Source organism: Rhizobium sp. 01N48 (genome assembly GCF_056399145.1).
Genome location: NZ_JBFTQT010000007.1, coordinates 55621 through 112357 on the forward strand (window position 1 = coordinate 55621; position 56737 = coordinate 112357).

At 62.0% G+C, this 56737-nt stretch carries 51 protein-coding genes, 2 tRNA genes and 1 other annotated feature (2 of these 54 running past the window's edge); of the genes, 28 read left to right on the forward strand and 25 right to left on the reverse strand.

The window, feature by feature from the left end; all coding sequences use genetic code 11:
• The 7 genes from yajC to AC1DOG_RS14965 form a co-directional block, all read left to right on the forward strand.
• A protein-coding gene (gene yajC / locus AC1DOG_RS14935) for a preprotein translocase subunit YajC (RefSeq protein ID WP_047510188.1) crosses the window boundary here: on the forward strand, positions 1–295 show its 3' portion. The gene continues 50 nt to the left of window position 1, outside the view; the window shows 295 of its 345 coding nt (coding positions 51–345); its start codon lies off the left edge, out of view; its stop codon occupies positions 293–295.
• A 55-nt stretch (positions 296–350) separates the two neighbouring features.
• Complete coding sequence (gene secDF, locus AC1DOG_RS14940) at positions 351–2900, forward strand: protein translocase subunit SecDF (protein ID WP_477929047.1); 2550 nt, start codon at positions 351–353, stop codon at positions 2898–2900.
• 4 nt (positions 2901–2904) lie between these two features.
• Positions 2905–3291, forward strand: a complete 387-nt coding sequence (locus AC1DOG_RS14945) for an Mth938-like domain-containing protein (protein ID WP_113012207.1) — start codon at positions 2905–2907, stop codon at positions 3289–3291.
• Positions 3292–3294: 3 nt separating this feature from the next.
• Positions 3295–4146 carry a phytoene/squalene synthase family protein gene (locus AC1DOG_RS14950; protein WP_477929049.1) on the forward strand — a complete coding sequence of 284 codons (852 nt, stop codon included), beginning with the start codon at positions 3295–3297 and terminating at the stop codon, positions 4144–4146.
• Between the two features lie 71 nt (positions 4147–4217).
• Positions 4218–4685 (forward strand): hypothetical protein, encoded by a 468-nt coding sequence (locus AC1DOG_RS14955; RefSeq protein WP_477929051.1) that lies wholly within the window; start codon positions 4218–4220, stop codon positions 4683–4685.
• Between the two features lie 169 nt (positions 4686–4854).
• Entirely contained in the window at positions 4855–5514 is a 660-nt protein-coding gene (locus tag AC1DOG_RS14960) for a peroxiredoxin (protein ID WP_477929053.1), read from the forward strand.
• Positions 5515–5560: 46 nt separating this feature from the next.
• Positions 5561–6598 (forward strand): MBL fold metallo-hydrolase, encoded by a 1038-nt coding sequence (locus AC1DOG_RS14965; protein WP_113012205.1) that lies wholly within the window; start codon positions 5561–5563, stop codon positions 6596–6598.
• 32 nt (positions 6599–6630) lie between these two features.
• On the opposite strand, the gene trmFO is transcribed toward AC1DOG_RS14965, so the two are convergent.
• The 3 genes from trmFO to AC1DOG_RS14980 form a co-directional block, all read right to left on the reverse strand.
• A complete protein-coding gene (gene trmFO, locus AC1DOG_RS14970) occupies positions 6631–8064 on the reverse strand; it encodes a methylenetetrahydrofolate--tRNA-(uracil(54)-C(5))-methyltransferase (FADH(2)-oxidizing) TrmFO (RefSeq protein ID WP_477929055.1) in 1434 nt (477 codons plus the stop codon).
• 103 nt (positions 8065–8167) lie between these two features.
• Positions 8168–10240, reverse strand: a complete 2073-nt coding sequence (locus tag AC1DOG_RS14975; protein ID WP_477929057.1) for a 2Fe-2S iron-sulfur cluster-binding protein — start codon at positions 10238–10240, stop codon at positions 8168–8170.
• A gap of 51 nt (positions 10241–10291) precedes the next feature.
• Positions 10292–10906, reverse strand: coding sequence for a glutathione S-transferase (locus AC1DOG_RS14980; RefSeq protein ID WP_112983100.1), 615 nt, complete (start codon positions 10904–10906; stop codon positions 10292–10294).
• Between the two features lie 109 nt (positions 10907–11015).
• Between AC1DOG_RS14980 and AC1DOG_RS14985 the strand changes: the two genes are divergently transcribed.
• On the forward strand, positions 11016–11903 hold the full coding sequence (locus tag AC1DOG_RS14985; RefSeq protein ID WP_477929060.1) for a LysR family transcriptional regulator: 888 nt from the start codon (positions 11016–11018) through the stop codon (positions 11901–11903).
• 29 nt (positions 11904–11932) lie between these two features.
• Here the strand turns inward: AC1DOG_RS14985 and AC1DOG_RS14990 are convergent, their stop codons facing one another.
• From AC1DOG_RS14990 to AC1DOG_RS15000, 3 genes are all read right to left on the reverse strand, one after another.
• Positions 11933–13015 carry a hypothetical protein gene (locus tag AC1DOG_RS14990; protein WP_477929062.1) on the reverse strand — a complete coding sequence of 361 codons (1083 nt, stop codon included), beginning with the start codon at positions 13013–13015 and terminating at the stop codon, positions 11933–11935.
• 272 nt (positions 13016–13287) lie between these two features.
• Complete coding sequence (locus AC1DOG_RS14995; RefSeq protein ID WP_018900063.1) at positions 13288–13431, reverse strand: DUF1127 domain-containing protein; 144 nt, start codon at positions 13429–13431, stop codon at positions 13288–13290.
• Between the two features lie 307 nt (positions 13432–13738).
• Entirely contained in the window at positions 13739–13882 is a 144-nt protein-coding gene (locus tag AC1DOG_RS15000) for a DUF1127 domain-containing protein (RefSeq protein ID WP_018900062.1), read from the reverse strand.
• 667 nt (positions 13883–14549) lie between these two features.
• On the opposite strand from AC1DOG_RS15000, the gene AC1DOG_RS15005 reads away from it, so the two are divergent.
• The 4 genes from AC1DOG_RS15005 (at position 14550) to tig (ending at position 18145) form a co-directional block, all read left to right on the forward strand.
• On the forward strand, positions 14550–15653 hold the full coding sequence (locus tag AC1DOG_RS15005; RefSeq protein WP_477929064.1) for a DUF2157 domain-containing protein: 1104 nt from the start codon (positions 14550–14552) through the stop codon (positions 15651–15653).
• On the forward strand, positions 15650–16243 hold the full coding sequence (locus AC1DOG_RS15010; protein ID WP_111563605.1) for a GDYXXLXY domain-containing protein: 594 nt from the start codon (positions 15650–15652) through the stop codon (positions 16241–16243). Before AC1DOG_RS15005 ends, AC1DOG_RS15010 begins: the two co-directional genes overlap by 4 nt.
• Positions 16244–16399: 156 nt before the next feature.
• A tRNA-Leu gene (locus AC1DOG_RS15015) sits at positions 16400–16484 on the forward strand.
• A gap of 182 nt (positions 16485–16666) precedes the next feature.
• On the forward strand, positions 16667–18145 hold the full coding sequence (tig, locus tag AC1DOG_RS15020) for a trigger factor (RefSeq protein WP_018900059.1): 1479 nt from the start codon (positions 16667–16669) through the stop codon (positions 18143–18145).
• An 82-nt stretch (positions 18146–18227) separates the two neighbouring features.
• On the opposite strand, the gene AC1DOG_RS15025 is transcribed toward tig, so the two are convergent.
• The 7 genes from AC1DOG_RS15025 to AC1DOG_RS15055 all read right to left on the reverse strand — a co-directional run bounded on the left by AC1DOG_RS15025 (position 18228) and on the right by AC1DOG_RS15055 (position 25189).
• Entirely contained in the window at positions 18228–20009 is a 1782-nt protein-coding gene (locus AC1DOG_RS15025; RefSeq protein WP_477929067.1) for a B12-binding domain-containing radical SAM protein, read from the reverse strand.
• 180 nt (positions 20010–20189) lie between these two features.
• Positions 20190–21596 carry a Si-specific NAD(P)(+) transhydrogenase gene (sthA, locus tag AC1DOG_RS15030; protein ID WP_112941440.1) on the reverse strand — a complete coding sequence of 469 codons (1407 nt, stop codon included), beginning with the start codon at positions 21594–21596 and terminating at the stop codon, positions 20190–20192.
• A 242-nt stretch (positions 21597–21838) separates the two neighbouring features.
• Entirely contained in the window at positions 21839–22648 is an 810-nt protein-coding gene (gene radC, locus AC1DOG_RS15035; protein ID WP_477929069.1) for a RadC family protein, read from the reverse strand.
• 7 nt (positions 22649–22655) lie between these two features.
• On the reverse strand, positions 22656–23492 hold the full coding sequence (gene map, locus AC1DOG_RS15040) for a type I methionyl aminopeptidase (RefSeq protein WP_018900055.1): 837 nt from the start codon (positions 23490–23492) through the stop codon (positions 22656–22658).
• 218 nt (positions 23493–23710) lie between these two features.
• The gene (locus tag AC1DOG_RS15045) at positions 23711–23923 is read right to left on the reverse strand and encodes a cold-shock protein (protein ID WP_018900054.1); all 213 of its coding nucleotides are present in this window, start codon (positions 23921–23923) and stop codon (positions 23711–23713) included.
• Positions 23924–24392: 469 nt separating this feature from the next.
• Positions 24393–24596, reverse strand: coding sequence for a hypothetical protein (locus AC1DOG_RS15050; protein WP_477929071.1), 204 nt, complete (start codon positions 24594–24596; stop codon positions 24393–24395).
• Between the two features lie 122 nt (positions 24597–24718).
• Positions 24719–25189 (reverse strand): hypothetical protein, encoded by a 471-nt coding sequence (locus tag AC1DOG_RS15055; protein WP_477929073.1) that lies wholly within the window; start codon positions 25187–25189, stop codon positions 24719–24721.
• Between the two features lie 395 nt (positions 25190–25584).
• Here AC1DOG_RS15055 and AC1DOG_RS15060 point away from each other — a divergent pair, with 395 nt between their 5' ends.
• Together AC1DOG_RS15060 and AC1DOG_RS15065 are read left to right on the forward strand one after the other, a co-directional pair.
• Positions 25585–26145, forward strand: coding sequence for a hypothetical protein (locus AC1DOG_RS15060; protein WP_477929075.1), 561 nt, complete (start codon positions 25585–25587; stop codon positions 26143–26145).
• A gap of 93 nt (positions 26146–26238) precedes the next feature.
• On the forward strand, positions 26239–27720 hold the full coding sequence (locus AC1DOG_RS15065) for an OLD family protein (protein WP_477929077.1): 1482 nt from the start codon (positions 26239–26241) through the stop codon (positions 27718–27720).
• A gap of 180 nt (positions 27721–27900) precedes the next feature.
• On the opposite strand, the gene AC1DOG_RS15070 is transcribed toward AC1DOG_RS15065, so the two are convergent.
• The 3 genes from AC1DOG_RS15070 to uvrB form a co-directional block, all read right to left on the reverse strand.
• Positions 27901–28188 carry a type II toxin-antitoxin system RelE/ParE family toxin gene (locus AC1DOG_RS15070; RefSeq protein ID WP_477929079.1) on the reverse strand — a complete coding sequence of 96 codons (288 nt, stop codon included), beginning with the start codon at positions 28186–28188 and terminating at the stop codon, positions 27901–27903.
• Positions 28188–28433, reverse strand: a complete 246-nt coding sequence (locus AC1DOG_RS15075) for a CopG family ribbon-helix-helix protein (protein WP_477929081.1) — start codon at positions 28431–28433, stop codon at positions 28188–28190. The genes AC1DOG_RS15070 and AC1DOG_RS15075 overlap by 1 nt, the downstream gene beginning before the upstream one ends.
• A gap of 254 nt (positions 28434–28687) precedes the next feature.
• Positions 28688–31621 (reverse strand): excinuclease ABC subunit UvrB, encoded by a 2934-nt coding sequence (gene uvrB, locus AC1DOG_RS15080; protein WP_477929083.1) that lies wholly within the window; start codon positions 31619–31621, stop codon positions 28688–28690.
• A gap of 156 nt (positions 31622–31777) precedes the next feature.
• Positions 31778–31833 (forward strand) — a sequence feature (sul1 is cis-regulatory element that is thought to sense ions involved in sulfur or methionine metabolism; They are found in Alphaproteobacteria).
• Positions 31834–31904: 71 nt separating this feature from the next.
• On the opposite strand from uvrB, the gene AC1DOG_RS15085 reads away from it, so the two are divergent.
• Together AC1DOG_RS15085 and AC1DOG_RS15090 are read left to right on the forward strand one after the other, a co-directional pair.
• The gene (locus AC1DOG_RS15085; protein ID WP_477929085.1) at positions 31905–33371 is read left to right on the forward strand and encodes a SulP family inorganic anion transporter; all 1467 of its coding nucleotides are present in this window, start codon (positions 31905–31907) and stop codon (positions 33369–33371) included.
• Between the two features lie 301 nt (positions 33372–33672).
• Positions 33673–34449: an alpha/beta hydrolase gene (locus AC1DOG_RS15090; protein WP_477929087.1), complete on the forward strand. Its 777-nt coding sequence runs from the start codon at positions 33673–33675 to the stop codon at positions 34447–34449.
• A gap of 29 nt (positions 34450–34478) precedes the next feature.
• Here AC1DOG_RS15090 and AC1DOG_RS15095 read toward each other — a convergent pair whose 3' ends face one another.
• Positions 34479–35789 (reverse strand): DUF2778 domain-containing protein, encoded by a 1311-nt coding sequence (locus AC1DOG_RS15095; protein ID WP_477929089.1) that lies wholly within the window; start codon positions 35787–35789, stop codon positions 34479–34481.
• Between the two features lie 351 nt (positions 35790–36140).
• On the opposite strand from AC1DOG_RS15095, the gene AC1DOG_RS15100 reads away from it, so the two are divergent.
• Together AC1DOG_RS15100 and AC1DOG_RS15105 are read left to right on the forward strand one after the other, a co-directional pair.
• Positions 36141–37160, forward strand: coding sequence for a methyltransferase (locus AC1DOG_RS15100; RefSeq protein WP_477929091.1), 1020 nt, complete (start codon positions 36141–36143; stop codon positions 37158–37160).
• Positions 37161–37341: 181 nt separating this feature from the next.
• On the forward strand, positions 37342–38295 hold the full coding sequence (locus tag AC1DOG_RS15105; protein ID WP_477929093.1) for an alpha/beta hydrolase: 954 nt from the start codon (positions 37342–37344) through the stop codon (positions 38293–38295).
• A 4-nt stretch (positions 38296–38299) separates the two neighbouring features.
• Here AC1DOG_RS15105 and AC1DOG_RS15110 read toward each other — a convergent pair whose 3' ends face one another.
• Complete coding sequence (locus AC1DOG_RS15110; protein ID WP_477929095.1) at positions 38300–40138, reverse strand: PHA/PHB synthase family protein; 1839 nt, start codon at positions 40136–40138, stop codon at positions 38300–38302.
• A 152-nt stretch (positions 40139–40290) separates the two neighbouring features.
• Here AC1DOG_RS15110 and AC1DOG_RS15115 point away from each other — a divergent pair, with 152 nt between their 5' ends.
• The 4 genes from AC1DOG_RS15115 to recJ all read left to right on the forward strand — a co-directional run bounded on the left by AC1DOG_RS15115 (position 40291) and on the right by recJ (position 45463).
• The gene (locus AC1DOG_RS15115; RefSeq protein WP_018900042.1) at positions 40291–40707 is read left to right on the forward strand and encodes a hypothetical protein; all 417 of its coding nucleotides are present in this window, start codon (positions 40291–40293) and stop codon (positions 40705–40707) included.
• Positions 40708–40933: 226 nt separating this feature from the next.
• Positions 40934–42154, forward strand: a complete 1221-nt coding sequence (locus AC1DOG_RS15120; RefSeq protein ID WP_018900041.1) for an LL-diaminopimelate aminotransferase — start codon at positions 40934–40936, stop codon at positions 42152–42154.
• Positions 42155–42219: 65 nt separating this feature from the next.
• A complete protein-coding gene (locus AC1DOG_RS15125; protein WP_477929098.1) occupies positions 42220–43542 on the forward strand; it encodes a homoserine dehydrogenase in 1323 nt (440 codons plus the stop codon).
• 118 nt (positions 43543–43660) lie between these two features.
• On the forward strand, positions 43661–45463 hold the full coding sequence (gene recJ, locus AC1DOG_RS15130) for a single-stranded-DNA-specific exonuclease RecJ (protein WP_477929100.1): 1803 nt from the start codon (positions 43661–43663) through the stop codon (positions 45461–45463).
• Between the two features lie 10 nt (positions 45464–45473).
• Here the strand turns inward: recJ and AC1DOG_RS15135 are convergent, their stop codons facing one another.
• Positions 45474–45941 carry an Lrp/AsnC family transcriptional regulator gene (locus AC1DOG_RS15135; RefSeq protein ID WP_477929102.1) on the reverse strand — a complete coding sequence of 156 codons (468 nt, stop codon included), beginning with the start codon at positions 45939–45941 and terminating at the stop codon, positions 45474–45476.
• Positions 45942–46037: 96 nt separating this feature from the next.
• Here AC1DOG_RS15135 and AC1DOG_RS15140 point away from each other — a divergent pair, with 96 nt between their 5' ends.
• The 5 genes from AC1DOG_RS15140 (at position 46038) to AC1DOG_RS15160 (ending at position 51000) form a co-directional block, all read left to right on the forward strand.
• Entirely contained in the window at positions 46038–47243 is a 1206-nt protein-coding gene (locus AC1DOG_RS15140) for a diaminopropionate ammonia-lyase (RefSeq protein ID WP_477929104.1), read from the forward strand.
• Positions 47240–48469 carry an allantoate amidohydrolase gene (locus tag AC1DOG_RS15145; RefSeq protein ID WP_477929106.1) on the forward strand — a complete coding sequence of 410 codons (1230 nt, stop codon included), beginning with the start codon at positions 47240–47242 and terminating at the stop codon, positions 48467–48469. Before AC1DOG_RS15140 ends, AC1DOG_RS15145 begins: the two co-directional genes overlap by 4 nt.
• A gap of 15 nt (positions 48470–48484) precedes the next feature.
• Positions 48485–49639 (forward strand): M20 aminoacylase family protein, encoded by a 1155-nt coding sequence (locus tag AC1DOG_RS15150; RefSeq protein WP_477929108.1) that lies wholly within the window; start codon positions 48485–48487, stop codon positions 49637–49639.
• 54 nt (positions 49640–49693) lie between these two features.
• Positions 49694–50491 carry an aldolase gene (locus AC1DOG_RS15155; RefSeq protein WP_477929109.1) on the forward strand — a complete coding sequence of 266 codons (798 nt, stop codon included), beginning with the start codon at positions 49694–49696 and terminating at the stop codon, positions 50489–50491.
• 104 nt (positions 50492–50595) lie between these two features.
• Entirely contained in the window at positions 50596–51000 is a 405-nt protein-coding gene (locus tag AC1DOG_RS15160) for a response regulator (RefSeq protein WP_477929111.1), read from the forward strand.
• A gap of 90 nt (positions 51001–51090) precedes the next feature.
• On the opposite strand, the gene AC1DOG_RS15165 is transcribed toward AC1DOG_RS15160, so the two are convergent.
• Positions 51091–51165: transfer RNA gene (locus AC1DOG_RS15165), tRNA-Glu, on the reverse strand.
• A gap of 169 nt (positions 51166–51334) precedes the next feature.
• Positions 51335–52396, reverse strand: coding sequence for a class I SAM-dependent methyltransferase (locus tag AC1DOG_RS15170; protein ID WP_477929113.1), 1062 nt, complete (start codon positions 52394–52396; stop codon positions 51335–51337).
• Positions 52397–52636: 240 nt separating this feature from the next.
• On the opposite strand from AC1DOG_RS15170, the gene AC1DOG_RS15175 reads away from it, so the two are divergent.
• A complete protein-coding gene (locus tag AC1DOG_RS15175) occupies positions 52637–53071 on the forward strand; it encodes a hypothetical protein (protein WP_018900032.1) in 435 nt (144 codons plus the stop codon).
• A gap of 106 nt (positions 53072–53177) precedes the next feature.
• On the opposite strand, the gene AC1DOG_RS15180 is transcribed toward AC1DOG_RS15175, so the two are convergent.
• The 4 genes from AC1DOG_RS15180 to AC1DOG_RS15195 form a co-directional block, all read right to left on the reverse strand.
• A complete protein-coding gene (locus tag AC1DOG_RS15180; protein WP_018900031.1) occupies positions 53178–53951 on the reverse strand; it encodes an amino acid ABC transporter ATP-binding protein in 774 nt (257 codons plus the stop codon).
• 17 nt (positions 53952–53968) lie between these two features.
• Positions 53969–55123, reverse strand: coding sequence for an amino acid ABC transporter permease (locus tag AC1DOG_RS15185; RefSeq protein ID WP_477929116.1), 1155 nt, complete (start codon positions 55121–55123; stop codon positions 53969–53971).
• Position 55124: 1 nt separating this feature from the next.
• Positions 55125–56330, reverse strand: a complete 1206-nt coding sequence (locus tag AC1DOG_RS15190) for an amino acid ABC transporter permease (protein ID WP_477929118.1) — start codon at positions 56328–56330, stop codon at positions 55125–55127.
• Between the two features lie 97 nt (positions 56331–56427).
• Positions 56428–56737, reverse strand: the final stretch of a protein-coding gene (locus AC1DOG_RS15195; RefSeq protein WP_018900028.1) for an amino acid ABC transporter substrate-binding protein. 716 nt of this gene lie beyond the right edge of the window; the window shows 310 of its 1026 coding nt (coding positions 717–1026); the start codon falls outside the window, past its right edge — the gene reads right to left on this strand; its stop codon occupies positions 56428–56430.

The window sequence follows — 56737 nt, forward strand, 5'->3', positions numbered from 1 at the left end:
GTTCGGTTCCGGCTTCGAAATGATCATCCTGTTCGTGCCGCTGATGGTCGTCTGGTATTTCCTGCTCATCCGTCCGCAGCGCGCCCAGGCCAAGAAGCGCGACGAAGCCCTGAAGGCGATCCGTCGCGGCGACCAGGTCGTCACGTCTGGCGGTCTCGTCGGCAAGGTCACCAAGGTGATTGACGAAAAAGAAATCGAAGTCGAAATTGCTGATGGCGTGCGCGTTCGCGTCGTCCGCACCGGCGTCACCGAGATCCGCGTCAAGGGCGAGCCCGTGAAGGCAGACGCGGCATAATCATCACGCATATCCCACGAACCGGATCACCCGGATCTGACATAGTCGAGAGAAAATGCTTCATTTTTCCCGCTGGAAGACCCTTCTGATCTGGTTTGTGGTGCTGGTGGCCGTGTTGATCGCGGCCCCCAATTTCCTGCCGGCCCCCAATTTCCTGCCGGTTGGCCAGTCCGGCCTGCCGTCTTCCTGGCTGTCCAAGCACCGCGTCGTGCTGGGTTCCGATCTTCGCGGCGGCACGCATGTCGTCTTCGAGGTCGACCGCGCCGATGTCGCGCGCCAGAAGCTGGTCGCCACCGTCGGCGAGATCAGCCGCTCCTTGCGCCAGGCCAATATCCGGTACACCGGGCTTACGGGCAACGACCAGACGGTCACCGTCAAGATCACCGATCCCGCGCAGGTCGACGCCGCCGTCGCCGCGCTGAAAAATCTGACCTCGACAGAAGGTGTCACGCTCAAGCAGGCCAATAGCGGCGACCTCACGATCGAGATCGCGGATGCCGCCATCGACGCCGCCATTTCAGAAGCGCAGGCCCAGTCTGTCGATATCGTCAGCCGCCGCATCGCCGGCCTCGGCAATCCGGATTTCGCGATCAAGCCCGAGGGCGCCGATCGTCTCGATGTCCAGGTCTTCGGCGTCATAGATGCCGAGCGCCTGAAGAACATCCTCAACGAGCCCGCCAAGCTTTCCGTGCGCATGCTCGACGAAACCATGTCGGGACAGGACGCGGTCAACGGCCGCTGGCCGGCGAGCTCCGAAGTTCTCTATTCGCTGGATGATCCGCCGATCCCCTATCTCGTGGACCGTACCGATTTCATCAACAGCGCCAATGTCGTCGATGTCCAATCCTTCGCGGATGCGCAGGCCGACACGGTAGCGATCCGCTACGCGCTCGACGACGAAGGCACCAAGCGGCTGGCCGAGAAGACACAGCAGCACGCCGGCGGCCATCTTGCGATCATCTTCGACGATCAGGTCATGGCCTCGCTCCCGATCAGCGCGCCGATCCTCGACGGCAAGGGCGAGATCCCGGTCAGCTACACCGAAGAGGGTGCCAGTGATCTGGCCCTGATGCTGCGCGCGGGCGCGCTTCCGGCCACGCTGACGACGGTCGAGGAGCGCACGGTTAGCCCGGCGCTCGGCGCGGAATCGGCGCGGGCAGGGCTCGTCGCCGGCATCGTCGCTGCCATCCTGGTTATCGGGCTGATGTTCGGCTTCTATCGCGGCCTCGGCCTGATCGCCGCGCTGTCGCTGCTCCTGAACCTCATCCTCATCCTCGCGGTGATGAGCCTCATCGGCGCCACGCTCACCTTGCCTGGCATTGCCGGCATCGTGCTCATCATGGGCATGGCGGTGGATGCCAATGTGCTGATCTACGAGCGCATCCGCGACGAGGCGAAGACCGGCCGGCCCTTCTTCGAGGCGATCGACTACGGTTTCTCCCGTGCGATCATGACGATCCTCGACGCGAACGTCACCATCTTCATCGCCGCCGTCATCCTCTATTTCCTCGGCAACGACGCGGTGCGCGGCTTTGCCGTCACACTTGCCGCCGGTATCCTGACCACCATTTTCACGGCCGTCACGCTCACCCGCTGGATCGTCGTTACCTGGCTGCACCGCCGTCATCCCCGGCATCTGCCGAAGGATGTCCACACCGGCATCTTCGACCGCGCCAACATCCGCTTCATGGGCATCCGCCGCTACGTCTTTACCGCATCGGCCGCGCTTTGCGTCGCCGCCATGGTTGGCTTCGCGGCGGTCGGAATGCATCTCGGTATCGACTTCGCCGGTGGCTCGATCATCGAAGTGAAGGCCAAGCAAGGCCCTGCCGACCTCGAGGATATCCGCGCCCGCCTCGGCGATCTGCCGATAGGCGACATCCTTGCCCGCAGGCTGGCCGATCCGGCAGGCGCGCTGATTCAGCTGGAAGCGCAGGGCGGCGGCGAGAATGCCGAACAGTCGGCGGTCACGCTGGTGCGCGACGAACTCGCCAACGATTATGATTTCCGCCGCGTCGAAGTGGTCGGCCCCGCCATATCGGGCGAACTCACCCGCGCCGCCTCGCTCGGCGTGCTGGCGTCGCTCATCGTCATCCTCGTCTATATCTGGATGCGCTTCGAGTGGCAGTTCGCCGTCGGCGCCATCGTCGCCACGTTGCACGACATCATCCTGATCCTCGGGCTCTTCGTGCTATCAGGCATCGAGTTCAACCTGACCAGCGTCGCCGCCCTTTTGACGATCATCGGCTATTCGCTCAACGATACCGTGGTGGTCTACGACCGCATGCGCGAGAACCTGAAGCGTTACCGCAAGATGCCGCTGCCGATCCTGATCGACGCGTCGATCAACCAAACGCTGTCGCGCACCGTGCTGACCGCCGCCACCACCATGCTGGCGCTGCTCGCGCTGGCGATCTTCGGCGGCGAGGTCATCCGCTCCTTCGCCTTCATCATGCTTGTTGGCGTTGCCATCGGCACGTTTTCCTCCATCTACATTGCTGCACCGGTGCTGATCGTCTTCAAGCTCCGCCCGGATGCGCTCGATAACGATAACGACAAGAAAGTACCGGAACCGGCCGCCCAGCCCGGCAAGCCGGCAGTGTGAGAATATGGCAAGAGGCATAGAAATACGCGAAGCGCATTTTCCCGGTCGCGCTCCGATCGACACCTACGGGAACGGCGGCTTCCGCTTCGCCGACATGTCGCATCGCGGCTCCATCCTCTGCCTGCCGTCGGGCATCCACGGCTGGAACATGGACGCGACCATGCCGCTGTCGATCGAAAACCTGCAGCGTGTCCTCAATGAAGCCTCCGAGATCGAATTCCTGCTGCTCGGCACCGGTGTCGACATGCGCCCGATCCCCGCCGACCTGAAAGCCGCCCTGAAGGCTGCCGGCATTTCCTCGGATTCGATGAGCACGGGTGCAGCGGTGCGCACCTTCAACATCATGCTGATGGAATCGCGCGCCGTCGCAGCGGCGCTGATCGCGGTCTGACACATGGCCGATCAATCCTCGACGAACCAGGACATCTGCCTGGCGATGCTGCGCGACAGCGATCGTGATCGCTATCTCGCCTGCCTCCTGTCTCCCGAAGACAAGCGCGGCGCACTGGCGGCGCTCTATGCCTTCAACGCCGAACTTGCACGCATCCGCGATCTCGTGCACGAGCCGCTTCCCGGCGAAGTGCGCATGCAATACTGGCGCGATCTTCTGGAGGGAACCGCGCACGGTTCCACCGAGGCCAACCCGGTGGCGGCCGGGCTGCTGGCCGCGATCGAGGCGCATCGCCTGCCGCGCAAGACTTTGTCGGATATGATCGACGCCCGCATATTCGACCTCTACGATGATCCGATGGAATCGCGCGGCGCGCTGGAAGGCTATGCCGGCGAGACCGCCTCGGCGCTGATCCAGCTCGCAAGCCTGATCCTGTCGCCCGAAGAGGCGGCGAAGTCGGCCGAAGCCGCAGGCCATGCCGGTGTAGCCCAGGCGATCGCGGGATTGCTGCTCCTGATGCCGCTCCATCGCCATCGCGGCCAGATCTACATCCCGCTCGAGATCCTCGCCGCGACCGGACTTGACCGAGACACCTTCCTCGCTGGCGAAGACAAGGTGCGCATCTCGGCGGCCATCGAGGCCTTCGCCGGCCTCGGCCGCGACCATCTCGCGAGGGCGCGCAAGGTCGCCATCCCGCAACCGGTCTTCCCGGCCTTCCTTCCCGCAGCACTCGCTGCGCCGGTTCTGTCGAAAGCGCAGAAGCTGGGGGCAGGGCTGTTCGATCGCTCCGCGCAGCAGCCGCAATGGCGCCGCCAGATCGGCATGACCATGGCGCTGATGCGCAAGAAAATCTGAGGCTCGTTCAAACTCGCGCAAGCCTCGCGCGTTATAGCTGTCATCATCGCTTGCTTTGAATGGAGTGTGACGTGAGCATATTGATCTGGGCCACTCTTTTCGTGATGCTCGTCATCGTGGCCTTCATCGCCGTGCGCATGTCGGCCAAGCACGAGGAGCAGGGCCTGCACGATACCGGCCTTGCCATCATCGAATTCAACCGCGCCTTCCCGACCGAAGCGATCCGCTCGCTGCAAGCAACGGCCAACGGCCAGGTGGTCTTCGTCCGCTTGCACGACAACAAGGCCGGCTTCATGCGCAGCATGCAGCGCCATTACTCGTGCCAGGTCATCCAGCCGGGCAGGGTGCGCGTTCAAAGCTCTGACAGCGGCAAGGGCCTGACGGTCGATTTCCTTGATACACCACACCAGAACGGCACCTTCGAGTTCACTTCGCCGAAGGAAGCCTCCGAAGTAGCCCTCTGGCTGCTCGGAAACTACGTCGCCGAACCCGATCGCGAACTGCCGCTGGCCGACCCGACTGCCGCCAACCACCGGTAAACTGTCTCCGATTTTCAGTCGAGCAATGCCCGGCCATGCGCCGGGCTTTTGACGTTTTTCCGCCCGCGCTACCTCTTTCGTGTCATATTGCCTTAGTCCTGAAAGTGGAGCATGTTTCGCGCACACCGCGAGGCCCTATGAATTTTCCTACAACTTATTGGAGGTAAGTATGCTTGCGATCAACGACATTGCTCCCGATTTCGAAGCGCAGACGACCGAGGGAACGATCAATTTTCACGATTGGATCGGCAGCTCCTGGGCGGTCCTATTTTCGCATCCCAAGGATTTCACGCCCGTCTGCACCACCGAGCTCGGCTACATGGCGAAGATCAAGCCGGAGTTCGACCGCCGCGGCGTCAAGATCATCGGCCTCTCCGTCGATCCGCTGGATCGCCACGACGGCTGGATGAACGACATCGAGGAAACGCAAGGCACGCGCCCCAACTACCCGATGATCGCCGACGTCGATTTCAACGTCTCCAAGCTTTACCACATGCTGCCGGCAGCCGTGTCGGGTGATCCGACCGTCCGCACTGCGGCCGACAACCAGACGGTTCGCAATGTCTTCGTCATCGGCCCCGACAGGAAGATCAAGCTGATCCTCGTCTACCCGATGACGACGGGCCGCAACTTCGACGAAGTCATCCGCGTCATCGATTCTCTGCAGCTGACGGCAAAGCACAAGGTCGCGACGCCGGCCAACTGGCAGAACGGCGGCGACGTCATCATCGCCGGTTCGGTCTCCGACGAAGACGCCAAGAAGCAGTACCCTGACGGCTGGGTGTCGCCCAAGCCCTACATCCGCATCGTGCCGCAGCCGAAGGGCTGAGCCCGATCGCGGGACATCGATATCGGATAGAACGCAGGAGGCGAAGATGATCTTCCGTCAGCTTTTCGACCCCGCATCCAGCACCTACTCCTACCTGATGGCAAGCAGGCGGGGCGGGGAGGCGCTGATCATCGATCCGGTCCTTGAAAAGGTCGATCGCTACCTGCAGCTCATTCACGAACTCGATCTGAAGCTGGTCAAGGCCGTGGATACGCATCTGCATGCCGATCATATCACCGGTCTTGGCGCCCTGCGCGACAAGACCCACTGCACGACCGTCATGGGTGAGCAGACCAAGGCCGATGTCGTCTCGATGCGCCTTTCCGACAACGACCGGCTGACCATCGAGGGCTTGTCGCTCGATGTCATCTATACGCCCGGCCACACCGACGATAGCTACAGCTTCGTCCTTCCCGACCGTGTCTTTACCGGCGACACGCTTCTGATCCGCGGCACCGGCCGTACAGATTTCCAGAATGGCGATCCGCGCGCCCAGTTCGAATCCATCTTCGGCCGCCTTTTGAAACTGCCCGACACGACGCTGGTCTACCCCGCCCACGACTACAAGGGCGACACCGTCTCGACGATCGGCGAGGAGAAGGCCTTCAACCCGCGCCTGCAGGTGCGTTCGGCCGATGAATATGCCGACCTGATGAACAATTTGAAGCTCGCCAATCCGAAAATGATGGACGTGGCGGTGCCGGCCAACATGAAGATCGGCATGGATCATCACGACGTCGACAGCCACGGATGGTCACTGAGCGTCCGGCAGGTCTTCGATCTGATGGGCAGGCCTGACGTCGCGCTGATCGACCTGCGGGAGGATAGCGAACGCCAGCGCCACGGCGTCATCCCGTCATCGCTGCACTTTCCCTATCCGGCGCTCGCTGAAAGCATCAGCGCCGGCGGCGTTCTGCATGAACTCGGCGTATCCACCACCAAGCGCCTGGTCTTCTACTGCGCCTTCGGCGAACGCTCCGCCATGGCCGTCCAGGCCGCGCACGACGCCGGCATCGTATCGGCATGCCACATTGAAGGCGGCATCGACGCCTGGAAGAAGGCCAACGGGCCCGTCACCCACTGACCTGTCTTAGCTTGCGGAGAGAGACGGCCTGATCAGGCCGTCTTTGCCACCGGCACAGTATCGCCGAGCCATTCCGCGCAATCGGCGAGTGCCCGCTTGGCGATCAGCTGCCGCTTCATGATCGTCTTGTCCTTGCCGCGGAACCGCTTCACGCCCTCGGGCTTGACGATCGAGCCCGGCTCGAGTTCCGGGAACAGGCCGAAATTGATGTTCATCGGCTGGAACGAGCGCTTGCCCGGTTCCTCGTCGTTGCTGATATGCCCGCCGGTGATATGGCCGAGCAGCGAGCCGAGCGCCGTCGTTGCAGGCGGCAGCGAGACTGCTTCGCCCTTGCGCTCGGCAGCCGCGAACCGGCCGGCGAGCAGGCCGACGCTGGCGCTTTCGACATAGCCCTCGCAGCCGGTGATCTGGCCCGCGAAGCGCAGCCCCGGCCGCGACTTCAGCGTCAGCGAACCGTCGAGCAGCGTCGGCGAGTTGATGTAGGTGTTGCGGTGCAGGCCGCCGAGACGGGCGAACTCGGCATTCTGCAATCCCGGGATCATCTTGAGGATCTCGGTTTGCGCGCCGTATTTCAGCTTCGTCTGGAAGCCGACCATGTTGTAGAGCGTGCCGAGTGCATTGTCCTGGCGCAGCTGGACCACCGCATAGGCCTTCACCGTCGGGTTATGCGCGTTGGTGAGCCCCATCGGCTTCATCGGCCCGTGGCGCAGCGTCTCGCGGCCGCGCTCGGCCATGATTTCGATCGGCAGGCAGCCGTCGAAATAGGGCGTGCCTTCCCATTCCTTGAAACCGACCGTGTCGCCGGTGATCAGCGCATCGACGAAGGCATTGTACTGCGCTTCGTCCATCGGGCAGTTGATGTAGTCCTTGCCGGTGCCGCCGGGGCCGACCTTGTCGTAGCGCGACTGATACCAGCAGATATCCATGTCGATGCTCTCGCGATAGACGATCGGCGCGATGGCATCGAAGAAGGCGAGTGCATCGGCGCCGGTCTCCTCCTGGATGGCGCTCGCAAGCGACGGTGCCGTCAGTGGGCCGGTGGCGACGATCGCCAGGTCCCACTCCTTCGGCGGAAGACCGGTGATCTCCTCGCGCACCACTGTGATCAGCGGATGGTCGTGAACCGCGCGGGTAACGGCTTCCGAAAACCCGTCGCGATCGACAGCCAGCGCGCCGCCGGCCGGCACCTGGTGCTTGTCGGCGCAGGCCATGATCAGTGATCCGGCCATGCGCATTTCCGCATGAATGACGCCGACGGCATTGGCGGTCGCATCGTCCGAGCGGAACGAGTTGGAACAGACGAGTTCGGCCAGATGGTCCGTCTTGTGGGCATCGGTGCCGCGCACGCCGCGCATCTCGTGCAGGATGACGGGAACGCCGGCGTTTGCGATCTGCCACGCGGCTTCGGAGCCCGCGAGCCCGCCGCCGACGACGTGGATGGGAGAATGGGACGAGGTCTGGGTCATGCGCGGCTGATTATCACGCCGCGTCATGACAGCAAACTGGATATTGGCAGGAAACCGGATATTTGAGCAGCACCTGCTGTACCCCGGTCACCCTCAACATTCTCTAGAGATCGAGCTCCAGCCGCGTCTCACCCTTGGCCGGAACCGCGCAACAGATCAAAGCCTCGTCCTCGGCAACCTCGGCCGTCGGCTCCCTGGTATAAGCGACCGCCCCCGACAGCACCTTGGTCCGGCAGCTGCCGCAATTGCCGAGCCGGCAGCTGAACTCCGGCTGCAACCCGCGCGCCTCGGCAAGCTCCAGCAAGGTGCCGCCCTCAGGCTCCCACCGCGCCTCCTTGGCCGATTGCGTGAAATAGACCGGCACCGGCACGTCCGCCGCCGCCCGAGCCTGCACCGGGGCAGCCTCGGTCGAAACGCCACCCGATCGCGCAACCGATGCCACGCCGAACGCCTCGGCATGGATTCTGCCGTCCGCGATGTTGAGGCCACGCAGCCCGTCATAGACCGATTGCATGAAGCCCGGCGGGCCGCAGAGGTAGAAGTCGTAATCGTTGAACGGCAGCACGGCGCGCAACAGCGCCATGTCGATCCGCCCCTGCGCGTCATAGTCTCGCCCCTCGACCGCGCCAGAGACATCCCCAAGCAGCCGGACCAGCCTGACCGCCCCGCCGGAGGCGGCGACAAGCGCCCCAATCTCATCGTCGAAGGCACGCTCGCCCTTGCTGTGCGCGGCATAGAACAACCACACCGGACGCATCCCGCGCTTGCGGAAACCCTCGTAGACGACATGCCTGAGCATGGCGAGCAGCGGCGTGATACCGATACCGGCCGCCAGCATCACCGCCGGCCGCTGCTCCGCCGCATCGATGCCGAACGTACCGCCAGGCGCCCGCGCCTCGATGATATTACCGACAGCAATGTTGTCGTGCAGATGGCGCGAGACCACGCCCTCCCGCTTCACGCTGATGCGGTACTTGTTATCGGACGGTGCGACCGACAACGTATAGGTCCTAATCAGCGGCCGATCCTCGCCGGGGACAGTCACGCGTATCGGCAGATATTGTCCGGCCGCATGCGCGATCAGCCCGCCACCATCGACGGGCTCCAGGTGGAACGAGCGAATGCCTGCACTCTCATCGACAATCCGTGCCACCCGCAACGGCCGCCAGCGGCTCGCCATCTCGGCGGCGCTGATGCGCCCGGCCGCCGACTTCCAATCGCCGGTCATCAGCGCGTTCGGCGACTGCCCGTCGGCGCGCGAATTCCACCGAAGCGGCAATGCATCCGCCCGGTAGACGACCCGACGCGGGCGGAGGCGCCACAGACGCTCCGCGCCCTGGAAGGCGGCGATCTCCGGCGAATCCAGAACGACTTCGGCATCACCAGACAATTGCAGCAGATCGCCGCTGTCGAAATCGACGAAGACAAGCCCGGCGCGGCCATTGATGAGAATATTGCCGAGCGTGTTGAAGAACAGATTGCCAGCGAAGTCGGGGATCGTCAGAACCCCATCCTCGCCGATCCGCACGAAGCCCGGCTTGCCGCCCCGGTGCGAAACATCCACCTGCCGCTCGCCATCGTCACGATCGGCATAGGACGCGACGAAAAACGTATCCGACTTCGAGATCAGCGCCATCGCCCGCGCATCCAGCGTCTCAGCAATGACGGGCGGCACGGCCGAGGAGATTTCAGGCTCGCGGCTGAAGCCGAAATCGCGCAGCTGGATATATTGCGGGCAGTTCCCATAGGACTGGCCGACCGTGACATCGAAGCGATCTGCCTTGCTGCGTGCGATCGTCCCGTTCAGCCGGTTGCGCCGGCGCGTCTGCAGCTCGATCCCGAGCATGCCGATCGCATCGCCATCCTCCATCCCCCGATCGGCCGGATCGGCAGGCTCGCGCGCAAGCTTGACGCTCAGCGTGTGCACATCCGGACTGTCGAGGAACCCAGGATAGTTCGCCCGCAGCGTCGCCCAGGCGTCGCCATTGGCGTCCACCGTGCCGAGCACGATGAAGGGGAGCTGCGGGTAGAACTGGCGGTGCTGGTCAATCAGGTGGTCGCGCAGCACGCGCGCGCCCGCATCCTTCATGCGCGCCGCGACGCCGGCCTTTTCCTGCAGGGCAATCTCCCCGTCATGCCACGGGGAAGGCTTTTCAGTCTGCTTCAAGGCAAGCATGACATTCTCCTTCGTGGATTTTCAAAGACCGGCGGCGGCGCGTGGCCTGTCTCAGGCCGCGTCGGGAATGCCGATCGCCGTCTTCTGGAATGGGCGGAAGCCGGGCAGCGCCTCGATACGCTTCAGCCAGGCGCTGACATTGCCGTAGCGGAAACGATCGACATTCCCCTCCGGCGCGCGGGCGATGTAGCTGTAGAGCGCGACGTCGGCGATCGTCGGCCGATCGGCCGCGATCCACGCCTTGCCGGCCAGCTCCGCATCGATCAGCGCCAGAATGCGGTGCGCGCGTCCGATCACCTCTTCGGTATCGAAGCTCGCGCCGAACACCGTGACCAACCGCGCGGCGGCCGGGCCATAGGCGATTTCGCCGGCAGCCACCGAAAGCCAGCGCTGCACGGAAGCGGCGCCCACGGCATCCTCAGGCAGCCAGTCCGGCGCATGCTTCTTGGCGAGGTAGACCAGGATCGCATTCGAATCCGCAAGCACCAAACCATTGTCATCGAGCACAGGGATCTGCCCGAACGGGTTGAGCGCCAGGAAGGCAGGCTTCTTGTGCTCGCCACCGGCGAGATCGATATCGACAATCTCGGCGTCGATCCCGGCAAGCGAGATGAACAGGCAGGCGCGGTGTGCGTGACCCGAAAGCGGGTGCGAGTAGAGCTTCATGGAACTGGTCTCCGTTGGTGTTGCCGAAAGAATAATTGTTCCTGATTTCGTATGGAATTTCGATTATGAGAAAGGGACTGTTTCTCTGGATGGAATAAAAGGTGACGATATGGATCGGCTTCACTGCATGAAAGTCCTAGTGCGGGTTTCCGAAACGGCAAGCTTCGCGGAAGCGGCGCGCCAGCTGCACATGAGCCCGCCGGCCGTCACCCGCGCGGTTGCCTTTCTCGAGGATGCCACCGGCGCGCGCCTCTTCGTGCGCTCGACGCGATCGGTCAACCTGACCGAGGCCGGCCGACGCTATGCCGATGATTGCAAACGCATTCTGTCCGAGATCGACGAAGCCGAGGCCTCCGCCGGCGGCTCGCACGCGACGCCATCAGGCATGCTGACCATCACCGCGCCCGTGCAGTTCGGGCAGCTGCATATCATGCCTGTCATGAGCGAGTTTCTCGATATCCATAAGGGCGTGACCGGCCGTGTGCTCTTGTTCGACAGGATCGTCAGCCTGGTGGAGGAGGGGATCGACGTCGCGATCCGCATCGGCCGCCTGCAGGATTCCGATCAGACAGCGATCAAGGTGGGCAGCGTGCGCCGCGTCGTCTGCGGCGCGCCCTCCTATTTCGAGCGCCACGGTGAACCCAAAACACCCGCCGATCTCGCCAACCACGCCACGATCGTCAACACCGGCTCGTCGGCACCCCTCGACTGGCACTTCGCCCCCGACGGCGCCGCCGCGACCCTGCATCCACGCCTCTATTGCAACACGGTCGACGCCGCGATCGCCGCCTCGGTCAGCGGCTGGGGACTATCCCGCCCGCTTTCCTATCAAGTCAGCCGGTACGTGGCCGCCGGCCAGCTGCGTCTGACGCTCGAAGATTACGAGGAACCACCGCTGCCGATCCACGTCGTTCACGCAGAGGGCCGCCACGTTTCGGCCAAGACAAGAGCCTTCGTCGATTTCGCGGTGGAGAAGTTGCGGGCGTTGGAGATGTAGGTGGGGAGGACTTATTTTCCCTCAGTGATTCACTTTGCTTCTAGCGGCGGCGCTTCGCCAGATGACTTGAAATAAGAGAGCGTTGGTTCAATCCACTCACCGCCCGGAATCTTTCCGAGCGCCGCCAAGGCCCCTGCCGTCGTTACTGCCAAAAGAGACGCTATGATCGCCTTTGCCACAAGTTTACGGCCCTCGCTTACGACTTCTTTTGCGAGTGCTGATTTCGCTGCCAAAGACCAAAGGTTTTGAAGGGTCCCGGCGAGAGCTAGGACATCACGCTTGTCAGCAGCCTTTTGATCCGTCCAGCCGACGACTGTTTCCAACGCATTCGTCACGTCTGGTTCGGCGTTGTTGTGGTTCCTTAGCTCGCGAATAAGTGCCAGGGTGCTCTGCGAGAGAGCGTTGATGGACTCGTGATCGATGTCGACGGCGTTCTCGCGAAAGATTCGCCAGTCTTCGAACTGGGATGCCGTTGCGGAGACGAGGTCGACATGGGATCGCAGCAATTCGAACAACGTGGGCGACAACTCTTCAACATCGCCTCCCAACACACGGCCACAGGTCTGATTGAACATTCCGATTTGGATAATGTTCGCCCGCGCCTCGAGTTTGTCCTGTAGAGCCTTGAAGGCGTCCTTAAGGCGAGGGGAGGAATTCGATTGGGATAGCTGCTCGCCGACGTATGCGCCCTTCTCGATGGCTGCTTCCAAGGCTGATGAAGCGATTTCCCTCTCTCGCGCAGTAGAGCGAAGCGGTTGATCAACTACCACAACCTGTTCATTCTCGAAGCCGAATTGAAAAGCGGCCGGTTTTTGGCCGGGCAGGGATTCCAGAATCTCGTCGGGGCCAAGTTGGCTGAGGCCGATCTTCATGCCGAGCAACAGGTTATTCAAGCTCGACTTGTCCAAGTCGTGGATCGGTATGGCCGATAGCGCTAGTTCGAGTGCGGTTATGTCCCGTGTTCGCAACGTATCGACTTTGCTGAGTAGTCTCTGCACCTCCGCCCTAAGGCCCGACAAGTTTGCGCTGAAGTGGTCCTTCCGTACGCTGCCCATCCGGCCAATACGGGTGTCCATCTCCTGCAGCAGGTTGCGAAGTTTGTCAGGCTTCATCGCATGGTCCCGGTTTGTCGTGAGGACAAACGATATAGTCGGCGACGTCAAAGGGCCAGCCGATCTTGACGGGAGACCAGTTATTCACAGTCAATCATGACACCGGTGAGTCAACGAGGATATCGAGCAACTTACCCGCGTCGTGCATAATGGCTTAAAAAGAAATGTGACTTAACTTCAGTAGAACTTCACAATAGTAAGAAAAATCATGCGTTTAAACGCGAAAACGGCGCCTTGTGGGCGCCGTTTTGGGTACTTCAGGCGTTCCGCTATTAGCGGAAAGCGCGCGAAGCGATGTTGTGGATCTGGTAGCGGCTTACGCCGATGTCGGCGAGGGCCTGGTTGGAGAGGCTGCCGAGTTCGCTAAGGGTACGGCGGTAGCTAATCCAGCTCTTTGCAATGCGGATCGGGTTCATGGGTAGTTCCTCAAGATCAGTTCAGTGAGCGGCGCGATTGCCGTCTCAGTGGTTGACGCTGATATAGGTGATCCCGGTCATATTGTGCAGTGCATTTATTAGGCTCCTGCCATGCAATTGTGCAGTACGATGCACAGATAAAGCGCAAGTGTCACTTTTTGAGCAGGCGGAATACTGGGCTTTGGCGCAACCCAGGCGTTAATGAGGGTTAAGACAAAAGAAAACGCCCGTTGCCTGGTGGCAGCGGGCGTCTTGGTGAGGCGATCGGCTTGGGAGGAAGCGAACCGCCCTGAGATCAGCGAAGATATTAGCGAACGGCGTCGCGAGCAACGCGCTGGATGTCGGCGCGGTCGATGCCGAGGTCGTGCAATTCGCGGTTGGTCATGCGGCCGAGTTCGGTAACCGTCTGACGATACTTGCGCCAGTTGTTGAAAGAGCGAGAAATGTTCATGTCGATCCCCTTTCCGAGGGCTTGCGTCTGCCAGCTGCCGCCTATCGGCGCTGACCTCTATTTGATGAGCTGAATATATATTGCACTGCGAAGAGCTAACAGAGACAAGAATTCAACGCACATATGCAGCTGCTGCATTTCTCAAGCTGTAAATCGCACGATTTGGCCACGTTCTGGTCAATCAATAGGCAAAATGAGCAATCCAGCGGCGGTGGCGCGCATGAGCCGCCCTGCGGAGGATAAAACGAAGACGCCCACCGGATGCGCAATCCGATGGGCGTCCATACGTATGACCGGCAACTGGGAGGAGGATGTTGCAGGTCGATCGGGTTGTTTGGAAGGGAGGATAGATCCAAATCCCGATCATGTCGGCGGAAATCATATCCGAAGGCGTCCGGTAATCCGGTCCGGGTACATCCCGGCTGCGCGCATGCTCAATGGTTTTGAGTAGGAGTGCGATGCAGTATCTTGGCCGTCTCCATGCGCAATATGCATGGCATGACGTAGCGTAAGAGCAAAGTCTTGCCGGGCGATTAACGGTAGCTCCGAATGTCTGAGCCGAAAGGGTCTGTGAAGGAAATAACAAGGAGCCGTTTCCTCAATCGCCAAACCGCGTCTATAAGGTTGAAAACTCAGGCGCAACTTTGCGCGGTTTGCGGGGTAGGGCATGTATCGCGGACGTCTGGAGAGGGATTTGTCGCAGTGGGTCGGCAAGGGGTTGCTCAGCGAGCAAACCGCCGATGCGCTGCTCAAGGAATATGACGGGCGACCGGCAAGCTTCAGCCTCGGCAATGTGCTGATGATCCTCGCCGCCATCCTGCTCGGCGCCGCGATCCTGCTGGTGGTTGCCTCCAACTGGGAGGCGATACCGCGTCTCGTCAGGATGTTCTTCATTCTTGCGCTGATCTGGTCCGTCCATCTCGGCGCCGGTGCTGCCCTTGTCCGCGGCCAGATCGCCGCCGCCAACGCGCTGCTCGTCATCGGCACGCTCACCTTCGGCGGCGCCATCTCGCTGGTCGGGCAGATGTATCATCTGTCGGGCGATGAGCAGACGGTCATGTATCTCTGGTTCGCCATGGCGGTGGTCTCCGCCGTGCTGTTCCGCTCGGGCGTGGTGTCGGGCGTGGCGGGCTTCCTTTCATGGGGCAGCTTCGGCCTCTATCTCAGCGGCTCCGACATGCGGCTGATGACGCTCGATTCATGGGCAGCACCCGTCATGGCGGCGATCGTCGTGGCCTTGGTGCGCTACACCGGCGCCGGCCGCGTGCGCCATCTGGCCTATCTGCTGCTGCTTGGCTGGCTCGCTTGGCTCTACACGCTGAATTCCGACCTGTGGCTGGCGCTGATCTATGTCATCGGCGGCATGGCGGTCTTCGTTTTGGTTAGCCTGCCGGTGGCGCGCCTGTCCTCGCTGATCAGGGGCGCCGGTGCCGCACCTGCCTTCTATTCCTTCCTGCTTGCCGTCATCGGCCTGTTCCTGCTGCATGTCGAGCTCGATGCCAGCAAATGGGTTCTCCCGCTCGGCATCGTGACACTCGCCGCCTCCGTGCTGGCGATCGCGCTGCAGGGGCGTGACAACGGCGCCGTCCGCTATCTGGCCTACACGGTTTTCGCCGTCGAGATCCTCTATCTCGGCTCGGTGACCGTTGGTTCCATCCTAGGCACCTCGGGGCTCTTCCTCTGCTCCGGCCTGTTCGTCGCGGCCGTGGCCTGGATCGTCATCCGTCTCGAACGAAGATTTGCCGGCAAGGCCAGGGAGGCGGTCCAATGAGCATATTCTCCTTCAAGGGCTACTCGAAGCGCCGCTGCGTCACCGCCGCCGTCACCGTGGCGCTGCTGCAGACGGCCGTGCTCGGCTACATCGTCCAGAGCCGGGCATCCGTCCTGCGCAATGGAACGCAGGTTCTGTTGAAGACCGCGCCCGTCGATCCGCGCGACTTCCTGCGCGGCGATTACGTGGTGCTGAACTACGACATTTCGTCCGTACCCGTCTCCTCGATATCAGGCGCCATGCCGAAGGAGGCGGCCGAGCGCAGCCTCTGGGTGCGCCTGAAGCCGGGCGAGGGCGGTTTCTGGCAGATCGCCGAATCATCCTTCGACAAGCTCCCGCCAGCCGACGGTACGGCCGTGCTCCATACCCAGCCCTTCTATAGCTACGGCGAGACATCGCAGGCCGAAACCATCCGCGTGGAATATGGCATCGAGCGCTATTACGTTCCGGAAGGTGCCGGACATGCGCTGGAAGAGGCGCGCCGTGATGGCCAGGTGTCGATTGCTGCAAGCGTTGGCGCCAATGGCATGGCGCAGATCAAAAGCCTGCTGGTGGACGGCAAGCCGGCCTATGAGGAGCCGCTTTACTGAGTTTGACCGCTTGCGGGCGCAAGTCCGCGCGGCGGCGGGAAAAATCGCTGTCATTTGACCTTCATTTTTCCTTTGCCTCCTCCAAATCGGGTGATATAGAGACGCCGCGCTCCGGAAGGCCTCATGTGCAGGCATATGCATGCGGTTTTTGAGAACGCGGGTATGGTGAAATTGGTAGACACGCCAGATTTAGGTTCTGGTGCCGCAAGGCGTGGGAGTTCAAGTCTCTCTACCCGCACCAAAGCTGGCTTGCAGGCGAGGGACCGAAAACGGTGCCCCTCGATTGCCCGGAGCCAAGCGCCGTTCCGCTCACGCAGAACGAAGAAGAATTGAGAACAAGCCACGCCCGGCACTTTCCGGCGTCGTGCTCATCGAAACGAACGGCGTCTGGGCACGGCCGCCACGAATTGAAGGTAGGAAGACATGCAGGTTATCGAAACGCTCGCTGAAGGGCTGAAGCGCGAAATCAAGGTCGTAATCCCGGCCAAGGACATGGAAACCAAGATGAACGAGCGTCTTGCCGACGTGAAGGACAAGGTCCGGATCAACGGCTTCCGTCCGGGCAAGGTTCCGGCCGCTCACCTCAAGAAGGTTTACGGCAAGTCCATCATGGCCGACCTCGTCAACGAGATCGTCCGCGAACAGCCGACCTCCATTCTCGCCGAGCGCGGCGAAAAGTCCGCTACGCAGCCTGAAATCGCGATGACGGAAGACAAGGACGAAGCAGAACTGATCCTGTCGGCTCAGAAGGATTTCGAGTTCACGCTCTCCTACGAAGTTCTGCCCCCGATCGAACTGAAGTCCGTCAAGGGCGTCAAGATCACCCGCGAAGTCGTTGATATCTCCGACGAGGAAGTCAACGAGCAGGTTCTCAAGGTCGCTGAAAGCGCTCGTTCCTACGAGACCAAGAAGGGCAAGGCCGCTGACGGCGACCGCATCACCATGGACTACGTCGGCAAGGTCGACGGCGTTGCCTTCGAAGGCGGCACCGACCAGGGCGCCGAACTCGTTCTCGGCTCGGGCCGGTTCATCCCGGGCTTCGAAGAGCAGCTCGTCGGCACCAAGGCTGGCGACGAAAAGACCATCAACGTCACGTTCCCGGCTGACTACCCGGCCAAGAACCTCGCTGGCGCTGAAGCCACCTTCGACGTCACCGTCAAGGACGTTGCTGCTCCTGCCGACGTTGAAATCAACGACGAACTGGCTCAGAAGCTCGGCCTGGAATCGGCTGACCGCCTGAAGGAAATCGTTCGCGGCCAGATCGAATCGCAGTACGGCTCGATGACCCGTCAGAAGGTCAAGCGTCAGATCCTCGACCAGCTCGACGAAATGTACAAGTTCGAGACCCCGGCTTCGCTCGTCGACGCCGAGTACAACGGCATCTGGAACCAGGTCGCCAACGACCTCGCACAGTCCGGCAAGACCTTCGAAGACGAAGACACGACGGAAGAGCAGGCTCGCGAAGAGTACAAGAAGCTAGCTGAGCGCCGCGTTCGCCTCGGCCTCGTTCTCTCCGAAATCGGCGAAAAGGCCGGCGTTGAAGTGAGCGAAGACGAAATGCAGCGCGCCATCTATGAGCAGCTGCGTCAGTATCCGGGCCAGGAAAAGCAGATCCTCGAATTCTTCCGTAGCCAGCCGGGTGCGGCCGCTTCGATCCGCGCGCCGATCTTCGAAGAGAAGGTCATCGACCATCTGCTGACCGAACTCGACGTCACCGACAAGAAGGTAACCAAGGAAGAGCTGCTCGCCGACGAAGAAGGCGAAGGCTCCGAGAAGGAAGCCAAGAAGGCTGCTCCGAAGAAGAAGGCTGCTGCTAAGGCTGAAGCCGCTGAAGGCGAAGAAGCTGCTCCGAAGAAGAAGGCCGCTCCCAAGAAGAAGGCTTCCGAGGAAGGCGCCGAGTAATCTCCGGCCAATCGATCCAACGAAAAACCCCGCTTCAAGCGGGGTTTTTTGTGCTCAGGATTTGAGGTAAAGAAACGCCGGCTCAGCCCGCCCGATGCGCATGCGTGAGCTCGTTGACCTTCTTGATATGCGAGACCGCCGCCTGTCCGCCCGCCGTCTTCGTGAAGAGCTCCAGCGTCTCGTCCTCATGGTCACCAACAGGTGTCAACGCCTGGTCCATATAGGTCTTGGCATTCTTGTCGCGTGAAGTCATGAAGGCTGTGACCGCCAGCCGCGCGATCGTGCCGCCGAGCTTCAGATGCTTGGTGATCGTCTCGCCGAGGAAGCGCGGCCAGAAGACCAGGGCGCTCTCGCGCGGTAAATCCGGCCGGCGCTCCGAGGGATGCTTCAACCGCAGCAGCCCACTTTGCAGCGGATGCACGTTTTCGAGCGGCACGGTGGTGGCGAACGACACCAGCACCTTCACCAGCCGCGCCAGCGGCACACCCGTCGCCACCGCCCGGCGCAGCAGCGTCTTCATATGATCAGGCGAATAATAGAGCGACCAGGCTTCCTGATAGATACTCTCCCACTCCTGCTTGCTCATCTTCGGATGGTCGGTGCAGACATGCTCGACATCATAGATGTTGAGATCCGGATCCATCGCCACGCCCTTGCGGAATAGCGTCTGGTGATCTTCCGAGCCAGGCAGTGGGGTCAGCACGAAGAACTCGATCACGTCGAGCGGCAGCTCGTGCTGGATGATCGCGATATCGCGGCGGATCGATTCCGGCGTATCGGCCGGGAAGCCAAGAATGTAGCCAGCTAACGTCATGATGCCCTGCGCCTTCCAGGCGAGCAGCATCTTGCGGTATTCGGTGATCTTGTTCTGGTTCTTCTTCGCCGCCGTCAGATTGTCGGGGTTGACGTTCTCCAGCCCGATGAACACGCGGGTGACGCCGGCGCGCTTCGATTTCTCGATGAAGTTCGGGATCTTGTGGCAGAGCGTATCGACCTGGATCATTAGGCCGAGCGGAATGCCATCCTTTTCACGCAGTTGGATCAGCCGATCGAAGATCGCTTCCCAGTCCTTGTTGCGGGCGAAGTTGTCGTCGGTGATGAAGAATTTGTGGATGCCCTGCGCCCAGTTCATCCGCACCAGCTTCTCGACATCATCAGCTGTGCGGAAGCGCGACTTGCGGCCCTGGACGTTGATGATGGTGCAGAAGGAACACTGGTAGGGACAGCCGCGCCCGGCGTCGAAGCTGGTGCTCAATCCAAGCGTCTGCGCGACATTGACCTTCGGCAGGAACGGAACCGCGGCACCCTCGATACTCGGAAGATCGTTCATGAAATTGTAGAGCGGCGCCAGCGTACCCGATGCGGCGTCCTGCAGCACCTTGTCCAGCCGCCCCTCGACTTCGCCCGCGAACATCGAGATGCCCATCTCGCGGCATTCGTCGAGCCCCACGGCGTGGCCGTCGAGCATCGAGAGACAGCCGGAGACATGAAAGCCGCCAATCGCCACCGGAATGCCCGCATCGCGGAACGGCCGGGCGATATCGAGCGCACGCGGATACTGGTTCGATTGCACGCCGACCAGCGCCAACATGCCGAAATTGCCGTTGGTTTTCAGCTGCCGCAGCAATGCTGAGGTGTTCACCCGCGTATTGGTCTCGTCGATAACGGTGATGTCGATGCCGACACCGGGTCCGAGCACCCGCCGCTCGGCGCAATCGGCGGCAATTCCGTAGAGCGCCGCCAGCGAATTGGACGGGATCATCGCCCGCCACCAGCGAATGACATAGCCGTCGTCGTCGTAGTGCGACGGCTTGATGAGGATGAGTTGAAAATTCCGGTCAGACGTCTCGGATTGTTCGCGCACGTTCACTCACTGGTAAGAGAGAACCCCCATCAGCGACGCTACCAGAGACTGCGGATTATACAAGGGACGCTTTTGCGACGTCGACACGCCCAAGATCGGGCGCATCCTATGTGTCTAAGCTATTGTTTCGGCTGTCATATCAGTGCCGTGATTGCAGCGTCGGACGCTCCGGCCGCGCGATCACAATTCCGACTTGATATCGCCCATCCGGTTCCAGGCATCGAGGCCGGCGATCTTGTAGGCTTCGGCGAGAGTCGGGTAGTTGAACGTGTTCTCGACGAAATACTCGACCGTTCCCTTGAGGTTCAATACGGCCTGGCCGATATGCACCAGCTCGGTCGCGCCTTCGCCGACGATATGAACGCCGAGCAGGCGGCGCGTCTTGAGCGAGAAAATAAGCTTCAGGAGACCGGTATCGAGGCCCATGATATGGCCGCGCGAGGTCTCGCGGAAACGGGCGATGCCGCATTCATAGGGAATGCCGCGTTCCTTCATCTCTTCTTCCGTCAGACCGCAGGTCGAAATCTCCGGCACGGCGTAGATCCCGTATGGGAAGTATTTCGGCGGCTCCTTGGCAACGGCGCCGACGGCGACACGCGCCGCGATGCGCCCCTGTTCCATCGACGTGGAAGCCAAGCTCGGGAACCCGACGACATCGCCCGCCGCGTAGATGCCAGGCACCGATGTCTCGAACGTTTCGGGATTGACCTTGAGACGGCCACGGCTGTCGGCCTCGAGGCCCGCCGCCTTCAGGTTCAGCGCATCGGTGGCGCCCATGCGGCCGGCCGCGAACAGAACCATGTCCGTCACCAGGCGGCGACCATTGTCGAGAATGAGCTCGACCTTGCCGTCATCGAGCTTGGTGACCTTCTCCGCCTTGGTGCCGAGCATGATCTTCATGTTGCGGTCGCGCAGCTGGTAGGTGAAGTCCTCGACGATTTCCTTGTCGATGAAGTCGAGCATCGTCGACTTCGGGTCGATCAGCGTGACGGCGGTGTCGAGCGCGCTGAAGATCGTCGCATATTCGATACCGATGACGCCGGCGCCGATGACGACCATGGAGCGCGGCAGTTCCTCGATATCGAGCAGTTCGTCGCTATCGAGCACCGTTCTGTTGTCGAAGGGGATATAGTCTGGACGGAACGGCTTGGTGCCGACCGCAAGCAGGATGCTGGCGGCCGAGACCCGCATGACCTCGCCGTCATCCTTGACGATCTCGAGCGTCGAGGCATCGATGAAGCTCGCCTTGCCGCGCAGGTGCTGCACGCGGTTACGCGCGAACTGGTGCTCGAGTACCTCGACTTCATGATCGAGCGTGATCAGCAGGCGGCGGCGCAGGTCTTCGGCGCTGATCTCCTGCTTGACCCGGTAGGCCTTGCCGTAGAAGCCGCGCTCGCGCCAGCCGGAGAGATTGAGCGCGGTTTCGCGCAGCGTCTTCGAGGGGATGGTGCCGGTATGGACGGAGACGCCGCCGACGCGCTTGCCCTGCTCGATGACGAGCACCTTCTTGCCGAGCTTCGCGGCCTGAATAGCACCACGGCGACCGGCCGGGCCGCTCCCCACAACAACGAGATCGTATTGAAACATGGAAGCAGGCCCCGGTTGAAAAGCTGGAATCATATTGCGACGCAAAATGGCGCGTTCACACGTATCCGGTCAATGTTGCAGATTGATTTACGGCCGAATATTAGGAATGAGCGAGACGAAATAAGGGCGGCAGTGCCGGTGCTGCGGGATGGTTCGTCATAAAGACGGCCAGCGACGATGAGAAGGAACAGGCCGCTCCAGAATAACGGATCCGGCCTGCGCGGGGAAATCGCGGCGGCGGTTCAGATCAGCCGCAGCCCCTTGAGGCTGGCATGGCCATCCTTGCCGATGATGATGTGGTCGTGCACGGTGATCCCGAGCGGCTTGGCGGTATCGATGATCATCTTGGTCATGTCGATATCGGCGCGCGACGGCGTGGGGTCGCCGGAGGGGTGGTTGTGCACCAGAATGATCGCGGTGGCCGAAAGCTCCAGCGCCCGGCGCACCACTTCGCGCGGATAGACTGGCGTGTGATCGACGGTGCCATGTCCCTGGACCTCGTCGGCGATCAGCGCGTTGCGCTTGTCGAGGAACAGGATGCGGAACTGCTCGCGGGTCTCATGCGCCATGGCGGCGTGGCAGTATTCGATCACAGACGACCACGACGACAGCACCTGCTTGCCGCGCAACTCGCTCTTCAATGTCCGGTGCGCGATGGTCGAGATCAGCTTCAGGTCCAGCGCCACAGCCTCGCCGACGCCCTTGACCTCCTGCAGCAGCGCGATCGGCGCGCCGAACACGGCGGCGAGCGAGCCGAAGCGGTCGAGCAGCGCCTTGGCGATCGGCTTGGTATCGCGGCGCGGGATCAGCCGGAACAGCATCAGCTCCAGCATTTCGTAATCGGCAAGTGCTGTGTCGCCATGATCGCGGAAGCGCTGGCGCAGCCGCTCGCGGTGGCCGTGGTAATGCTCTTCCTTGGCAGGCGAGGGCCGGAGCGATGCGGGCTTGCCGGCCTGCTCGGCGAAGAAGGACCGCTCGTCCATGCCATCGTCCTCATCCGCCGCGAAAGGCAGCTCCAGGTCTTCGGAATGGGGAACCGGTCCTTTTGCCATCAGCGGCTCATTTTGTGAGGGGTGGCAGGCCCGGGCGGTCGAGCCCGCCGGGCGACAGCGTGAAGATCTCGCAGCCATCGGCGGTGACGCCGACCGTGTGCTCGTATTGGGCAGACAGCGACCGGTCGCGGGTGACGGCGGTCCAGCCATCGGCCAGCACCTTCACATGCGGGCGGCCGAGATTGATCATCGGCTCGATGGTGAAGATCATGCCCTCGCGCAGTTCCGGCCCTTCGCTGGCGCGGCCGTAATGCAGGATATTCGGGCTGTCGTGAAACAGCGCGCCGACCCCATGGCCGCAGAAATCGCGCACCACGGAGCAGCGCTCGGCCTCGGCATAGGTCTGGATCGCCTCGCCGATGGCGCCGGTGCGCGCACCGGGGCGCACCGCCGCGATCCCGCGCATCAGCGATTCATAGGTGACCTCGAGCAGCCGCTCGGCGGCGCGCTTCACGGTCCCAACGGTATACATGCGGCTGGAATCGCCATGCCAGCCATCGACCACATAGGTGACGTCGATATTGACGATGTCGCCCTCGCGCAGCGGCTTGGCATCCGGGATGCCGTGGCACACGACATGGTTGATCGAGGTGCAGGTGGATTTCGTATAGCCGCGGTAATTGAGCGTCGCCGGAACGGCGCCATTCTCAAGCCCGAAATCGAAGACGAAGCGATCGATCGCATCGGTCGTCACCCCCGGCTTGACGATATCATCAAGCGCATCGAGACACCGGGCGGTGACCTGGCACGCCTTGCGCATGCCCGCGAAGGCATCGGCGCCGTAGAGCCTGATGGCGCCGGTATTCTTGGATGGCGCGGAGGAGGCTTCGATGTAGTTTACCATTGCGGGGGCCTTAGCGGAAATTGTCGTCATTCATAATGCAGCTATGCCGGGTTCGTCCATTGCGATCAATGGGGGAGGCGCATTTAAGCTATCACGCCCTCATCGCACGCTGCCATCCATCGGCACCCGATCGAGCCACCCGGCACCAGCAAGCCGGAAAACGAAAACGGCGCCCTTGCGGAGCGCCGTTCGCAGTCCTGCCGAGGCAGAAACCGGTATTAGTTGGCCGAGATGTTGACGGCCTTCGGGCCCTTGCCCATGCGATCCGGCTCGGTGTCGAAGGTAACCTGCTGGCCTTCGCGGAGCGACTGGATGCCGGAAGCCTGGAGAGCGGAGATGTGAACGAATACGTCCTTCGCACCGCCATCAGGAGTGATGAAACCAAAACCCTTGTCCTGGTTGAAGAATTTTACGACGCCTTTGGTGGCCATTGGGATAGGTCCTTTTCCCTGTAGTCTGTCTGGTATCCATCCCCCCGAGAGGAAATGGACGGCTTTCACTTTCGCGCTCCCTCATCTTAACTCAGAACGCGAAGGGTCAGTCGAGTAGTTCACGAACGGGGAAAGAACGTCTACGCGCGTGAAGGTCCCCCCACGCCGCCCCTCAAAGAAGGGCTCAGCCACATCAGTCCAGTCACCGGCATGCAAATGCCCGAGTACACAATTGGTGCCAGTAAACGGAGCAAAATGCAAGCGACATTATTCTGACACCAGCCGCTCCAAAGCGGGAATGGCCAAAGATTCAAACACTTGACGATTGGTAACGCTGAGCCGGTATCGCTGACCCATTCCGGGAATGCGTACCGGAACGGCACGTTCACATCCCCAATCCGTGCGAATGCCCAACTGTTGGGCGACTGCCCGCTAAGCGCGAGCAGAATTCCCGGTAGGCGCGAGTAGATCAGCGGGCCGTGCCGGCGCTGAGCTTGTGCTGTACCATGTCGGCACTCCCGCGCACATAGGAGACGGCAGGCTTGCCGGCGGCATCGGCGGCGGCGTAGGCGATGATCGTCACGTCTTCCTCATAGGTCGAGACATAGAGCACCTGGGCCGGATTGACGTAGATCGTGTGATTATGGGTGTTCTTGAAGCCGACGAATGCCATAAAAGTCTCCTACCTGTCGCCTGGAGAGATATGCCACGCGGGCGTTGACGCAAGTTTAACGCGATGTCGGCGGGCAGGGCGGGGCGCTGGGGGCGCCGGGGGCGGTGGCGATCGCGATCGCATCAGGGTGTGGCCTGCGCTTCCTCCTGCGGGTGCTCGAAGACCGGTGGCGATTTCTCGGCGATAAGGGCAAGTGTCTCATCAAGGCAGGCGAGCGCCCGGGCGTCGCCGGCAAGGCAATCACGGACGACCGACACCGTATGGCCGCGCAGGTCCGGCGGCAGGAGGTCAAGGAGCCGGAACATCGCGCCGTGCTCTCCATCGCGAGCATCGGCGCAGGCCATCCCGGCCCAGCCGAGATAGTCGGTGAAGCAGGGTGTGTATTCCGAGGGCAGCGTATGGACGCAGGCGAGCTTGCTTCCCTTGACGGCGATGCGCTGGCAGGCGCGAGCGCGGCGGCAGCGGTTGATCGGGCAGGTTAAGACCGGCATGGACAGCATCTCCGATGTCCTCGCCGCCAGCGCAACGATCAACTCGAGACCGAGGCGGTCCTTAAGGTCCTTGCCGGGATTATCATGAGGGTGCTGCGGCATTGCGGTCCTCTTCGGCTCCGGCGCGCGGCGATGCCGTCACGCGGCTGGTTTCACCCGTGGTTTGCTGGTTCAGGCTTCACTCGGACGGGGCGCTGGAAATCACCTCGATAGAGTAAAAAATATGGTGCCTTCCAGCACCCCGTTCGGCGGTTTATGAACGCAACTCCGGTTTCTCTGCCTTCTCGCCCAACTTCGCGACGAGACCATGTGTGCCTCACAGGCACGTCCGGGCTCAACTCGGGCCCGTCTTGCGACGGAACCCGCCGTCACCGGAGGGAGACCATTTTCTGCGAACCCCGGATGAGAGAGCTTGCGTCCTCCTCAAACACCCAGCGCCGACCCCACCTCGCCGGCACGCCTGCCGGTGTATCCGTGGTGGGATGAGGGATGATGGCATGGGTGGGGAGGGTGGGGATGAAACTCTTTCTAAGTTGTTGATGTATCGAGACTTCGCATGGATTTCTTTCATCACGCCGAAGCAAGTTCGCGTTTTATGGTCGCATGAGATGTCGAACGAATGTCGGTATCTCGGCCGACAGCTTGTACGCAAGGTTACGGCTATTCTGGTGTGTCTTGATATGGGGCGTGACTTTCAGAGCAGAGCCACCCCTCTATTCTCATTCCTTCCGCAGAGCTTATTGTCTTCTAGCGGTCAGCCGAAATGTGCAAAATCGGCAAAACACTCGGTTACAGAAGCTTTTGTTAATGCAATTAGCGGTAATGCTCCGGATAGTTGGTCTATCCTTGGGATTGTTGAAATGAAATTCCGCAATATTGCAGCCGTATATCTCAAAAACTTCAAGTGCTATCAGGGTATCAATGAGTGCCCGGTTTTTCTGGACGACTGCGAAAGCCTCGTCGCGTATCTCGGTGACAATGGGACGGGTAAAAGTGCGATATTAGAAGGTCTTGATGCGTATTTTTCCAAAAGACCACGATGGATGCGCAATAAATAATCTAAAAAAGGTCCCCAGGAGTGCTTTGTTGCGCCTGTTTTTTCCATCGACATAGATGGCCTTGATAAGAGATTTAATTCTCAAGAGATATTGGTGCTGAAGAACAATTCGAAAGCTCTACACACCAAACTTAAGCGTAAGCCTTTAGACGATCAGTTATTTGTCTGCGTTGCGTTACGGGAAGATGGCCAGAAAATCATCTTCGACGGCAGAAGTGAGGTGGACGGCAAGGAAGAGGAAGCCGTCGCCTCAAGGCTTTTCGACGAGGCGCGAAACTACTATAGATACGTATACATTTCCGCCGAAGTAGACATCGATGACCAAGCGCGGGTTAGTTCAGAGATCCATGAATTGCTAATGGGATCTTCGCTCGTATCAGATGTCGCGCACGCGTTAAAAGGTCAGAGCGCGTTGATCAACGACGTCAACAAGGTGCTCAGCGATTTCGTTGACGCGCAGGTCGGCGCTTCTTTGAGTGCAATCAATCCAGAGTACGGCTACACCGGTGACAGAGGGGCATTGTCCCAGCTCACTGCGAAGAAATTAGCGGAAGCAGCAGTTGAAAGTTTTCTGACTTCTCGAAAGCTCAAACTAAAAAATAGACCGTTGGAATCGTTGAGCTCCGGCCAGCGCAGAGCGGCAATGCTGGATTTTGTGATGGCTATACTATCTAGTCAACAAGGCTTGGAGAGGCGCTTAATTCTTGCCGTGGACGAGCCTGAGATCTCGATGGACATGGCCAGACGTCTTCGGCAGTTTCACAAGCTTGCCTCTCTGGTCGGCGAGCATACCAGCGTGATTTTTACATCGCATTGGTACGGTTGGGTACTTCCCGTCAATCGCGGATCGACTGTGCTCTTGACAGAAGATCCAGACGGGGAGCGTCAGTTCCAAGTGGAAAAAAGCGCTGATTTTCCGTTTAGAGGCATGCCACGATACGAGATGAGAATGATCTTTGACTTTCTCGCAGCAATCGGATCGGAGGCGGAGCAAAATCCCCTCGCCAAATTTATCATCTGTGAGAGCAAGTCGGACGGCCTATATATCCAATCGTCCTTAAACGATGAGAAGCTTACCTGCGTGCCGGTTGGTAAGAATCGTGTCAAACGCATATCAGCAATATTCAAAGAATATTATTGGAAGGATAAAGGTGCTAAGATTAAGAATGTTCTATTCTTGACCGACACAGATCCGGAACATGGAGATGCTGCATCTTATGGAGAGGATGGTTATCTAGTCCGGTGGTCAAAGGCGAACAATGGCACCGTGTCGCTTGATAAGGGAAAGTCCAATCATTCCAACAAATGTGTAATCGAGGACGCACTCGAGCCAGATATCCTGCTGCAGGCCTTGAAGGTGGTTTTGAGCGAAGATGAGCTTGTTAACGGAATTCATGTCGTTGATTCTAACTTTAGTGGCCTGAGGGCCTTTGACCTCAAGGCTTCAGAATATGAAATTATAAGCAGGTCTCTGGCAGCAAACAAAATAAATATCGCAGAAAAGTATGCTGAGTTGATGATTAATTCGTCAAAAGAAAACAACAAGATTCGGCAAGAGATCGGAGATTATATTTAGATTAACGCTAGTTTAACGCGTAAAGATGAGGGCGGATATATTTCGAATACGAAGCGTTGATTGGCAGCATAGGCACTTCTAGGTGGAGCGTACGGTTGGCGATTGAGTTAAAATTGAAGTGCCTGAGACGGAGTTGCCACCAACCGGTACTCCGTCTCGCTGTTTGGTGCTCGTGTTGGCCTAAAACCTCTCTGGCCACCGCTGCGCCGCATGGAAAACCGCAATGATCTCGACGTGCCCTGCGTTCAGCCGATAGGCGACGATGTAGGGAATATCCGCCAGAGCCAGTTCCCGCGTGCCGGCTATGCGGCCGGGACGTCCCATGTCGGGCTGATCGCGTAGGAGATCGATGGCGGCCGCAAGTCGGGCGATGACGCGTTGAGCGGCAGCGGGGTTATTCTGCCCGATCCATTCACCGATGTGCCTTAGATTGCCGAGCGCGCGCCTCGTGTAGCGGATTGGCGGCATCAGGCGCCGCGCGTTTTTACGCCATACTTGGCGAAAACCGCGTTCACCTCATCCTCGCTCGCAAATTCTCCCCGATCGGCTTCCGTTAGGCCGGCCTCGATTTCGGCCAACTGCCATTCCTCGCGGGCGAGAAAATCCTCGATCGCATCGGCGGCGACGCTATCCGCTGGCTTCGACAGCTTGTCGGCGAGGCGGTCGAGGCGGGCAGCGGTTTCGTCGGGAAGATGGACGGTAATCGCGTTCATGGATAACCTCCGGTTCAGGCGATTATGGGAGTTTGGCCGGTGGCGTCAAGCGGACGCGCCTACGGTTCCTGCGCGGCGCCTTCTCTGAATGCCCTCATCCCTGTGCCCAGACTTCGTCCGGGCGATGTCACAGGGATCCAGCGCGATCAAGTCCTTGATCGCAAGAGACTCTTTTCGCCGCGCCGACGCGCGGCGGCTGGATTCCTGTGACAAGCACAGGAATGAGGGAGGTGGAGGGGCTGCGGTCTGCTCTCCTACCGCCCCGGCCGCCCCGTCTTGCCCTTCGTCCGCTTCTGCCTCTTCACATCGCCCGCATCCTCATAGCTGCCGACACCCGTCTTGCCGCGCACCAGGGGGCGCGGGTCGTCGCGGTCGGGTTGGCCTTCGAGCAGGGGGGAGAAGCGCTTGGTGCTCTTGGCGGCGTCGGGCTTGTCCGGGAGCTTGCCTGACACGGGCTTTTCGGTGCGGCCGACGGTCATTTCGTCGAGATCGTTCCGACGGAAGGTGCGGGACGGGATGGCGGTGTCGGTGCCTGGGCCCATGTCGTCGAGGGTGGGTTTTTGGAAGAGGGAGGTGGCCTCGGCGCTCGCGGCTTTCCCCTCCCCAACCCTCCCCACAGGGGGGAGGGAGTTCGTTGAGGTTGCCGATGGGTTGAGGGACTCGCGGGTCGCCTTGGCGTTCCGCTTGATGCCTTCCATGGCCTTGGATTCCTCCCGCGCCATCGGGTCGTCCATGACGGCGAGTTCGGCGGCCTTGAGGCGTTTGATTTCGTCGCGCAGGCGCGCGGCTTTTTCGAAGTCGAGGTCAGCTGCAGCGTCGCGCATCTGTTTTTCCAGCGCGTTGAGATGGGTCTGCAGGTTGCCGCCCACGAGGTTGCCGCCGTCGGCAAAGCCCTTGCCTGATACACCCGAGATGTCGGCGCGGACGTGGTCGCGTTCATAGACGCTGTCGAGGATGTCGGAGATCTTCGCCTTCACCGATTCCGGCGTGATGCCGTGTTCGGTGTTGTAAGCCACCTGCTTTTCGCGGCGGCGGGCGGTCTCGTCCATGGCGCGCTGCATCGAGCCGGTGATGTTGTCGGCGTAGAGGATGACCTTGCCGTCGACGTTACGCGCCGCACGGCCGATGGTCTGCACCAGCGAGGTCTCGGAGCGCAGAAAGCCTTCCTTGTCGGCGTCGAGAATGGCGACGAAGCCGCATTCGGGAATGTCGAGGCCTTCGCGCAGAAGGTTGATGCCGACGAGAACGTCGAAAGCACCCAGACGAAGATCGCGGATGATCTCGATACGCTCCAGCGTGTCGATGTCCGAGTGCATGTAGCGGACGCGCACGCCCTGCTCATGCAGATATTCGGTGAGGTCCTCGGCCATGCGCTTGGTGAGCACGGTGCAGAGCGTGCGGTATCCCCTCGCGGCAGTCTCGCGGATTTCGCCCAGCACGTCGTCGACCTGGCTGCGGGCGGAGCGGACCTCCACCGGCGGGTCGATCAGCCCGGTCGGGCGAATGACCTGCTCGGCGAAGACGCCGCCGGACTGGTCGAGTTCCCAGCCGCCGGGGGTGGCCGAGACGGCGACGGTGTCGGGGCGCATCGCGTCCCATTCCTCGAAGCGTAGCGGCCGGTTGTCCATGCAGGACGGCAGGCGGAAACCGTATTCGGCAAGCGTCGCCTTGCGGCGGAAGTCGCCCCGGTACATGCCGCCGATCTGCGGAATGGTGACGTGGCTTTCGTCGATGAAGAGCAGGGCGTTGTCGGGGATATATTCGAACAGGGTCGGCGGCGGCTCGCCGGGGCTGCGGCCGGTGAGATAGCGCGAATAGTTCTCGATGCCGGCGCAGGAGCCTGTGGCCTCCAGCATCTCGACATCGTAGCGGGTGCGCTGTTCCAGGCGCTGGGCTTCCAGCAGGCGGCCGGCCTTTTCGAGCTCGGCGAGGCGCAGGCGCAGCTCTTCCTTGATCGCCTTGATGGCGCCGTTCAGCGTCGGGCGCGGGGTGACATAGTGGCTGTTGGCGTAAATCTTCACGCTCTTCAGGTCGCCAGTCTTCTGGCCGGTGAGCGGGTCGAACTCGGTGATGGCGTCGATCTCGTCGCCGAACATGGAGATGCGCCAGGCCGCGTCTTCCAAGTGGGCCGGGAAGATTTCGATCGTGTCACCGCGCACACGGAAGGAGCCGCGGACGAAGTTGATGTCCTGGCGCTTGTATTGCTGCGCCACGAGGTCGGCTAGCAGCTGGCGCTGGTCGAGGCGGTCGCCGACCTCCATCTGGAAGGTCATGGCGGTGTAGGTTTCGACCGAACCGATACCGTATATGCAGGAGACGGAGGCGACGATGATACAATCGTCGCGCTCGAGCAGCGAGCGGGTGGCGGAGTGGCGCATGCGGTCGATCTGTTCGTTGATCGACGATTCCTTCTCGATGAAGGTATCGGAGCGCGGCACATAAGCTTCCGGCTGGTAGTAGTCGTAGTAGGAGACGAAATATTCCACCGCGTTATCGGGGAAGAAGTTCTTGAACTCGCTGTAGAGCTGGGCCGCCAGCGTCTTGTTCGGCGCCAGGATGACGGCCGGGCGCTGCGTGGCCTCGATCACCTTGGCCATGGTGAAGGTCTTGCCGGAGCCGGTGACCCCAAGCAGCACCTGGCTGCGGTCGCCATTGTCGAGGCCCTCGACAAGGTCCTTGATCGCCGTCGGCTGGTCACCGGCCGGTGAGTATTCCGAGTTCATGCGGATCTCGATGCCGCCTTCGGATTTCGGCGGCCGGGCCGGGCGATGCGGCGTCCACATCTTGCCGTCCTTGAACAGCGGATTGCCGCTCTCGATCAGCGCCGACAGCGCCTCCACCGTGGCGGTCACGGCCGTGCCCGCCTTCAGCGCCGCGGCGTCCTCGAGCGAAACGTCGAGGCCGGAGACCGGGTTTAGGCCGGCCGCTGCGCGCGTCTTCGGGTCGGTCGAGCCGCCCATGGACGTGCCGCGCGCGGATTTGGACGCGGCGATCTCCACCTTCTTGCGGTGCTTGCCGGCCTTGGACGCGATCTGGCGTTGCGTCTCGACACCGGATGCCTCGGCATCGGCCTCCAGCTGCTTCACCCAATCGGCGACGGAACCCTCTAGGGGCGCGCCTTCGAACGCGGATTGGGGAGCTTCCTCGAAACCATCGGGGGCGGGGGACTTTTTCGGAGATTTGGCCATGGCCGGAATATGGAGAGAGTCAGCGCGAAATGGAAGAGGCAAAGAGTACAAAAGGGAAACGGATTTTGCGGCGTCCGACGCGGGTGTCTGTGCTCACCAAATGCCCCGGCGATATTGCATCGCGGCAAAAATGCGGTTTATAACGGAGACACTCACCACGGACCCGGTGAAACTCCGGGTGGCTCTTCTGGCCGCCGATCCGCCAGACAACGCAAAACCTGCACGCCATATTTCGACCGCCCGTCCGGGCGCGTTGGGCCACGCTTTGCGAGATATCACCAACATGCACGTATCCTCCCTCCGCCGGGATTGGTTTTCCAATCCGACCCGCGAAATGCTTGCCGGCGCCGTCGCCACCTTCGCGCTGATCCCCGAGGTCATCGCCTTTTCCTTCGTCGCCGGCGTCGATCCGCAGGTCGGCCTCTTCGCCTCGTTCGTCATCGGCATCGTCATCGCCTTTACCGGCGGCCGCCCGGCGATGATCTCGGCCGCCGCCGGCTCCGTGGCGCTGGTCGCCGCACCGCTGGTGCATGCCCACGGGCTGCCCTATCTCTTCGCCGCCGGTCTGCTCGCCGGCGTCATCCAGGTGGTGTTCGGCCTCCTGCGCCTCGGCGTGCTGATGCGCTTCGTGTCGAAATCGGTCCGCACCGGCTTCGTCAACGCGCTGGCGATCCTGATCTTCGGCGCCCAGCTGCCGCATATCATCGGCGGTGACTGGATCGCCTATGCCATGCTGGCCGCCGGCCTCGCGGTGATCTACATCGCCCCGCGCATCACCACCGCCATCCCGTCGCCGCTGATCTGCATCCTGCTGCTCACCCTTGCCTCCGTCGGCCTGCATCTCCCGGTGCTCACGGTCGCCGATCTCGGCAAGCTGCCGGATTCGCTGCCGATCTTCGCCTGGCCGCAGGTGCCGCTGAACCTGGAGACGCTCGAGATCATCGCCGGTCCGGCGCTGGCGATTGCCATGGTCGGCCTGCTGGAATCGATGATGACGGCCAGTGTCGTCGACGATCTCACCGACACCACGAGCGACAAGAACCGCGAATGCGCCGGTCTCGGCATCGCCAACGCCGCCGCCAGCCTGTTCGGCGGCATCGCCGGCTGCGGCATGATCGGCCAGACGGTCAGCAACGTGAAATATGGCGGCCGCGGCCGTCTGTCGACGCTGTTTGCCGGCGCGCTGCTGTTGATCCTCATGGTGCTGTTGAAGCCATGGGTCTCGCAGGTGCCCGTCGCGGCCCTGGTCGCGATCATGGTCATGGTGTCGATCGACACCTTCGACTGGTCCTCGGTCAAGACCATGGTGGTGCATCCGAAGACCTCGAGCATCGTCATGCTGGCCACCGTCGTCGTCACCGTCTTCACTGCCAACCTGGCACTCGGCGTCACCGTCGGCGTGCTCCTGAGCGGCGTCTTCTTCACCTTCAAGGTCGCCAAGCTGCTGTCGGTCCGCAAGGACACGGACGAGGCGGGCGAGCGCATCGCCTATCACGTCACCGGCCAGGTCTTCTTCGCCTCCGCCGACGTCTTCATCGACGCCTTCGATATCGCCGATGCCGAGGGCATGGCGGTGACGATCGACCTGACGCACGCGCATTTCTGGGACATCACCGCCGTGGCGGCGCTGGACCGCGTGGTGCAGCGCTTCAAGGCGCATGGCGTCGCCGTCGAGGTGAACGGCCTCAACGAGGCAAGCGCGACGCTGATCGGCCGGCTCGACAATGCGCCGAGCCTTAAGGAAATCTGATCGCTTAAAGTCGTCCTGCCGCGCACCCGACCTGTAACAAAACCGCCGACACCGGCGTATACGGGTCGCGTCAGGACAATCAGGCATAAACGGCATGCCTGAACGAGGGGCATCCTCACCTGCGCCAGCCGGCGATCGTGTCTTGGCTGCAGGTCTTGGCCGAGCACGGCGGCACCAACAATGGTGTCGCGACGGTGCCCGGAAGAGAACCAGCAGGCCGATGCAGATCGACCGGTGCCGGTCATGCGCGGGGTCACAGCCTGTCGCAGGATCGGATGGATCAAAGCCGAAGGTAAAGACCATGATGATCAACAGACGGACTTTCTCGACAGCGCTTCTCGCCGGCGCTGCCGCTTCCCTCATCTCCACACGCGGCATGGCCGCGATGGCGCAGCCCGCCAAGGCGCGCAACATCGTTCTGGCCCACGGGCTGTTCGCCGACGGTTCCTGCTGGACGGAGGTGATCGCGCGCCTGCAGGCTGCCGGTTTCAACGCCACCGCCGTGCAGAACCCGCTGACCACATTGCCGGAGGCCGTCGCCTCGGTCCAGAAGGTGCTGGATCGCCAGGATGGCCCGACGGTTCTCGTCGGCCACTCCTTCTCCGGCATGCTGGTCACCGAGGCCGGCGTCCATCCCAAGGTGTCGGCGCTCGTCTATGTCGCCGCCCGCGCGCCCGATGCGGGCGAGGACTATACGGCGCTCGCAAAGACCTATCCGACCCCGCCTGCCTCGGCCGGGATCGTGTTCGATGGCGATGAAGGACGGTTGAGCGAGGAAGCGTTTCTGCGTGATTTCGCCGGCGATCTGCCGGAGGCGAAGGCCAAGGTGCTCTATGCGGTGCAGGAGCCGTTCCACAAGGCGTTGCTGACCGGCAAGACCACGCAGGCGGCGTGGCGTTCGAAGCCGAGCTGGTATGCGGTGTCGACGGAGGATCGGACGATCAATCCGGATCTGGAGCGCTTCATGGCCAAGCGCATGGGCGCCAAGACAATCGAGCTCAAATCCAGCCACCTGTCGCTGATCTCGCATCCCGACGAGATCACCCAGATGATCATCGAAGCCGCAGGCGGCAGCTGATTTGACGTGAAGCGCGTGACGTCGCGGTCTTAGGACCGCGACGAGAACAGCGAGGCGAAGGTGGAGCGCGGCTTGTCGGGCATGCTTTCGACAACCACCAGCTGGCGGATGTCGCCGCGCTTGAAGGCGGCGAGGAAGCGCTTGTAGTCCTTGAAGGAGACGCAGCCGTTGGAGTCGCCGCGTGCGCCGAGCATGTAGGTGTGAGCGAGCAGGCCGACGCGGTTGTAGATGTTGCCGGCGCCGCCGAGCGGGTTGAGGCGGATTGCCTCGACGCCGTGGAATAGGCTTTCGCGCATGGTCAGCTGGTAGGTGTGCGGCGGCGTCGGGCCACGCATCTTCTCGCGAACATATTTCGGATTGTCGCGCATCTTGCCGAGGCCGGAATGGGCTTCGAGACGCTCGCCGTTGGGCAGGTATACCATGCTTGCGGAGATGTCATAGACCGCGACGCCGGCGCGCGCGACAGGGCTTGCCTGGCGCTTCGGCACGACGGGGATTTCGCCTTCGTCGTCACCGATATCAGGCCGTGCATAGGCAAGCACCGGTTCTGCAGGGCGGCTGGCGCGGTCGTTTGCCGGCGCGCGCTTGGTCATGCCGTCGGGACGGGCCATCGGCAAGGGTACGGAATTGTTGTCGTTGAGCACGAGGCCGAAGGCGTTGCCGGCGTCGCCCTTGCTGGCATCGCTTTCGACGTCGACGCTTGCCACTTCGACGGCTGCCGGCTTCGCGGGATTGGAAGCGGGCGCGTTGACGGCAACGCGGGCCTGCTGTTCATCCGAAGCGGCCTTCGGCATGGCGGCAAGCGCGAGAAGGGCAGGGCCTTCGAGTGCGGCGATCTCAGCCTTGGACGGAATGACGATGCGATCGGACGAGCTGGCGCTGGCGACCTGAGGGGTTGCGGCGACGGCGTCGTCCTTGACCTTCGACGGCTGCGCGGCGCCAACGACGGTGCGTGCGGGCAGGGCGTCGGCGATGACAGGGCCGGATGTGCCGACGAAAGCGGCCCTGAGAACGTCAGGCGTCAGCAGCCGATCGCGCTTCGACGACCGGTTCTCGGCCGTCAGCGGCTGCAGGCGGGAGAATTTGCTCACGTGAATATTGCGCTCTTTGGGAGCGGCCGCGGCGGTGTGCTGCACGAGCGCGATATCGCCGATGGCGTTCTTGTAGGGTGCGGGAGCGACTGCGTGCATCGTCGCGATCGACGTCACGACCCATGCCGAGGCAGCAAAACTAGCACCGATGAGACCCGCCCCTGAGATAAGGCGGAATGAGCGACTGAAACGAGAAATGGACGTACCTACTGGCCTGGTATTGGCAAACACATCGACCGCAAACGCCATAAGACTCGTCTTTCACAACTCGTTACTAAGGCCGGCGGTACAGATAGATGGATACTTCTTCGCCGGGGCCGGTAATGGAGCAACAGGGCCAAAATGCGGCCTGTGCGTGATTTCCGGTTGGCTCATATGATGCCGAATTATGGTAACCAAACCCTTTACGGCAGCGGCGCCTGTTTCGAAATTCCTCACCTTGTCCGCTAACCATGTTGATCTTGTTCGATTTTTTCTAACGTTCCTCGGCCTCCGCCAGGCAATGTGACCTATGTCGCCGTTTTGACATAAATATTAGCGGGAAAAGATATTGCGGATGTGCTATGAAATGGCATCGAAGGCTTCCGAGGGGAAACGCCAATGTCTTCGGCACCAACCGCTTCCGTTAACGAGATTTCGCCGGCCTTGCTTGTCGATGCGATGTTCGCCGTCCGCAAGACGGCCGCCATCAAGGCGGCGATCGAACTCGACCTCTTCACCGTGATAGGTACAGGCCAGACGGCCAAGGCGGCGGCATCCGAGATGCGATGCGCCGAGCGCGGCGTCCGCATTTTATGCGACTATCTCGTCGTCGCCGGCTTCCTCAACAAGAGCGGAGACGTCTACTCGCTGACACCCTCGAGCGCCGTGTTCCTCGATCGCCATTCGCCCGCCTACATGGGCTCGGCGATCGATTTCGTCGCGGCACCGCAGATGCTCTCGCTTTTTCTGAACGACCCCGCCGCCTGCGTGCGCAATGGCGGCGCCGAAGGGTTGGCGAACCTCTCGCCGGACAATCCCGTCTGGGTGCGCTTTGCCCGCGCCATGGGTGCCTTTACAGGCGGGGCGGGCCGGACGCTTGCCGCCGATGTCGCGGCATGGCCGTCACCGCCGTCAAAGGTGCTCGATATCGCCGCCGGCCCCGGCTATTTCGGCATCGAGATCGCCCGGGCCATCCCGCAGGCGCGGATCGTCGCGCTCGATTGGAAGCCGGTGCTGGAGCTGACGCGGGAGAATGCGACGGCATCAGGCGTGGTCGATCGTTTCAGCTTCATCGCCGGCAGCGCCTTCGATGTCGACTGGGGCAGCGACTACGATCTCATCATGCTGCCGAACTTCCTGCATCACTTCGATATCGCCGGCTGCGCGGAACTTCTCAGGAAGGCACGCCCAAGTCTCAGCGCCAAGGGCAAGCTGATCGCCGTCGAGTTCGTCCCCAACGAGGACCGCGTCTCCCCCGACTTCCCCGCCGCCTTCGCCTTCGAAATGCTGGCGACGACACCAAAAGGCGACGCCTATACGGCATCCAACCTGCGCGAGATAGCATCGATGGCGGGCTTCCGCGACATATCAATAAGCCCGCTGCCGCCATCGCCGGCGAGCGTGATTGTGTTTGAGTGAATTGGAAGAATGTCCCCGGATGGTGATGTCGGCTGCCCGGTCGGCTTGCGCTGATCCGCAATAGCCGAATAAGCTGCGAGCCTAGATATTGAACATCATTGCCAGAAATTCATTGCGGCAAACTGTTATTGAACAGCTTCATGGTCGCGTTCGCGACCGGGAGCGATGACCGGGTTTATCAATGCGTCGGCTTTTTCTTTCATCCGCTATCTCCGCGTTGGTCCTTGCCTCCGGCGTGACCGCAACCGCCGAGGTGATGACTGTTCCCGGCCCGCAGGGACAGCTCGAGGGCGAGGCGATCATCGTGCCTGGCGCTAGCGCCGGCGTCGTCATCGTGCCGGGTTCTGGTCCGATCGACCGGGATGGCAACAGCCCGATGGGGCTGCGCAGCGACAGCTATCGATTGTTGGCCGAGGCGCTGGCATCAGCTGGCCTGAGCACGCTCAGGATCGACAAGCGCGGCTTCTTCGGCAGCAAGGATGCGATCGCCGATCCGGAGGATGTGACGATTGCCAACTATGCCGCCGACGTCGATCTCTGGCAGGGCGCTTTCGCCGAGCGGATCGGCACGAACTGCGTGTGGATTGCCGGTCACAGCGAGGGTGGCCTCGTGGCGCTGGCCGCCGCCGCAAAGGGCGCGACGCCCTGCGGACTGATCCTGCTGGCCGCGCCGGGCCGACGCGTGAGCACGCTGATGCGCGAGCAGTTCCGCAACAACCCGGCCAATGCGCCTTATCTTGCGGAGATCGACCGTATCGTCTCCGGGCTGGAGCAGGGGGAGAGAATGGATGTCGGGACCATGAGTGCTGTCCTACAGCCCCTGTTTCGGCAAGGCCTGCAGCGATACATGATCGATCTTTTCAGCTACGATCCCGTGGCGCTGGCCAAGGGACTGAGTCTGCCCGTGCTCATCGTCCGAGGCGATCGGGACGTCCAGGTGACGGTCGAGGACGCCGGCTTGCTGGCGCGATCGATGCCGCATGCACGGGTGGTGCAATTGCCTGGTGTCACGCACATGCTGAAAGCGGACGTGCCGGACGCGCCCTTTGCGACCTACCAGGATCCGACGCTGCCGCTGGCGCCGGGCATCGTGCCCGCCATAGTGCAAGCCGTGCAAGCACACACAAAGCTTTGACTGCCTACGCCTTCTCCAGCACGTAGCTGCCCGGTGCTTCCTCGAGCGCGTTGAGCGCGTCGCCGCCCGGTTTGCGGGCAGCTACCCGCTTGCCGTCCTTGGCCTCGATCCAGGCCTGCCAGTGCGGCCACCAGGAGCCGGCCGCTTCCTCGGCGTCGATGAGCCAGTCCTCGTATTCGCCCTTGGCCGCACCGCCGGTCCAGTATTGGTATTTCTTCTTGTCCGGCGGGTTGACCACGCCGGCGATGTGGCCGGAGCCGGCCAGCACGAAATCGACCTTGCCGCCGAAGAACTGGCTGCCGAGGAATACGGATTTCGCCGGCGCGATATGGTCTTCGCGGGTGGCGAGATTGTAGATCGGGATCCTGACGCTCTTCAGCGATACCGCCTGGCCGTCCAGCACCATCTCGCCCTTGGTGAGCGCGTTCTTCAGATAGCAGTTGCGCAGATAGAAGGCGTGGTTGGCCGCCGCCATCCGCGTCGAATCGGCGTTCCAGAACAGGAGGTCGAAGGCCATCGGCTCCTGGCCCTTGAGGTAGTTGTTGACGAAGTAGGGCCAGATGAGCTCGGAGGCGCGCAACATGTTGAAAGCGGTCGCCATCTTCGAGCCGTCGAGATAGCCGGTCACGTTCATGTAGTTCTCAAGCCGCGTCAGCTGTTCCTCGTCGACGAACACCTTGAGGTCGCCTGCGTGGGTGAAATCGACCTGGGTGGTGAACAGCGTCGCGGAGCGGATGCGCTTGTTCTTTTCCTTGGCGTGCAGCGCCAGCGTCGCGGCCAGCAGCGTGCCGCCCACGCAATAGCCGATGGCGTTGACGTCCTTCTCGCCGGTCGCCTTCTCGATGGTCTCAAGCGCGAAATCGATCCCCTCGCGCGCATAGGCCGCCCAGTCCTTGGCCGCATGGCGCGCATCCGGATTGACCCAGGAGATGACGAACACCGTCTGCCCCTGGTCGACGCACCACTTGATGAAGCTTTTCTGCGGATTGAGATCGAGGATGTAGAACTTGTTGATCCAGGGCGGGCAGATGAGGAGAGGGCGCTTCAGCACGGTCTCGGTCGTCGGCTCGTACTGGATGATCTGGCAGATCTCGTTCTGAGCGATCACCTTGCCCGGCGTCAGCGCCATGTCGCGGCCGACGGCGAACTTGGTCATGTCGGTCTGTCGAAGCTTCAGGTCGCCATGGCCGGCCACGATGTCCTCGGCCAGCATCTTCATGCCCCGCACCAGGTTTTCACCGCCGCTCGCGATCGTCTCGCGATAGAGCTGCGGATTGGTGGCGACGAAATTGGTCGGCGAGATCGCCGCCGTGATCTGCCTGACGTAGAAATTGGCCTTCTGCCGCGTGTGCTCGTCCAGCCCCTCGGTCTCGGTGACGAGTTTTTCGGCCCAGTCCGCGGTAATGAAATAGGCTTGCTTCAGAAATTCGAAGAAAGGGTTCTTCTCCCAGTCCTGGTCGGCGAAGCGCTTGTCCTTTCGATCGGGCTCCGGCTCGAGCGATTCGCCCTGCATGCGCTGCATCGAGCGCATCCAGACGCCGAAAAAGCTGGTCATCAGCTTGGTCTGTGCATCAAAGGCGCGGCGCGGATCGGAGATCCAGTATTCGCTGACCTTGGAGAGCGTCTTGACCATGTCGGTGACGGGGTCGGCGGTGTTTTCGCGGATCTCGCCGCTTTCGCGCGGGCCAAGCCAGGCGGACGCCGCTTTTCCCAGGTTTTCCAGGGCGCGGGCGAAGTTCAGCGCCATCGTTTCCGGGTCCTTCAGCATGTAAGGATCGAAATCCTTCGCCTCGAAGCCCGGGCCTTGGCCCTTATCGCTCTTGTCCTGGTTGCTGTCGGTCACGCGGTTCCTCCGGCGGCAGCATCTCTATCCAAATCAAGTTGTATCCGCTCGGATCAAGAAAACAAGTTCCGCAGACATGCCTTCATGCTATTGCTTTGTGCAGGCTGCGAATTTAACAAGTCGAAGCAGCTTAAGGATTTGGAACCTCTGGCATGACCAACACAGGCATTCGTACCATCGCAAACGTCACCCGCATCGCCCTTATCGGCGCCGCCGCGGCCATGGCGCTTGCCGGATGCATGCGAACGCCGGAAGAAAAGGCCGAGATCGCCGCCAGGCGCGCGGCCCCGACAGCCGTGGTCATGAACGCCACCAAGGGCGAGGCGCCGACCGAAAGCGGTCTGTCGCACTATCGCGATGGCTATCCGGGCTTCGGCGCGCCGCTAACCGCCGCTAACGTTCAGATGAACGACGAGGAAGCCTCCGGCCTGCAGCAGAAGCTGACGGCGCTGAGCAACCGTCGCAAGGCGGGCACCATCTCGGAAGCCGAATACCAGCGCCGCGTTGCGGAATACCGCAAGCTCGCCGAAGACCACGGCCCGGAAACGCTGTCCGAAATCACCAAATAAGGCCTTGCCTTCTCTGGCGTTTGCAAGCAAAGCCTTCCGTCAGGTGCGGAAGATGAAATTTTCCTGATAAAGCGTCAGCCCCGAGGCGGTCCGTCAAAGAATCGCCGTGCGCTGAACGTCTGATGAATACGGCGCTCGCGATTCTGAAGTTCGTGTCGCAAGCAGCCGGAAGTTAGGACGAACTTCGATTTGCGGTCATGGTGGCCGCGTTTCCGTGGGGAAAGAAATGGAAGAGTTTCACAAAGTCCGGCGTTTGCCGCCTTATGTTTTCGAACAGGTCAACCGTTTGAAAGCAAGCGCGCGAGCGGGCGGAGCCGATATCATCGATCTCGGCATGGGAAACCCTGACCTGCCGACCCCCAAGGCAATCGTCGACAAGCTCTGCGAAGTGGTTCAGGACCCGCGCACGCATCGCTATTCCTCGTCCAAGGGCATTCCCGGCCTGCGCCGCGCCCAGGCCGCCTATTACGCCCGCCGCTTCGGCGTGAAGCTGAACCCGGATACGCAGGTGGTCGCCACCCTCGGCTCCAAGGAAGGCTTCGCCAACATGGCGCAGGCGATCACCGCGCCCGGCGACGTCATCCTCTGCCCGAACCCGACCTATCCGATCCACGCCTTCGGCTTCCTGATGGCGGGCGGCGTGATCCGCTCTCTGCCGGTCGAGCCGGATGACAGCTTCTTCCCGCCGCTGGAACGCGCCGTGAAGCACTCGATCCCGAAGCCACTGGCGCTGATCGTCAACTATCCGTCGAACCCAACGGCCTATGTCGCGACGCTCGATTTCTACAAGGACGTCATCGCATTCGCGAAGAAGCACGACATCATCGTGCTCTCCGACCTTGCCTATTCGGAGATCTACTTCGACGACAACAACCCGCCGCCATCGGTGCTGCAGGTGCCCGGCGCCATGGATGTCTGCGTCGAGTTCACCTCGATGTCGAAGACCTTCTCCATGCCCGGCTGGCGCATGGGCTTTGCCGTCGGCAACGAGCGCCTGATCGCGGCACTGACGCGCGTGAAATCTTACCTCGACTACGGCGCCTTCACGCCGATCCAGGTGGCCGCGACGCACGCGCTGAACGGTGACGGCTCGGATATCGCCGAAGTCCGCGGCGTCTACAAGCGCCGCCGCGACGTCATGGTCGACAGCTTCGGCAAGGCCGGCTTCGAAGTGCCGCCTCCGGCAGCGACCATGTTTGCCTGGGCGAAGATCCCGGAAAAGTTCCGCCACCTCGGCAGCCTCGAGTTCTCCAAGCTCTTGGTCGAGAAGGCTGACGTTGCCGTGGCGCCGGGTATCGGCTTCGGTGAAATGGGCGACGACTACGTGCGTCTGGCGCTCGTCGAAAACGAGCACCGCATCCGTCAGGCGGCGCGCAACATCAAGAAGTTCATGTCCACCGCCGACGAGACGATGCACAACGTCGTCTCGTTGAACGCTCACCGCTGATACAATCAGTTCTTTCGGCAGCCGCTCCGGCGGCTGCCATTCATGACATATTTCAGGATCGATCCATGGCAGATGCCCTTAAAATCGGCGTTGCGGGCTTGGGTACCGTTGGTGCCTCTCTCGTTCGTATCATTCAGCAGCGCAGCGACGTGCTTGCCGCGACGTGCGGCCGGCCGATCCTGATTACTGGCGTTTCCGCCCGCGACAAGACCAAGGACCGCGGCATCGACGTCGGCGGCATCGAGTGGTTCGATACGCCCGAGGAACTGGCAACCAAGGGCGACATCGACGTCTTCGTCGAACTCGTCGGCGGCGCCGAGGGGCCGGCTAAAGTCGCCGTCCACGCTGCGCTCAATCGCGGTCTCCACGTGGTGACAGCCAACAAGGCGCTGCTCGCCTATCATGGCGTCGAGCTCGCCCGGATCGCCGAGGAGAAGGGCGCGCTGCTCAACTTCGAAGCGGCCGTCGCCGGCGGCATCCCCGTCATCAAGGCGCTGCGTGAATCGCTGACCGGCAACACGATCTCGCGCGTCTACGGCATCATGAACGGCACCTGCAACTACATCCTGACCAAGATGGAGAAGGAAGGCCTGTCGTTCGCCGATTGCCTGAAGGAAGCCCAGCGCCTCGGCTATGCCGAAGCCGACCCGGCCTTCGACATCGAGGGCAACGACACCGCCCACAAGCTCTCCATCCTGACGACGCTCGCCTTCGGCAACCAGATCGCCGTCGACGACATCTATCTCGAGGGTATCACCAACATCTCGATCGACGACATCCATGCGGCCGCCGATCTCGGCTACCGCATCAAGTTGCTCGGCGTTGCCCAGCGCACCGATACCGGCATCGAGCAGCGCGTGCACCCGACCATGGTGCCTGTCGATAGCGTCATCGCCCAGGTCGATGGCGTCACCAACGCGGTTGCGATCGAATCCGACATTCTCGGCGAACTGCTGATGGTCGGCCCCGGCGCCGGCGGCAATGCCACGGCCTCGTCGGTGCTCGGCGATATCGCCGACATCGCGAAGAGCCGCCCGGGCGCCCAGCAGGTGCCGGTGCTCGGTCACCCGGCCAAGTCGCTCGAGCCCTACCGCAAGGCGCAGATCCAGAGCCACGAGGGCGGTTATTTCATCCGCCTGACGGTTCTCGACCGCACCGGCGTCTTCGCCAGCGTCGCCACCCGCATGGCCGAAAACCACATCTCGCTCGAATCCATCGTGCAGCGCTCCAAGCAGCACCTTTCGCCGTCACACCACCAGACGATCATCCTCGTCACCCATGCGACCACCGAGGATTCGGTGCGCAAGGCCGTCGAGGCGATCAAGACCGAAGGCTATCTGGTCGGCGAACCGCAGGTGATCCGCATCGAGCGTCCGAAGGAAGACTGATTGGCGTCACCGCATGGTGATCTATTCTGTGGGCGGCGGGGCGCAGGTGCGCTCCGCCGTCTTTCGTTTGCCGTCACGGCTCTGTAGAACGGCCTTGTAGTGGCAGTGGAGTGACATGATGGATATCCCGGCCGATCCGGTTCAACGCGCCTTTCTGGGTGTCGAGAAATCCGTTCTCGACAATCGCTGGATCTCGCGGCTGGACCAGGCCGGGCAGAACCGGGCGCTCGCCATGTCGCAGATGCACGGCCTGCCGGACCTGATCGCCCGGGTGCTCGCCGGCCGTGGCGTTACCGTCGACGAGGCGGTCGAGTTCCTCGATCCGACACTGCGCTCGCTGATGCCCGATCCCTACAAGCTGACCGATTGCGAGAAGGCTGCCAAGCGCATCGTCGATGCCATCAACACGCGCCAGCAGGTCGCGATCTTCGGCGATTACGACGTCGATGGCGCATCCTCCTCGGCGCTGATGTACCGCTTCCTCACCCATTTCGGCGTGACATCCGAAATCTACATCCCTGACCGCGTCTTCGAAGGCTATGGCCCGAACCCCGCCGCCATGGACCAGCTGATCGACAACGGCGCCCGCCTGATCGTCACCGTCGATTGCGGCTCGACGAGCCACGAGGCGCTGGCCGCTGCTGCCAAGCGCCATGTCGACGTCGTCGTCATCGATCACCACCAGGTGACACATGACCTGCCGCCCTGCCACGCGCTCGTCAATCCGAACCGCGAGGACGATCTGTCGGGGCAGGGGCATCTCTGCGCCGCCGGCGTCGTCTTCCTTGTCCTGGTTGCCACGCTGAGGCTACTGCGCGAGGCCGGCCATCCGAAGGCACGCAGCATCGATCTCCTGCAATGGCTCGACATCGTGGCGCTTGCCACCGTCTGCGACGTCGTTCCGCTGAAGGGCCTGAACCGCGCCTATGTCGTCAAGGGCCTGATCGCCGCCCGCCACCAGGGCAATGCCGGTCTCTCGGCGCTGTTTCGCAAGGCAGGCCTTGCCGGGCCGGTGACGCCCTATCACTTCGGCTTCCTCATCGGCCCCCGCATCAACGCTGGCGGCCGCATCAGCGACGCGGCACTCGGTAGCCGGCTATTGACACTCGAGGACGCCGGTGAAGCGGAAGCCATCGCCGAGCGTCTCGACGAGCTCAACCGCGACCGTCAGGTGATGGAAGCCAACATGCTGCAGGAGGCAGAGGCTGAAGCTTATGCCGAATATGGCGACGGCAGCGGCGCGTCGGTCATCGTCACCGCACATGAAAAATGGCATCCTGGGATCGTCGGCCTGATAGCGGCACGGCTGAAGGAGAAGTTCAAGCGCCCGGCTTTCGCCATCGCCTTCGACCCCAATGGCAGAGGCACCGGCTCCGGCCGCTCCATCAACGGCTTCGACATGGGTAAGATGGTGCGCGCGGCCGTGGACGAGGGGCTGCTGGTCAAGGGCGGTGGCCATGCGATGGCGGCGGGCCTCACAGTCGAGCGCGACAAGCTCGGCCGGCTGCGTGGCTTCTTCTCGGAACGCGCCGAAAAGACCGTGGCGGCGCTGGTGGCCAACGAAACGCTGAAGATCGACGGCGCGATCGGCGCCAGCGGCGCGACGATCGATCTGATCGATCGCCTGGAGACGGCCGGCCCCTACGGCTCCGGCCATTCGCAGCCGATCTTCGCCATCCCCGCCCATCGCGTCCGCGATTCGAGGATCGTCGGCGAGAAGCATGTGAAGGTGACGCTCGAAGCCATGGACGGCGCCCGCCTCGACGGCATCGCCTTCCGCGCCGCCGATACGCAGCTTGGAAACCTGCTCCTGAACTCGCGCGGCGCCAACCTGCATGTCGCAGGCTCGCTCGGCGACAATCATTATCAGGGCTCGCGCCGCGTCCAGCTGCGGGTGATGGATGGCGCCATCGCGCGCTGAGCGATTCCCGTCAGAGCGGCACCGTCAGCGTCGATTTGACGTTGTCCATGGCGATGAAGGTCTTGAATTTCTTCACATTGCCGCTGTCGAAAAACAGCCGCCGCGTCAGCCGTTCGTAGTGGGCCATGTCGGGCACCAGCACAACAAGCACGAAATCCGCCTCGCCGGTCACGTAATAGCACTGCTGCACCTCGGGCGCCCCGGCGAAGCTCTGCTTCAGCGCATCGATCAGATCGGCACGCTCATTGTCCACTTCTACCTCGACGAAGATGGTGATCGGCTGGCCGACCTTGGCGGGATCGAGCAGGGCCGAATTCTGCCGTATGACGCCACTCTGCTCCATCCGCTTGATGCGCCGCTGCACGGCCGGCGCTGACAGGTTGATCGCCTCGCCGATCACCCGCTGCGGCGTCGTGTTGTCCTCCTGCAGGATCTTCAGAATGGCGATGTCGAATTGGTCGAGACCATCGGCGGACATGGCGGCTCCACGAAACAAACTTGCAAAACAGAGGCCGTTTTACAGCGCCTTTTTCGCGCCTGCTGCAATATATCTTTGTGGACAGGAGGGATCGACATGTTTTTGAAGACCACGCACATCGATTTCGGTAAGCCGCTATCCGCAACCGATGCCGACATGCTCGGCCCCGAGGGCGCCGACCAGACGCAAAACTATCTCAGCCATCGCGAGGGCCATAAGCCGACGCCATTGCATGCCCTGCCGGGCTTGTCGCAGGCGCTCGGCGTTGCCTCCATCCACGTCAAGGATGAGGGCCACAGGCTTGGACTTGGGAGCTTCAAGGCGCTTGGCGGCGCCTATGCCGTCGCCCGCCTCGTGCTTGACGAGGCATCGAAGCGATTGGGCCGCTCGGTCGATATGGCCGAATTGCAGACGCCCGAGGTGAGAGCCGTGGCCGCCACCATGACCTTTGCCTGCGCCACGGACGGAAATCACGGCCGCTCGGTGGCGCAGGGTGCGCAGCTGGTCGGCGCCCGCTCGGTCATCTCGGTTCATTCAGGCGTCAGCGCCGAGCGCGTCGCCGCCATCGCCCGCTATGGCGCAGAGATGGTCCGCGTCGAAGGCACCTATGATGACTCCGTGGCGGAAGCCGCCCGCGTCGCCACCGAAAACGGCTGGACGATCGTTTCCGATACCGCGTGGCCGGGCTACGAGCGTATCCCTGGCCTTGTGATGCAGGGCTACACGGCGCTGGTGCGCGAGGCGCTGCAGCAGCTTCCAGAAGTGCCGACCCATGTCTTCGTTCAGTGCGGCGTCGGCGGCATCGCGGCGGCGGTCGCCGCACATCTGGCGCTCGAGCTCGGTGAGAGCAGGCCTGTCTTCACCGTCGTTGATCCGGCCCGCGCCGCCTGCATGTTCGAGGCGGCCAAGGCGGGACGGCCTGTCGCCGTCGCCCATTCGGAGCCGACGGTCATGGCGATGCTCGAATGCTACGAGCCGTCGCCGATCGCCTGGCGTATCCTTAGCCGGCTTGCCGATGGTTTCATGACCGTGGAGGATGCGGACGCGATCGCGGTGATGAACCGGCTGGCACGGCCCGCTGTCGGCGATCCGGCCATCGTTTCGGGCGAAAGCGGCGGCGCTGGCCTGGCCGGACTGATTGCCGCGCTGTCTGATCCCGGGGCCAAGGTGGCGCTCGGGCTCGATGAGACGGCGCGCGTCTTCGTCATCAACACCGAGGGCGCCACCGATCCGCAACGCTACGAGGAGCTGGTCGGGATAGCACCGGATAAGGTCGGTCACCGTGTGGAGATATCCGCATGAGCCTTGCTTCCATTGATCGCGAGCGGATGCTCGGCCGCATTCGTGAACTGGGTGAGGTCGGGCGCGAGGACGGCCGGCTGACGCGGCTCGCCGCATCGGATGCGGACCGCGCCGGCCGCGATCTGCTGGTCTCCTGGCTGGACGGCGCCGGGCTTGAGGTCAAAATAGACCGCATCGGCAACATCTTCGGGATCTGGACGGAAGAGCCTACCGCCGACGAAGCGCCGGTGCTGCTTGGCTCGCATATCGACACCGTGATCAACGCCGGCATCTATGACGGCTGCTACGGCGTGATCGCCGGGTTGGAGGTCATCGAAACGCTAAAACGAAACGGCTTTGCGCCATCGCGGCCGATCGCGGTGGCGGCCTTCACCAACGAGGAAGGCGTGCGCTACGCGCCCGATATGATGGGCTCGCTGGTCCATGCCGGCGGGCTCTCGGTCGAGGCGGCGCTTGCAAGCGTCGGAACGGACGGATCGGTGTTGGGCGAGGAGCTTTCGCGCATCGGCTATGCCGGCGATCTCGAGCCCGGCTTTCTAAGGCCGCGAGCCTATGTTGAGCTGCATATCGAGCAGGGACCGGTGCTGGAGCGCGAGGGGCTGCGGATCGGCGCGGTCGAGACCCTGCAGGGCATCTCCTGGCAGCGTGTGACGATATCAGGTGTCGCCAACCATGCCGGCACGACGCCGATGTCGATGCGCTCGGATGCCGGCCAGGCCGCCGCCGAGGTGATGGTTTTCCTGCGGCAGCGCGCGATGGCGTCGAACATTCCCGTCGTCGCCACCATCGGCTGCATCGCCTTCGAGCCGAACGCCATCAACGTCATCCCGTCGCTGGCAAGCTTCACCGTCGATCTCCGCAGTCCCGACGAGCAGCGTCTGCGCGAGGAGGAGGCCGCACTGGACGCTTTTCTCGATGCGCTGGCATTGCGCGATGGTTTCGGCGTTTCAGTCGAGCGGCTGGCGCGTTTCCAGCCGGTAACCTTCGACCCAGCTATCGTGGCGCTGATAGAACAGGCAGCCGGCCTACGTGGCCTGTCGTCGCGCCGGATGACCTCGGGTGCCGGCCATGACGCGCAGATGATTGCCCGCATCGCACCCTCGGCGATGATCTTCGTTCCGAGCCGCGACGGCATCAGCCACAATCCGAGAGAACATACCGATGCAGATGACCTTGTCGCCGGCGCCGACATCCTGCTTGATGTCGTCCGCGACCTCTCTGCATGATCGGGAGACGAAAACATGACTGACCTGAAAGCCCTGAACGACGAGATGACCGTATGGCGGCGCGATCTGCACGCGCATCCGGAATTCGGCTTTGAGGAGACCAGGACCGCGGCCTTCGTGGCGGATAAGCTGCGTTCGTTCGGCCTCAAGGTCGCGGAAGGGATCGGCGGGACCGGCGTTGTTGGCACGCTCAAACGCGGCACCGGAAATCGCGCGATCGCGCTCCGCGCCGATATGGACGCACTGCGTATCACCGAGCGGGGACAGGCGGACTACCGCTCTCAGGTGCCGGGCACGATGCACGCCTGCGGTCATGACGGGCACACCGCCATGCTGCTCGGCGCCGCCCAGCTGTTGGCCGAGGAGGGTGGTTTTGACGGCACCGTGCGCTTCCTGTTCCAGCCGGCGGAGGAGTGGGGCAAGGGCGCGCTCGCCATGCTCGACGACGGGCTGATGCAGCGCTTCCCCTTCGACGAGATCTACGGCCTGCACAACATGCCGGGCCTGCCGGTCGGGCATTTTGAGACCAGGGCAGGGCCGGTCATGTCGGCGGAGGATAATTTCGAGATCGTCCTCACGGGGCTCGGCGGCCACGCCGCTCGGCCGCAATCGGGCAACGAGGTGCTGGTCGCCGCCTGCGCGCTGGTGACCAACCTGCAGACGATCGTCTCGCGCCGACTGAGCCCCGCTGATATCGCCGTGGTCTCCGTCACCGAACTCATCACCGACGGCACCCGCAACGCCCTGCCGGGGCTCGCCCGCATTCTCGGCGATGCCCGCAGCTTCCGCCCGGAGGTGAGCGCCGAGATCGAGCGGCAGATGCGCGTGATCGCCGAGGGCACGGCGATGGCCCACAACGTGACGGCCGAGACGCGCTACACCCGCGAATTCGTGCCGCTCATCAACGACGCCACCTTGGTGAAGGAGGCGATGGCCGCCGCGCGTACTGTCCTGCAGGCTGACCACGTCAAGGTCGCCGCCGAACCGATGACGGCATCGGAGGATTTCGCGCGCTTCCTGGAACACGTGCCCGGCTGCTTCGTCTTCATGGGCAATGGCGAAAACTCCGCGCCGCTGCATAATCCCGATTTCGATTTCAACGACGCTGGCCTTCTGCCGGGAGCACGCTACCATGCCGCGATCATCAGGCGACGCCTGCCGATCGGCTGAGTTTCCGTCCGCATATTTCTACTGCCTGACATTCAATCGCAATGGAGCATCGACATGGCGCATTCCCTGAACAAGCCCTCCGCGGCAACCGGCGTTTCCGGCGCTAACCAGCCGGAGCTCGATACCGAGGAGGTCTGGCAGGCCCGCGCCGATCTGGCGGCCTGCTTTCGCATGGCGGCGCGGCATGGGCTCGAAGAGGGGATCTGCAACCATTTCTCGGCGCTGGTGCCCGGCTATGACGACCTCTTCATCGTCAATCCCTATGGCTATGCCTTCCGCGAACTGACGGCCTCGAAGCTGCTGATCTGCGATTTTCACGGCAACGTCGTCTCGGGCGAGGGCGAGCCGGAGGCGACCGCCTTCTATATTCATGCCCGCATCCACGCCCGCGTTCCGCGCGCCCGCGTTGCCTTCCACACCCACATGCCCTATGCGACGGCGCTGTCGATGACCGAGGGCGAGCCGCTGATCTTCGCCGGCCAGACGGCGCTGAAATTCTACGGCCGCACCGCTTATGACCGCGATTACAACGGCCTGGCGCTGGACGAGCGCGAGGGCGACCGCATCGCCAATGCGATCGGCGACGCCGACATCGTCTTCATGAAGCATCACGGCGTCATGGTGCTGGCACCCAATATCGCCGAAGCCTGGGACGATCTCTACTATCTCGAGCGCGCCTGCCAGGTGCAGACGCTGGCGCTCTCCACCGGCCGCGAGGTCCTGCCGGTCGCCCCCGATATCGCCGAGGCCGCCTACCGCCAGATGCGCGAGGGCGACCCGGAATCGGCGCGGCTGCATCTGGAGGCGATCAAGCGCATGCTGGACGCCGAGGAGCCAGAGTACCGCAATTGAGGATTGTTGGCATTTTATTAAACATGTAATCAATCTCTCCTGGGGATGGCGCGTCCTTTTCCGCTTCGAGACGTTTACCGATCGAAGCGGAAGGAAAAACGGGCATGGAGAAATCAACGCGCATTGTTCTGGTGGTCGAGGACGAACCGCTTGTTCGGCTCAACATCGCGGATGCACTCGAGGATGCCGGCTTTATCGTCCTGGAGGCGGCAAGCGTCCTGGAAGCGGTAGGCCTTCTCGGTCGGTACGATGACGTGGCTGCCGTTTTCACCGATGTGGACATGCCGGGCGGGCTGAACGGGCTTGATCTGGCGCGGCTTGTCGACGGCTGCTCGCGCGCGATCGGCATCGTCGTCACTTCGGGGCGTAATGTGCCGACACAATCGCTGCCGGGCAGGGCACATTTCCTGCCTAAACCCTACAATCTCGATGTCGCCGTCTCAATGATCGATCAGGCCACGGATGAAACCGCATTGCGAGAGGTTCGCCAGTCGCAGGGACGCGCGTGAGGAGCAGCCGGATGGCAGCTGACGTAACGTTATGCAATGGGGAAATTCACCGAAAAATCAGCATCATATAACTGACAACGAAGAGAGAAGTGGCACGCCCTAGGGGAGTCGAACCCCTCTTCCCAGAATGAAAATCTGGTGTCCTAACCGATAGACGAAGGGCGCTTCCTTCGTGGTGGCGCCCTTATAATCAGGCACTTGGATTCCCGCAAGCGGCAAAACGCATAAAAATGGCGATGTGCTGATCTTTTCCCTATCCGTTTGATAGTTAATGACTATTTTCAGCGTTTGGCGATGCGTCGATCCTGTCCGGGCCGTGGATGTCGGCCTCTTCTCAAGCGCGAACCTCGAACACCATGTTGAACGGCGTTTCGGTGGCGCGGTGGAAATGCTTGAAGCCGGCGTCGAGCGCCACCTTGCGCAATCGCGTTTCGCCGGCCTGCGCCCCGAGCGCCAGTCCGACCTCCTGCGACATCGAGGCGGGCGTGCAGATCATCGTCGAGGCGCCGTAATAGACACGGCCGACAGGGTTGAGATTGTCCTTGAGGTGATCATGCGCGAAGGGCTCGACGATCATCCAGGTGCCGCCCGGCGCAAGCGTTTCCTTCACATGCTTTCCGGCGCCAACGGGATCGCCCATGTCGTGCAGGCAATCGAACATGGCGACGAGATCGTAGCGCCCGGCCGGGAAGCTCGCGGCCGAGGCCTGCTCGAAGCTAACCCGATCGGCAACGCCGGCCTCCTTGGCCGCGATCCGGGCGCGTTCGATCGACGGCATGTGATAGTCGTAGCCGACGAAGCGCGAGGCGGGATAGGCCTGCGCCATCAGGATGGTCGAACTGCCATGGCCGCAGCCGACATCGGCCACCTTGGCGCCGGCCTTCAGCTTGTTCTCGACGCCATCGAGCGCCGGTATCCACTCGGTGACAAGGCTGTTGTTATAGCCGGTGCGGAAGAAGCGTTCGGTGCCACGAAACAGGCAGTTGCTATGCTCGTGCCAGCCGAGCCCCTTGCCGGTGCGGAAGGCATCGGCCACCTTCGGCTCATCCGTCCACATCGCCTGCACCAGCTGGAACGCGCCGGTGAAGAAGGCAGGGCTGTCCTCGTCGGCGAAGACGAGTGCTTGCTCCGGTGTCAGCCGGAAGCGGTCGGTCTTCTCGTCATAGGTCAGATAGTCGGCGGCGGCGAGCGCCGACAGCCATTCGCGCAGATAGCGCTCCTTGACCGCCGTCTTCTCTGACAGCTCTGACGCGGTCACAGGCTCGCCGTCGCTCATCGCCTTGAACAGTCCGACGTCGTCGCCGAGCACCACCAGGGAGCCGGATACGGCGGCGCCGATATCGCCGACCAGCCGGCCGACGAGGGCATCCACTTTTTGCATGTCGGGTTGGCGCATGTCATCCTCCATAAAAATGCAGGGAAGAACCAGCGGCGCGACTATACACCCGCTCACGGTCGCGTGAAAGGACGGCGGAGTAGGGGGCGATGGTAGTGTTGAGCCTAAGCGTGGCGGCTGCGAGCTACGCGGATTGGTGTCACGCAATATTCGCGCAACCATCGAAAAAGCCGCGTTGACAACAAAATGCGCCGGGATAAGAGTGGCTTAGCCTGCATATTAGGCTTTGGAGGAATGACCATGATCAAGCATCTGACAATTCTTGCCTCTGTTTCCCTGCTCGGCGCGCTCGCCTTCGCCACACCGTCCTCGGCGCTCTCGATGAAAGAGTGCAGCGCCAAGTACAAGTCGGCGCAGGCGGATGGTTCCGCCAAGGACATGAAGTGGAACGACTTCCGCAAGGCGCAGTGCGGCCCGGATGCGACCGCTGAGCCGGACGTTACGATGGCAACCGGCGCCGAGCCTGAAAAGCCGACGATGGACGCTCCCAAGGGCGTGACCTTCCCGACGGCGATTGCTCCCAAATACGCCAAGGAAACCCCCGGCAAGGGCCGCATGCACACCTGCGTCGATTCCTACCACACCAACAAGGACGCCAACACGCTGAACGGCCTGAAGTGGATCCAGAAGGGCGGCGGCTTCTACAGCCTCTGCAATGCCAAGCTGAAGGGCTGATTTCGGCATTTTATGTTGGTGTAAGGCACCATCAGAAACGCTAGAAACAGAAAACCCGCCGCGGCCTTCGCCCGGCGGGTTTTCATTGAGCGTCGCTGTCGCAGACCTAGTGCAGGATCTGGCTGAGGAAGAGCTTGGTGCGCTCGTGCTGCGGATTGTCGAAGAACTCGGCCGGCGAGTTCTGTTCGACGATCTGGCCCTGGTCCATGAAGATGACGCGGTTGGCGACCTGGCGAGCGAAGCCCATTTCGTGGGTCACGCACAGCATCGTCATGCCTTCCTCGGCAAGACCGACCATAGTGTCGAGCACTTCCTTGATCATTTCGGGGTCGAGTGCCGAGGTCGGCTCGTCGAACAGCATGATCTTCGGGTTCATGCAAAGCGAGCGGGCGATCGCCACGCGCTGCTGCTGGCCGCCGGAGAGCTGGCCCGGATACTTGTTGGCCTGCTCGGGGATCTTGACGCGCTTGAGGAAATGCATGGCGATTTCTTCGGCCTGCTTCTTCGGCATCTTGCGCACCCAGATCGGCGCCAGCGTGCAGTTCTCCAGGATCGTCAGGTGCGGGAAGAGGTTGAAGTGCTGGAAGACCATGCCGACTTCGCGGCGCACTTCGTCGATCTTCTTCAGGTCGTTGGTCAGTTCCGTGCCATCGACGATGATCTGGCCCTTCTGGTGTTCTTCCAGACGGTTGATGCAGCGGATCATCGTCGACTTTCCGGAGCCCGAAGGGCCGGCGATGACGATGCGCTCGCCGCGCATGACCTTCAGATTGATGTCGCGCAGCACGTGGAAGTCACCGTACCACTTGTTCATGCCGATGATCTCGATGGCAACATCGGTTGCCGACACGGTCATCTTTTTGGGTTGGGCTTCAGCCATGATTTTTCCCCTTGCTCTTATCGTTTGTGGCCAGTGTCGAGGTGGCGTTCCATGAAGTTTGAATAGCGTGACATGCCGAAGCAGAAAAGCCAGAAAACGAAGCCCGCGAAGATCAGGCCGGTCAAAGGCGTCACGGCACTTGCCCAGTTGGCGTCCGAGAAGTTCAGGCGCACGATACCGAGCAGGTCGAACATTCCGATGATCGACACCAGTGATGTGTCCTTGAAGGTGCCGATGAAAGTGTTGACGATGCTGGGGATAACCAGCTTGATCGCCTGCGGCATGATCACGAGCCGGGTCTTTTGCCAATAGCCAAGGCCCAGCGAATCCGCCCCCTCGAACTGTCCCTTCGGAATGGCCTGCAGGCCGCCGCGGATGACTTCGGCCATATAGGCTGAGGTGAAGATCGACACCCCGATCAGGGCGCGCAGCAGCTTGTCCACGGTCCAGCCGGTCGGCAGGAACAGCGGCAGCATGACGCTTGCCATGAACAGAACGGTAATCAGCGGCACGCCGCGGATGATCTCGATGAACGCCACGCAGACCATGCGGATAACCGGCATCTTGGAGCGCCGCCCAAGCGCCAGCATGATGCCGAACGGGAAGGACACCGCAATCGCCACGAAGGACAGGATCAGGGTGACCATCAGGCCGCCCCAGAGCGATGTCTCGACCACTTCAAGACCGAAGCCGCCGTAGAGCAGCCAGAACGAAAGGATCGGCAGCACGATGAAGAGCAGGATGGCGTTGAGGCCCTTGCGCGGCACCGACGGGATGAGCATCGGCACGAGCAGCAGCACGAACAGAATACCGACGATGGTCGGGCGCCAGCGATCGTTAAGAGGATAGCGCCCAAACAGGAACTGGTCATACTTGGCTTGTACAAAAGCCCAGCAGGCACCGCTCCAGCCATCCGGTTGGACGCCGCCCTGCACGGTAGTGGCGCAGAACGTGCGGTCCGGACCCGTCCACACCGCTTGGACGAAGAGCCAGTTGACGATGTGCGGCACCGCCCAAGCGAGCAGCGCCAGCGCCAGGATCGTCATCACGACGTCTTTAGGTGTGGCAAGCAGGTTCTTGCGGATCCAGGCGTTGGCGCCCTTTTCGCCCGCGGGGGCGGGTTCGGGAGCCAGGATTTCGGTTCGGACGAACGATTGATTGGATACCGACATCTTATCTCTCCACCAGAGCCATCTTGGCGTTGAACCAGTTCATGAACAGGGAGGTGAGGATGCTGAGCCCGAGGTAGACGATGCCCCAGATGCAGACGATCTCGATGGCCTGACCGCTTTGGTTCATGATCGTGCCGCCGACGGCGACGAGGTCGGAAAAACCGATGGCGATCGCCAGCGACGAGTTCTTCGTCAGGTTGAGGTACTGGCTGGTCAGCGGCGGGATGATGATACGCATCGCCTGCGGCACGACGACGAGACGCGTGACGCTGGACGGATGTAGCCCGAGCGCGCCGGCAGCTTCCGACTGGCCCTTTGCGACGCCGCGGATGCCGCCGCGCACGATCTCGGCGATGAACGAGGCGGTATAGAATGACAGCGCCAGGAACAGCGACATGAATTCCGGGCCGACGACGGAGCCGCCGGTGAGGTTGAATTTGCCGGCAACAGGAACATCGAACGACATCGGCATGCCGGTTGCGAGGAATGCAAGGATCGGCAAGCCGACGATCAGACCGATCGATACCCAGATCGTGTGGAACGGCTGGCCGGTTGCCGCCTGACGCTTGTGCGCCCAGCGTGCGATGAAGACCACCGCTATGATGGCGATCACGAAAGCCGCCAGCACGGCCAGCATGCCGTTCTCGAAGATCGGGCGAGGGAAGGCCAGGCCGCGATTGTTGAGGAACATGCTGAACGGCAGATGCAGCGATTCACGCGGCTGCGGCAGTACTGCAAGGACGCCCGAATACCAGAAGAAGATGACCAGCAGCGGCGGGATGTTGCGGAACAGTTCGACATAGACGGTGCAAAGCTTGGCGATCAGCCAGTTGTGCGACAGGCGCCCGATGCCGACGATGAAGCCGATGATCGTTGCCGTGATGATGCCTGCAATGGCCACCAGCATCGTGTTCAGAATGCCGACGACAAGCGCGCGCCCATACGTCGAATCGCTGGAATAGGGAATGAGTGATTGGCCGACTTCGAAACCGGCGCGGCCGCGCAGGAAGCCGAAGCCCGAGGCCGTGTTGCTGCGCGCCAGATTGGCTGCGGTGTTGTGGGCAATCCACCAGACGAGGCCAACGAGGACCACGATGGTCAGGACCTGGAAGAAGTATCCCCGATACTTCGGGTCGTACATGGCTGAGCGGAAGCTCCAGCCGGTTTCGGATATGGGTGTGGTGTGAGCCGCCTCTTGCTGCGCCATGCCGAGCCTTTCCCCTGTGTGCCCCTTTTAGGGCTTTTCTTTTTTGGAAGACGGAAAGGCGGCTTGGTCGCCTTTCCGGGCTTTCATATGGGGCCGATTAGCGGACCGGAGGTGCGTACTGGATGCCGCCCTTGTTCCACAGCGCGTTCAGGCCGCGAGCGATCTTCAGCGGGCTACCCTGGCCGATGTTGCGCTCGAAGATTTCGCCGTAGTTGCCGACGCCCTTGATGACGTTTGCAGCCCAGTCGTTGGTGAGACCGAGATCGGTGCCGATCTTGGTGTCAGCCTCGGAGCCGAGGAAGCGCTTGATATCTGGGTTCGGCGAGTTCTTCATCTCGTCGACGTTGGCCTGGGTAATGCCGAATTCCTCGGCATTGATCAGCGCGTAAGCCGTCCAGGAAACGATG

Excerpts from the sequence above, each read along its gene's own strand:
- AC1DOG_RS15100 (WP_477929091.1), top strand. The coding sequence starts at position 36,141 with ATGTCTTCGGCACCAACCGCTTCCGTTAACGAGATTTCGCCGGCCTTG.
- AC1DOG_RS15145 (WP_477929106.1), top strand. The coding sequence starts at position 47,240 with ATGAGCCTTGCTTCCATTGATCGCGAGCGGATGCTCGGCCGCATTCGT.
- AC1DOG_RS15090 (WP_477929087.1), top strand. The coding sequence starts at position 33,673 with ATGATGATCAACAGACGGACTTTCTCGACAGCGCTTCTCGCCGGCGCT.
- trmFO (WP_477929055.1), bottom strand. The coding sequence starts at position 8,064 with ATGACCCAGACCTCGTCCCATTCTCCCATCCACGTCGTCGGCGGCGGG.
- AC1DOG_RS14960 (WP_477929053.1), top strand. The coding sequence starts at position 4,855 with ATGCTTGCGATCAACGACATTGCTCCCGATTTCGAAGCGCAGACGACC.
- AC1DOG_RS14985 (WP_477929060.1), top strand. The coding sequence starts at position 11,016 with ATGGATCGGCTTCACTGCATGAAAGTCCTAGTGCGGGTTTCCGAAACG.
- AC1DOG_RS15070 (WP_477929079.1), bottom strand. The coding sequence starts at position 28,188 with ATGCCGCCAATCCGCTACACGAGGCGCGCGCTCGGCAATCTAAGGCAC.
- AC1DOG_RS15045 (WP_018900054.1), bottom strand. The coding sequence starts at position 23,923 with ATGGCCACCAAAGGCGTCGTAAAATTCTTCAACCAGGACAAGGGTTTT.
- AC1DOG_RS15160 (WP_477929111.1), top strand. The coding sequence starts at position 50,596 with ATGGAGAAATCAACGCGCATTGTTCTGGTGGTCGAGGACGAACCGCTT.
- AC1DOG_RS15075 (WP_477929081.1), bottom strand. The coding sequence starts at position 28,433 with ATGAACGCGATTACCGTCCATCTTCCCGACGAAACCGCTGCCCGCCTC.
- AC1DOG_RS15095 (WP_477929089.1), bottom strand. The coding sequence starts at position 35,789 with ATGGCGTTTGCGGTCGATGTGTTTGCCAATACCAGGCCAGTAGGTACG.
- radC (WP_477929069.1), bottom strand. The coding sequence starts at position 22,648 with ATGGCAAAAGGACCGGTTCCCCATTCCGAAGACCTGGAGCTGCCTTTC.
- AC1DOG_RS15055 (WP_477929073.1), bottom strand. The coding sequence starts at position 25,189 with ATGCCGCAGCACCCTCATGATAATCCCGGCAAGGACCTTAAGGACCGC.
- AC1DOG_RS15190 (WP_477929118.1), bottom strand. The coding sequence starts at position 56,330 with ATGGCGCAGCAAGAGGCGGCTCACACCACACCCATATCCGAAACCGGC.
- AC1DOG_RS15005 (WP_477929064.1), top strand. The coding sequence starts at position 14,550 with ATGTATCGCGGACGTCTGGAGAGGGATTTGTCGCAGTGGGTCGGCAAG.
- sthA (WP_112941440.1), bottom strand. The coding sequence starts at position 21,596 with ATGTTTCAATACGATCTCGTTGTTGTGGGGAGCGGCCCGGCCGGTCGC.
- AC1DOG_RS15060 (WP_477929075.1), top strand. The coding sequence starts at position 25,585 with ATGGGTGGGGAGGGTGGGGATGAAACTCTTTCTAAGTTGTTGATGTAT.
- AC1DOG_RS15185 (WP_477929116.1), bottom strand. The coding sequence starts at position 55,123 with ATGTCGGTATCCAATCAATCGTTCGTCCGAACCGAAATCCTGGCTCCC.
- AC1DOG_RS15170 (WP_477929113.1), bottom strand. The coding sequence starts at position 52,396 with ATGCGCCAACCCGACATGCAAAAAGTGGATGCCCTCGTCGGCCGGCTG.
- AC1DOG_RS15050 (WP_477929071.1), bottom strand. The coding sequence starts at position 24,596 with ATGGCATTCGTCGGCTTCAAGAACACCCATAATCACACGATCTACGTC.
- map (WP_018900055.1), bottom strand. The coding sequence starts at position 23,492 with ATGGTAAACTACATCGAAGCCTCCTCCGCGCCATCCAAGAATACCGGC.
- AC1DOG_RS15180 (WP_018900031.1), bottom strand. The coding sequence starts at position 53,951 with ATGGCTGAAGCCCAACCCAAAAAGATGACCGTGTCGGCAACCGATGTT.
- AC1DOG_RS14975 (WP_477929057.1), bottom strand. The coding sequence starts at position 10,240 with ATGCTTGCCTTGAAGCAGACTGAAAAGCCTTCCCCGTGGCATGACGGG.
- AC1DOG_RS14990 (WP_477929062.1), bottom strand. The coding sequence starts at position 13,015 with ATGAAGCCTGACAAACTTCGCAACCTGCTGCAGGAGATGGACACCCGT.
- AC1DOG_RS15000 (WP_018900062.1), bottom strand. The coding sequence starts at position 13,882 with ATGAACATTTCTCGCTCTTTCAACAACTGGCGCAAGTATCGTCAGACG.
- tig (WP_018900059.1), top strand. The coding sequence starts at position 16,667 with ATGCAGGTTATCGAAACGCTCGCTGAAGGGCTGAAGCGCGAAATCAAG.
- AC1DOG_RS15120 (WP_018900041.1), top strand. The coding sequence starts at position 40,934 with ATGGAAGAGTTTCACAAAGTCCGGCGTTTGCCGCCTTATGTTTTCGAA.
- AC1DOG_RS14995 (WP_018900063.1), bottom strand. The coding sequence starts at position 13,431 with ATGAACCCGATCCGCATTGCAAAGAGCTGGATTAGCTACCGCCGTACC.
- AC1DOG_RS14950 (WP_477929049.1), top strand. The coding sequence starts at position 3,295 with ATGGCCGATCAATCCTCGACGAACCAGGACATCTGCCTGGCGATGCTG.
- recJ (WP_477929100.1), top strand. The coding sequence starts at position 43,661 with ATGGATATCCCGGCCGATCCGGTTCAACGCGCCTTTCTGGGTGTCGAG.
- AC1DOG_RS15175 (WP_018900032.1), top strand. The coding sequence starts at position 52,637 with ATGATCAAGCATCTGACAATTCTTGCCTCTGTTTCCCTGCTCGGCGCG.
- AC1DOG_RS15105 (WP_477929093.1), top strand. The coding sequence starts at position 37,342 with ATGCGTCGGCTTTTTCTTTCATCCGCTATCTCCGCGTTGGTCCTTGCC.
- AC1DOG_RS14980 (WP_112983100.1), bottom strand. The coding sequence starts at position 10,906 with ATGAAGCTCTACTCGCACCCGCTTTCGGGTCACGCACACCGCGCCTGC.
- AC1DOG_RS15135 (WP_477929102.1), bottom strand. The coding sequence starts at position 45,941 with ATGTCCGCCGATGGTCTCGACCAATTCGACATCGCCATTCTGAAGATC.
- AC1DOG_RS15150 (WP_477929108.1), top strand. The coding sequence starts at position 48,485 with ATGACTGACCTGAAAGCCCTGAACGACGAGATGACCGTATGGCGGCGC.
- AC1DOG_RS15010 (WP_111563605.1), top strand. The coding sequence starts at position 15,650 with ATGAGCATATTCTCCTTCAAGGGCTACTCGAAGCGCCGCTGCGTCACC.
- AC1DOG_RS15155 (WP_477929109.1), top strand. The coding sequence starts at position 49,694 with ATGGCGCATTCCCTGAACAAGCCCTCCGCGGCAACCGGCGTTTCCGGC.
- secDF (WP_477929047.1), top strand. The coding sequence starts at position 351 with ATGCTTCATTTTTCCCGCTGGAAGACCCTTCTGATCTGGTTTGTGGTG.
- AC1DOG_RS15140 (WP_477929104.1), top strand. The coding sequence starts at position 46,038 with ATGTTTTTGAAGACCACGCACATCGATTTCGGTAAGCCGCTATCCGCA.
- AC1DOG_RS14965 (WP_113012205.1), top strand. The coding sequence starts at position 5,561 with ATGATCTTCCGTCAGCTTTTCGACCCCGCATCCAGCACCTACTCCTAC.
- AC1DOG_RS14945 (WP_113012207.1), top strand. The coding sequence starts at position 2,905 with ATGGCAAGAGGCATAGAAATACGCGAAGCGCATTTTCCCGGTCGCGCT.
- AC1DOG_RS15115 (WP_018900042.1), top strand. The coding sequence starts at position 40,291 with ATGACCAACACAGGCATTCGTACCATCGCAAACGTCACCCGCATCGCC.
- AC1DOG_RS15085 (WP_477929085.1), top strand. The coding sequence starts at position 31,905 with ATGCACGTATCCTCCCTCCGCCGGGATTGGTTTTCCAATCCGACCCGC.
- uvrB (WP_477929083.1), bottom strand. The coding sequence starts at position 31,621 with ATGGCCAAATCTCCGAAAAAGTCCCCCGCCCCCGATGGTTTCGAGGAA.
- AC1DOG_RS15125 (WP_477929098.1), top strand. The coding sequence starts at position 42,220 with ATGGCAGATGCCCTTAAAATCGGCGTTGCGGGCTTGGGTACCGTTGGT.